The organism is Flavobacterium nitrogenifigens (assembly GCF_003254565.1).
Classification (GTDB): Bacteria; Bacteroidota; Bacteroidia; order Flavobacteriales; family Flavobacteriaceae; genus Flavobacterium; species Flavobacterium nitrogenifigens.
The window spans coordinates 57,672-104,500 of the sequence record NZ_QJRI01000164.1 but is presented as its reverse complement, the minus strand read 5'-3'; the positions used below and the strand labels follow the sequence as shown (position 1 = coordinate 104,500).

Genomic DNA, 46,829 nt, shown 5'->3' with positions numbered 1-46,829 from the left:
ATAATCGTCTTCTGTTGTAACCCCATTGTTTGGAGTAGAATCTGGATCAGGCTGGCTGCTTGCTGTTACTTCGGCGCTATTAGTATAATTGCCTGAAGCATTTACTGTGGCTGTTATTTGTAAAGTATAAGAATCTGAAACAGGCATGTTTCCTACTGTCCAAACTCCTGTTAATGAATCATAGCTTCCGGTTGTTGCATTGTACGATACATAAGTATATCCAGAAGGCAATAAATCAGTAATAGCTACAGCATTTGCTTCCTGTGGGCCAGAGTTTGTGACTTCAATATTGAAAGTTATCTGTGAACCTACAAGAGGAGCAATATTGTTAACTGTTTTAGTGATTGATAAATCTGCTGATGTTGGAACTGGTATAGTTGTAACTTCTCCGTAATCATCTTCTGTTGTTATCCCATTATTTGGTGTCGAATCTGGATCAGGAAGATTAGCTGCGGTCACTTCGGCTGTATTAGTATAGACACCGCTTGGGCTTACTTTTGCGACAATTTGAAGTGTTTCCGAATCTCCATTCACTAAATTACCTACAGTCCATACTCCTGTGACAGGATTGTAAGTTCCTGTAGAAATGGTAGATCCTGTAAATGTATAGCCAGACGGAAGTACGTCTGTTACCTGCACGCCAAAGTTATCTTGTGGACCATTATTGGTTACCACAACTTCAAAAGTAACCACTGAGCCTACTAGTGGGGTAGCGTTATTTACAGTTTTAACTAAAGATAAATCTGAAGACTGCGGAATTGGAGTAGTGGTTGCTGTTCCATAATCATCTTCTGTTGGCACTCCATTATTTGGTGTGGAGTCAGGATCTGGAGTGTCACTATTGGTAACTTCTGCAATATTCGTGTAATCTCCTGTTGGATTAACTATAGCATTTATCTGTAATGTTTCAGACTCACTGCTTTCTAATATATCAAGTGTCCAAAGACCAGTTGTACTGTCATATGTTCCGCTTGTTGCACTAAAAGTAGCAAAAGTATAACCAGAAGGCAGTAAATCAGTTACTTGAACTTGAGCAGCATCTTGAGGGCCACTGTTTGTAGTGATAATAGTAAACGTTACTAGAGAACCAACAAGAGGGGTAGCATTGCTTACTGTTTTTGTTAATGATAAATCTGCTGCTGGAGGTATAGGAGTTAAAACCACATTATCTTCATCATCTTCGCTCTGATCGCCATCGTCATTATTAGGCGTACTGTCTGGATCAGGAAGGTTGCTTGCCGAAACTTGCGCTATATTTTTGTAATCTCCTGCTGGCAATACTTTTGCATCGATAATAAGTGATTCTGTAACACCAACATCAACTGTACCAACATTCCAAATTCCAGTAGTATTGTCGTACGTTCCGGCAGAAGAACTGTAGTTTACGTATTGAAAACCAGAAGGCAACAAATCGGCTACTTGTACTCCAGTTGCATTATTTGGGCCGTCATTTGTTATTTTAAGTTCAAACGAAACTTGGCTTCCAACGACTGGACTTGTATTGCCTGTAACTACATCTTTGACTAAAGATAAGTCGGCAGAAGGGCCGATAAAAGTGATTTCTGCATCATCTTGATCATCTTCAGAAGCAATATTGTTATTAGGGACACTGTCAGGGTCTGGTAAATCGCTGGTTATAACTTGAGCGACATTCTGATAGCTTCCCAAAGGATTAACAAAAGCATTAAAAGTAAGATCAATATTTGAGTTTGCAGGCAATACTAGATTTCTCCATTCAAGTGTAGCAGTAGCAACTTGATAGGTGCCTCCAGCAGACACTGATCCCGGAATAAGTGTATAACCTACAGGGATAACATCTTTTACGCCGACTCCTGTTGCATTTCCTGGGCCATTGTTAAGCACATTAATCGTGAAAGTAACCTGTTCGCCTGCTGCTGCTGAAGTTGGTGTTACAGATTTTGTAAGTTCCAAATCAGCTTGTTTTAGAGAAACATAAGCTGTAGATATATCATCTTCGGGCAGTCCGTTTCCTGGTGTGCTATCTGGGTCGAACTGATGTGCTGTCTGAATTTCTGCCGTATTAAAATAATCATTCATTGATGTTACGACATTTACTTTAGCGGTAATCTGTAAGGAAAGTGTGTTTCCATTATTCAAATTTCCAACATCCCATATTCCTGTAAGGCTATTATATTTTCCAGCCCCATTATCACTCACATAAGTATATCCTGGAGGCAGTTTGTCTGAAACCGTTATTCCGCTCGCGTTATTTGGTCCGCTGTTCGTTACAGAAATTGTAAAAATAACATTGTCGTTTATGCTTACAGTATTAGGAGAAACCGTTTTACGAAGAGATAAATCGGCTACATCTAGAACTACTGTAGCGCTATCCTGATCATCTTCTGCAGGATTTTGATTGTTTGGCGTACTATCAGGATCAAATTGGTCAGATGCGATAACCTCTGCTGTATTGACATAAGATCCTCCTGTAGGCAATATGGTGGCTTTGAATGATAAATTTAAAATGCTTCCGCTTGGAATTGTTATACCGCTCCAAGTAATTGTATTGTCTCCAACATTATAAACTCCTGCTGAAGTAACAGATCCAGCAACAAGAGCAAAACCAAGTGGAATAAAGTCGCGTATGGCAACATTGGTAGCAGTAGAAGATCCTCCCAATGCATTATTATTAAATACATTTATGTTAAAAGTAACCACATCGCCAGCACTGCCAGTTGTTGGCGTTACAGTTTTAGTTAATTCAAGATCGGCTACGGCACGAATTGTAAGATTCATTGAATCTGATGAAACGGCGCAATTTCCATTTGTTACATTCCACTGAAGTGTATAAATGCCAGGAATTGTTCCAGTTACAGCAGTTGTAGGACTGGTAGGATCAGTAAAACCTATTGTACTAGGACCTGCGGTTTGAATCCAGCTTCCAGTTCCTATTGTTGGAACAACCGCATTCATATTAATAGCAGAAAATTGAGGTCTAATTTGATCAGGCCCTGCATTGGCAGTTGAAGGTTGGTCATATATGGTCACCAAGACAGTATCTTCAGATATGCAACTAGTTGAAGCGGCTGTAGTGACTGTCCATTTAAATTCATAAGTACCCGGTACTAGACCAAGCATTAGAGAATTTTCACTGTTTGGAGATCCTATTCCAGCTGTATTTGGACCAGAAACCATAGTCCATTCTCCCACTCCTGATGTCACTGGGGCAGCATTCATGGTAGCAGTATTTACATCACAGAGTTCTTGATCAGGGCCCGCATTGGCTATAGATGGAGGAACATCATTAAAAGTGATAGACACATCATCTGAAGTAGGCTGACATAAAGAAGGATTTGTAAATGGACCATTGCTAACTGTCCATGTTAAAACGTAAGTGCCTAAAACATTAATATTTGATAAAGTGGTAACAGGACTGTTCGGGTTGTCAATTACTGCATTTCCGCCAGGAGGCTGAGAAGAAAATGTCCAAGTTCCTATACCCACTGTAGGAGGAACCGCAGCAGTTTTATAAGTAGTCTGACAGGCCACATTATCATCAGGGCCTGCATTGGCAGAACTTGGAGGGGCATTCATTTCTATCCTTACTATATCAGAAAGAGAGCGGCAATCGTTGCTTTTGAATACCCATTCTAAAATATAAAGTCCGGGAATGGTTAAATTTGAAACCGTAGTTAATGGTGCAGAAGGCGTATCAATAACGGCTACACTACCTGCAGGCTGATAAACAAATCGCCACTCAAACGAAGTAACATCAGGAGGAGGGGTATTACCGCTCATTGTGGCAACTCCGCCAACATCACTAATACATAAGGTTTGGTCTGGCCCCGCGTCTGGGTCAATACTGGCGCCATTAAAAATAGTGACATTTACAGAATCTGAAGTTCCAGTACATGTACCGCCATTTGGAAATGTAGTGCTATTGGTAGTAAATGTAAAAACATAATCATTGCCAGGGACTACCGTTGCATTAGCAATATAACTATTTGAAGGTGATTGTGTTATTATAACATCATTAGGATTTCCTGTTGTACTGGTTAGTGACCATATTCCTGTTGAATTTTCATTGGCAACTAACTGAACACTGGTAACGTCACAATGAGTTTGGTCAATTCCTGCATTTGCAGCAGGATCAACTACAACGACTACATCATCAAAAGTGCCCTGACATAAAAAGATACTTTTTGCCGTTATAGTCCATCTGAAAGTATATGTCCCTGCTATAAGTCCATTAATTGCAGTATTCGGATTAGAAGGGTCTACAATTGTAGGCTGATTAGGAGAACCCGTAAGTACAGACCATTGTCCAAGCTCAAAAAAGCTGTCATAGGAGCTTCCTGCCATGGTTACAGTACTGTTGTTGCAAATGTTTTGATCTGGTCCTGCATTAGCCTGATGAGGCGGAAGACCGATAGTTAGATTAATATCATCAAATGCCTGGCCGCAGATCCCAGCATCAACTGTCCATCTGAATATGTAATATCCACTGTAAGAAAAGGTAAAAACAGCATTTGGATCATGTATGTCACTTATAGTATAATTTCCAACACCTGAAATTCTTGACCATGTACCTATTGATCCACCGCTTTGTGTAGCAGCCATAGTAATTGTATTACCGCAAATTTCTTGGTCAGGACCAGCTGAAGCAACTGGAGGAGTTTCTGCAACTGTTACAGATACACTGCTTTGGCTAGGAATACAGGCTCTTAGTCTCGAACTAATGGACCATGTAAAAACATAAGTTCCGTTTCCTGGAACGGTTACCATCGTATTGGGATCTTCTACGTCATTAAAGACAACTCCAGCTGAGGGCTGCACTGACCAAATTCCATATTCCCCAAATGCTGGACTATTTCCGCTAAGGTTAAAAGTGGTTGTGCCAGAAGTATAGCAGGCATTTGGCCCTGCATCTGATGTTGTAGGGGCTTGATTATTATTTGTACTAATAGTTACGGTGTCAGAAACTGCTGCACCACAGGATGGACCAGGGTGCGAATAAGAAACTGTCCATTGCAATTCGTAAGAAGCATTCGCTGTCGCAAAACCAGATGCAATGGCATTCGGATTATTCACATCTGAAAATGTAATTGTATCGGGGCCTGAAACCTGACTCCAGGTTCCCATTTCACCATTTGCAGGCGGAACAGCTTGTAGGGGTACTTGAGAACTTGCACAGACTACCTGATCTGTTCCTGCGTCGACATTGTTAATTGTGCTGTCTGAGACATAAACAGTAACTGTAGCTACAGAAAATCCGCACGTAGCACCGCCACCTTTTGTGATGTATTGAAAAACATAAGTACCTGAAATAAGATTGCTAACTGATGTATCGACAGCAAAATTATCAGCGATTGTTGCGGTATTAGGACCGCTAAGCTGACTCCAAAAATGTAGGCCGTCATCTGTGGTAACACCTGAAAGAACAGTAGTGGTATCTCCGCATGGAAGACTGACATCGGTTCCCGCATTAGATGGAGTAGGGTCTCCAGAAACCAAAATACCCAGAGTGTCAAAGCCATAATCGCATTCAACAGTTAATGCGCCAGTCTGTTTTCGAACAAATTCGACTGTATATTCTCCTGGAGCAGTAAGTGTTAAGGTCAGCGAATTTCCAACATCTGTCAAGGCAGTAGGAAAAGGAGCCAAAGGAGAAAGCGGAGGCCCACTAACAATGCGATATTGGTTAGAACCTGTTCCTGTTACAGTAAGCGGAATTGTAAAAACAGTTGCATTACAGCTTCCAACTATGTCATTTCCATTGTTTGCCAGAATTGTTCGAGTTGGGCCATTATATTGTACGATGTAATCTTTGGTAAAAATACAACCCGTATTATTATTTGTAAGGGTGTAACGGAAACGGTATGGATCTCCTCCCTGAAAAATATTGGTTACTAATGTAGTGGGGTTTGTTGGCGAAACAATTACAGCGCCACTATCACCAGAGACTTGTGACCAAGCTACAGTTTCGCCGGCATATAGAGGAGTCTGTGCAATCAGAGTAACCTGATTTATAGTGTTGTCGCAGAAGAATATGTTTTCGTCTCCTCCAGGCAGCTGTGTTACATCCTGAGTTGCTGGTGGTACAGTAATTACGACGGTATCATTTCCAGAAGCACAAGCGCCAGAAACAGTCCATCTAAATGTGTAGGTTCCCTCAACCAAATTTGAAACCCCTGTATTATTAGCGTTTGGGTTGCTTATAACAGGTGTATTAGGACCACTTACAAATGTCCATTGTCCGTTTTGTCCGTTAAGTCCGCATCCGCCATAAGTGGCATTTAAATTGGTTGCTTGCGTGGTGGTATAGCAATTGCTTAAAGTCTGATCTGGACCTGCCGAAACAGGTTTTACTCCGCCATAATTAGTTACCGTTATCTGAGAAGTGGTTCTACAGCGCTGTCCAGGGGCATACTCAGGTCCTTCAATAACCCATTGAAGTGTCGTAACACCACAGCTTGTTGCAGGGAGGCTAATTGTTGAGGTAGCTAAATTTGGAAAATTAATTACAACCCCAGCATTATTTGCGCCTACAATTTCCCAATATCCCGTTTCTCCAGTATTTTGCGGAGTGTTTGCAATAATAGCTAATGTTCCATTGTTATTAGGGCAGCTTGTAATATTGGCACCAGCGTTGGCCATGGTTATAGGCTTAACATTAACCACTTTATCCTGATAAGATACGATACCGTCACTGCAGGTTGCACTATATCTGAAAATATAAGTATTGCCTCCAGTATAGCCTGAAACGGTTGTGCTTGTGCTTGTTGGCGAATTAATAGTCACTGCTGGACCCGAAATTTGTGTCCATTTGACTGTGCCAGTAATTGGAGAAGGATTGTTTCCAGTTAAAACCAACGCGTCGGTTTCGCAAATAGTAACATTAAGTACTCCCGCATTTACAGAACAGTTTTGTGCATTGGTTTGAAAAATTGAAAGAAAAATCAACAAGGCAACAAAAGCCAATTTTTTTGATAAAGTGCAAATTCTCCAAGAAAAATAAAATTGTGCCATAAGCAATCAGGAATGAAAAGGCAGCACAGTAAATTTATAACTACCTTAAATTAATAAATTGATTTTTAGCATTAATCGTAGTTAAGATTTTGAATATATTTGGGGTTACTCAAATTTAAAGAAAGATAGCCATGAAATTTTTTTTTGTATGTTGCAGATTATAAAATGAAACACAAAAAATAGATTTTGGAACAATAAAGTGCACTACAGTAACGTGAGGAAGCGTTTGCTTGAAAAATGAATTGGCTTCATTTTTTTGAAAAGATAGGAGTAAAATAAAATATTTAAGAAAGAAATTCAGTTTTTGAAGTCTTAAAAAAAGCTCTTAAACGGATGCTACGGAAATTAAAAAAAGAAAGACCATCTTTTTAGAGACAGTCCTTTTCATATGTTTTTTGAAATTAAAAAGCTTCGCCAATTCTAAAATAAACTCCCCAATCTCCTTTACCAACTGCACCGTCTAGACCAACATTGAATTTTGACTTTTTAAACGGATTGTATCGATAGCCAACGCCGCCTCCAGGGTACATTTTCCAGTCAAAGCTTGGAGTATCAGAACCATAAATGGTTGCGATACCAAAAAAGCCAACCAATCCCATTTTCTTTCCAAAGTTGTATCGGTATTCGCCTTGAATATCCATTAATCCAGCACCTCTATATTTTCCTTCAGAATAACCGCGAATATCTGTTCCACCAATAGTACTCTGTTGTTCAAATGCCACATTTCCAAGACCAAATTTCCCAAAAACACGAGCTGCAATAACATCTTTATTATCTCTAGTGGGAATATATCTATTGGCCTGAAAGGATATTCGATTAGAGGCTAATTCGTTATCTAAAAAATCAGGATAGGTAGACCAGTCCAGTTTAATTTTGTATCCTTTTGTCGGATAATAGACCGCATCTCTTGTGTCATAGAGTAAATTTACAACTAGAGCATTACTATGCGATACAGAGGAAGGAGAAATGTTATCTTCATAAACCGTATTATAATGCGCATAGGTATATGACAAACCACCATAAAATTTTCCAACAATTTTGCGTTGGCCTCCAAAACTTAATACAGTTGTTTTGGTTCCGTAATCGTAGAAATCAGGCTGATCAATATCGTCAACATAAAACTGCGAATTCTGATTTCCGGTAAGAAAGAAGAACTTCACTCGCCATTTATCTTCATTCAAATACCATCTGTTAAAGAGAGCCAAGATATAAGATTTGTTGGTTGTGTAAATTGCTGTCATGCCAGACAATGATTTAGGAGAAATAGTATCGGCATGATTTACTTTATACATTGCCATCGGAATTGCGCCAAACATAAAATCAAGGTTTCGATTATAACTCAAATACGGCATTACTCGCAGTTCAATTTTCTTTTCTTTTTTCGGAACAGAATCTGTTATTTTTTGTCCAAAAGCAGAGTATGTAAAACTTGCAAAAAAGAATAAGAATAGGAAATGCCTCATGGTATAAATTTATTTGGTGAAACTTATATTGGCGCAGAAAAATGCTTTTTGGGTATTTGTAAATTTAGATAAAAAATATAAGTAATTGGAATAAAATAAATTAAGATTAAGATGTTTGCCCAAATATTGTGAGTAATTTTTCTAAAGCGTTTTCAGAATGCAGCTGTTCTCCGTTTTTCAAAGTGTTTTCTAAGGCAATTGCCGCTCTTTGCAGCATTCGTTTTTCAAAATAAGAAATAGCCGTTTTTATATCAGAAAATTGATTGTTGGTTAAACAGTCTGCCAATTCAACAGCATCTAGTAAAGCCAGATTAGCGCCTTTTCCAGCAAAAGGTGGCATTCTATGCGCTGCGTCGCCAATCATAGTCAAATTTTCCAGTGTTTCCCAAGATTGGTTAAACGGAAAATAATATTGTGGACGCAGAATAAAATACAATTCGGTGCTTTTAAAGAACTCATCCCATTCAGAACACCAATCTTGATAAACTTCTTTAAACCATTTAAAAATTTGCTCATTATTTCTAAAATCAAGATTGTTTTCTGCAATCCAACTTTCGGGAATTTTACTGCTGAGTAAAAACATCAGCGAACCATCTCCTTTTGTGCCATACATAATCGTCTGCTCTTTCCCGAAAGCAAGAACTTTTCCACCTTTAGAAAACTCAAAAAGAGTGGGAGCGTTTTCTTTGGCATTATAAATTGTACCTTCAATCATAGTAATTCCAGAGTAAATGGGTTTTTCTGAGCTTATATAAGAGCGCACTTTTGAATTTGCGCCGTATGCAGCAATTACCAAATCTGCATAAACAGTAGTTCCGTTCTTAAAATGCACGCGCCAGCCATCATTTTCTTTTTCCATAGAAATAAACTGGCTGTCCCAAACAATGGAATCAGGAGAAAGAGAGTTTAATAAAATATTTCGAAGAACAGAACGATCTATTTCTGGACGAGGTTTTGAAATGTCTTGAAGTGAATCCAGGTTGTTTTCTGAATTTGTTTGTGAAGACTCTTTTATAATGGAATGTTCATCAAATTTCAATTCAAAATTCTGATTCACAATTCGGGCTTTGCTGGCTTTTGGTCTGACATTTTTATAAAATTCATTTAATAAGTCAGCTTGTTTCATGGCTATCAAACCAGAATCTTCATGCAAATCTAATGGGGATCCCTGCACGCGAACATCTGAGTTGAGGTCTCTTTCATAAACCTTTACAATACTATTTTGTAATTGTAAAAGACGGGCTAACATTAAACCGCCCATTCCGCCGCCAATAATGGCAACTTGCTTATTTTCTAGCAACATAGTTTTGTATTTAAAATCTATGTCACAAAATTATTGAGAGGAGAGAGCCGATAATAGTATAAATCGGTCGTTTTTGTTTTGAAAAAGTTCTTTCGGAAGTGAACCCGAAATTTTCTTAACCTCTTTAATAAAATGGGTCTGATCTGAAAAATTCTCTTCTGGAAAAAGTTTGCCTTTTGCTATATGTTCCAAAGAAGCTCGAAATCGAAGTATGGAGCAATATTCCTTTAATGAAATTCCGAAATACTGATTAAAATACCTGTTGATTTGGCGGCTGCTCCAATTTGCTTTTTCCGATAATTCTTTTACTGTCAGGTTTCCTTTCGTTTCATAGATAAGTTTGAACAGCTTTTGTTTTCTGCTGTCTACTTCCTTTAATAATAAGGAATGAATTTTGGCAGAAGCTTTTTCGCAGAACAATTCAAAATTTTCTAAGTCATTTTCATTGAAATTCCAAAAATCTAAGTTCAGTATTTTTCCTGAATTTAAAAGATCTGCAATGCTTTCATGAAAAATATATTCCGCAGCAAGAAGTTTAAAACTGATTACGAATGTCAAGCTGTTGGCCGGAATTTTTCCTTTTTCATATTGCTGAGTGCCTAAACCTAAAAGCCTAATTTGAAAAGAAGTTTCAGGAGTTTTTATGAGCGATAAATCGATTCGTCCATCTGGAAGACCGATTGTTTCTAAAGTTTGATCAGATTTGTTCTCCATACACCAAAAACTATCTACAAAATCTGTGAGATTTTTGTTGGGTTTAATGGATTGATATTTTAAATCGTGGATCATTTTATCAAATTTTAAAGTGAAATTAAACAAAATGCACTCTTATAGAAAGCTTATAAGAGACTTTGTAATTCTATAAAAAGTATGATAAAAAACTTAACATTGGGTAAGTTGTTGTTTTTTAGTATATTATATGTGGTTTTTTCTTGCAATGAAAAACTTAACATTGGCGAATAGGTTTTTCAATCTATCTTTGTTTATTATTTTTTGATGTTAATTTAATGATTTAATAACATTAAAAATTAGTTTAATTAAAAATAAATTTAATCAATTTCTTAAAATTAACAGAATAATGACAAAAGAAGTACTTGCCAATGAAATCGATCAGGAAGTAGAAGTTGTTCCAGTTATCTCAAACGAAGAAAACGAACAGCAAGAGACTACGGTTTCAGAAACAGAATCGACTGTTGAAATATCAAAACCAAAACCTAAAAGGGCTCCAAAAAAAACAGCTGAAAAAGAAACGGCAACTGAAGAAATAACAATAGAAACTGAAGTTGAAGGAACGGTGTCTGAGGCAGAATCAGAAGAAAACGGAGACCAGCCAAAATCTAAAAAAAATAAAAAGATGAAAGACAAAGAAAAAGAGAAAAAAGAGAAAAAGAAAAAAGTAGCTGCTAAGAAAAAAGAAAAGGCAAAAGACAAGAAGAAAGAGAAGGCTAAAAAAGCAAAATTAAAAGCGAAAGCTAAAAAGAAAGCGAAAGCGAAAAAAGCTAAAGAAAAAGCCAAAGCTAAAAAGATCGCTAAAAACAAAGCAAAAAGATCTAAAGCAAAGAAGAACAAGAAAAAATAATACTAATTGTGAATTGTGAATTGTTAATTGTGAATTTTCCAAAGCAATCACAAAATAGAATTATAAAGCCACAGATTACAAGATTAACACAGATTTTAAAAAATCATTTTAATCCTATAATCTGTGGCATTTTATTAAAATCTTGTATTTCACAACTCACAATTCACAATTCACAATTCATCATTCTTTAGCCTTTTTCTTTATCGCTAGTTTATCAATTTTTTGAAGAAATTCTGGGTCAAATTCAGAATAGGCTCTTAATCTATATTTTTCGTCTCGGATTTTCATGACCAAGCGAATTTTCTGAACCATAAGCCAGATGGGTTCGTATCTTTTATGTCCTAATAAATATTGAATTTTCAGAATAGATAATTTTCTATGCGAAAGCGTCATCAATTCAATGCAGATCATCCAGTATCGAATAGGAAGATTGGAGTTTTCCATTACTGTTCCTGAGCGAAGACTTATGCGGTTGCCACATTTGCGACACTGAAATTTTAAATCATTCTGACGGAAAGAATGCACATTATGTCCGCATTTCCTGCACAAAATTCCGTTTTCTAAACGCTTGTTTTTGAGCTCTTCAATGCAAGTTGCTTCATCAGAATATTTTTCAAAATAGGCGCGTAACTCCATTAATACAAATTCATATTTACGTTTCGAAATATAGAATATTTTAAAAGAAACGAATAACAATTTGTATAAAAAATAAAAAAGGTTTTTCGTGATTTTTTAAATAGGAATTGTTTGTGTCAATATATTTCGCCCCCGCTGGGGCTCCTTATATGTCTGTGGTCGTTTTTCTACAAATATTTCGCCTCTCTGAGGCTCTTCCGAAATTATCGATTTTTTTTGACAACATGAAGCTCCGTTGGAGCTCTTATGCAACGATAATATTTTTTTCAAAAAAACATTTCATTTCTCCAAGATTTTTAGCCATGAGCAGAGCTCCAGCGGAGCTCAATATTTATAGAAAGAAATAACATAAAGGATGTAAAGCTCCAGTGGAGCGACATAGTTAAAGGTATGGCTGAAAAAATAAAAAGGAATATTCGTTCATGAATATTCCTTTTTACGAAGGGTAAAAATTGTGTTATAATTTAGCTACGATTTCTTTTTTGTACTTATTAAGGATAGATTTTGTCATGCCTAAATTAGCTTTTGTAGAATCTACAGCCAGGTAAATAAAATACTCCTGATTGTCAGATACATCGATGATGTGCATTTGAGAACTTAACGTAATCATAATGTTATCAATTACCTGTTCTTTTAAACCTAAAGCTTTAATAGCATTCATTTTTGCTTTTACCACTTCCAGATTATAAGCCGACGCTAATTCAGGGTCAAAATCTGCCACTACAGATTGAGAATAGTATGACATGCCGCTTGCAATTTCAGCTACAGAAACTGCGATGAAACCTGGGACGTTCTTTTTTAGGTCTTCCCCAAATTGAGTTAAAAAATCAGACATAATGTTAGAATTTTAGTTGTTGTAAATAAGATTGAATTGTTTTGGATAAAAGCAAAATTAGGGATACAATATTATTTAATTATCCGTAATGCGTACCTTTTTTATACAATAATTAAAAAATAACATAGGTCTGATAAAATCAATTTTTTGTTCTTTCAGCTGAATTTTGTTTTGGTTTGAAAATGAAATGATTAAACTGAAAAATGCTTCTGAAAAGCGTTTGCGCGCCTCTCAAAAGCATTTTTTATTTAAGCAAAAATTAATTTTTTACTTGATTTCTGTTATAAATTCTTCTTGAGCAGTTCTCACTTTTTTCAAGTTTACCAACCAGTCGTTAGCATCATCTCTATAACCAAGAGGTAGAACTAAAACACTATTTAGGCCAAGTTCGTTTAAACCTAAAAGTTTATCTACTTCAGCAGGAATAAAACCTTCCATTGGAGTTGCGTCTACTTGCTGTTCAGCCGCAGCCGCGATTGCGATACCAAACGAAATATAAGCTTGTTTTGCAGCATGATGAGCGTGCCATTCTTGACCAAGAGGCTCGTACATTCCCCAAAGTCTTTGTTTGTACTCGTCCATTGCATCAGCAGGAATTCCTCTTTCTGCAATAGTTTTGTCAAATACAGCAGAAATTTTCTCTAAGCTGTAACCGTCCCAAGCAGCCCAAACCAAAACGTGAGAAGCATCTGTAACCTGACTTTGATCAAAACTTACTGCTCTTAGTTTTTCTTTAAGTTCTTGGTTTGTAATAACAAAGATTTTATAAGGTTGCAAACCAGAAGAAGAAGGAGCTAGTTTTGCAGCTTCAAGAATATAATCTACTTTTTCTTGCGGAACAGCTTGTCCGTTCATTTTTTTTGTAGCGTAACGCCACTTTAATGCATCTATTAAGGCCATCTTTTTTAATTGATTAAAATTGTATTCAAATGTAAAAACTTTAAGTGTATTTTTGTCATCTGATTACCAAAAGTAACTGTAACATTGAGGTAACTTACTAACAACGCATGATAAAAGAACCCATACACGATAAAAAATCGTGCAATCAGCATATTATGGCAGTGCATGACGCCATGTATATTTTAAACGGAAGATGGAAAATTTCTATTATAGCATCATTATGCTTCAATACATTGAGATTTACTGACTTATTGCGAGAAGTTGAAGGCATTTCTGGAAAAATGCTGAGCAGGGAATTAAAAAACCTTGAAGAAAATCAATTGGTAACGAGAACTGTTCTTAATACACAACCTGTTACGGTTGAGTATCAATTAACAGAATACGGACATACCTTAAAGGAAGTCATCGATTCTCTTGCAAAATGGGGGCACAACCACAGAAAAAAAATTGCAGGCAAAGATTAGCCTTTGCTTTTTATTTCAATAGCTCTTTGTAAAAAACCTTGACGAGTTAGATTCTGTTCTGCTTCTTCAATTGCTCTTAGAAGATTGTTTTGCGTATTAGTAATTTCGTTCAGTGTTATTGTCATAATGCTCCAAACAGGTTGCATTTTAGAAACCAGTTCTTTCCCTTTTGCTGTTAAGATGATGAGTCTCTTACGTTCATCTTGTTTGTCTTTTTTAGAACTGATAATTTTTTCTTTCTCCAATTCTTTCAATAAACTGATGGTCGACGGATGACTATAGCCAATTTCATTTGCAATTTCAACGACACTCAACATTTCTTTTACATGAAGAGTGTAAATCACAGGAAACCATTTTGGTTCAAAATCAATATTAAAATAACTGTAAATCTGTGCTCCGTCCTTGCGTAATTGCTCACTCAGACGCTGCAAACGGGTTGATATGGCTAAGATGCCAATTTCGTCAATTATATTCATTTCTATGGATTTAAGTTTAAGTGACAAAAAACATTGTCAGGTTTCATTAACGGAAAATCAACAGGAAGCGCTTCTTTTGGTATAGTTATAAAACTATTCTTTTCATAAAAACGCAAGGCAGCCTGTAATAAAGTAACCGTTCCTAAATATAAGTCTTTAATTCCGTTTTCTTTGCTGTATTCAATTAATTGCTCCAATAATTGCTGGGCAATTTGAAATTCTTTCCCTCTGAATTCTTTCTTGACGAACATTTTTCTGATAGCGGCAGCTTCTGAATTAAATTTTACCAAAGCTATTGTACCAATCAATTTTCCATCAATAAAAGCACCCAGAAAAATCCCGCCTGGCTTAAAGTAAAAGTTTGCAATATCCTGTAAATCGGGCTGATCTTCTAAAGTAATAGGAACATTAAATTCTTTTTGCTGAATGTTTAATATGAGATCAACGATTTCATTTTCGTACTCATTTTGTATAGGTTTAATCTGCATGGCATTTCAAAATTAAAGATGAGTACAAAACTACGTAGTTAACTACATGTATACAAACAAAAAACTGCCGAAGTCAGCAGTTTTAAGTGTTTTTTATGATTTCTATATAAAAAACTATAGTCTTTTAAACACATAGAAACATAAGTTTGTTTTACTTTTTAAAAGAGATTTAAAATAAATGACAAATCATTTACACATAGACTATGCTTATTAATGAAAGTGAAACGCCTTTTTTTAGCGAAACAATAATCTATGTTTCTATGTGTTAAGATTAAGGCTTTATTCTTTAACCAATACAATAACGGCTTTATAGCCCGTACCAACATTCCATTCGCTTGACGAAATAACCTGGCCTTTATCGTCATAAACCTTAAATTCGGCTGTGTTTGGAGAAGCAAAACCTTCGTTTAAAGCTTCAATATCAATTTTATTGATTCCTTTTTCCAAGTTTATTTTGACGCTTTTAAAATCGCCGTTCAAAAAAACTTCAGGCTCAATAACTTTATCATTCAAATATACTTTTACTTTATCGCCGTCTACAAAAGCTGCATCGCGGTACATTATAGTAGAAGTAACAGCAGTAGTGTTGAAATTGCCCAAAAATTGATTTCTTCTATAAAATATTCCCTCAACATTAGCTTGTGGCTTATAAAGATTAGTGTTTTTAAATAATTCGTCTGGATTAACCTGCAATGGCGCTGGTTTCTCAATAGGTGCTGGCGGGTTTTCTTTAGGAGCAGCTTCTGCTGGTGGAATAACTTCTTTTACAGGAGATTTTTTTGCGGGAATCGATTTGAATTTATTGTCCAATTCCTGAGCAAAACTGTGTAGTGAAAAAGAAGCAAAGGCAATTATCAAAAATATTTTTTTCATGTTTTTATACTATTAATCTGTGTGGTATTGATTTAAAAAATTAGATGCATCATAATCTTTTATATATAAACATTTTATAAAACCAAATATTGCATCGTCAAGTTTTTTTTGTCGAAAAATTAACTTCTTTATAAGTGAAATTCGCGTGTTTTTCTGCTGAAACTGACTTATCTTTATGTTCTGTTGAAATTTTGAAGATCTTATGTTTTAAAATGGTTTTTCTTCAAATAAAAATGAAATAGTATGGAATGGAAAAATGTTCTTACCGATTTATTTAAAACGGATTATCCGATTATACAAGCGCCAATGCTAGGTGTTACAACTCCAGAAATGGTCGCTGCTGCAAGCAATGCTGGAGCCTTAGGATCGTTGGCATTAGGAGATCTTCCTGCTGAAAAATGTATCGAATTAATTAGGGCAACAAGAAGATTGACTGATAAACCTTTCGCAGTAAATATTTTTGTACATAAAATAGATCCGATTACGCCAAATTTGGAAGCTGATTACGTTAAAACGAAAAAGCATTTGCAGAAACTTACCGAGAAACTGGGCATTGAAACCGATTTTCCTGATATAAAGGAAATCAAACTTACAGATTATCACGATCAGATTGAAGCTGTTTTATTGGAAAACTGCAAAATTGTGAGTTTCACTTTTGGAAATTTAGATCAAGAAAGTATTGCAACATTCAAAGAAAACAAAGTGATTCTGATTGGAACCTGCACTTCTGTGCAAGAAGCTATCGTATTGGAAAATAGCGGTATAGATATTATTTGCGTCCAAGGTATTGAAGCTGGAGGACATAGAGGAAGTTTTTTGGAAGAAACAATTCCGCAGATTGGTGGACTATCACTGCTTTCTCAAGTGACGGAAGCTGTAAATATTCCTGTAATTTATGGAGGTGGAATTTATAATGCTAAAACCTTACTAGCCTCAAAAACTTTGGGCGCAGATGGTTTTCAGATTGGAAGTTTGTTTTTAGGAAGTGCTGAAAGTGCTTTACAGGATTTTGAAAAGCACCGTCTTAGAAATATAAAAGAAAATGAAATTGTTTTAACTAGAAGTTTTACAGGAAGATATGCGCGTGGAATTAGAAATACTTTTATAAAAGAAATTGAAAATTCTGAATTTGTACTGCCGTATCCGTATCAAAATAAACTGACTGCTGAGTTGAGAAAAACAGCAAAACTAGAGCAAAACGCAGATTTTGTAAGCATTTGGATGGGACAATCTATTACTAGTTTTAGTGACGTTTCGACTGAAATTATCATCAGGAATTTAGTAGAAGAAACTGAAAACTTTGGCTGATACTGAAGAGATAGTTTTATAAAAAGATTGTTTGTTAATTTCGACAAAGAAAGTCGAGTGGTGGCTATAGTTAACGTAAATCCTAGCAGGTTGTTCTGATAAATTGTAAATCATGATTAACTTTTTGGTTTTTGTGTTAGAATGTTTATTTCTCCTATTTGTTATTAAGTACTGCTAATTTTGTATAATTTTGGACTCATATTTATGATTTTTATACGTGATGGGTCGAATACTTTGCATATTTTTTATTTTTACAACTTTTTATATTTATCCGCACTCTTCAACAAAAGAATGGATCGATAGCCTAAATACTATAGATAATCATGAAAAAAAGGTCGATTTAGCACTCAAGATAGCTTCTAAACTTCAGGATTCTGATTGGGAAAGAGCTGTAAAATATATCGAACTTGCAGAAGCCGAGGCCAAAAAAACAGAGAAAACCGATTTAGCATTGGCTAAAGTTTATGCGGAAGCGGCTCAAATCTATGATGCAAAAGATGTTATAGACATTACTTTGCAATATTACCTGAAAGCCTATGAAATTTACAAAAGCAATAATAGTATAGATGAAATTGCTCGAGTAGAAAATAATCTTGCCATTGTTTACGCCAAGAGCAATAACGAAGAAAAAGCGCTTAAGTATTTTCTGAAGGTATATCGTTATCAAAAATCTAAGAATGAGTCTGATAAATTGGTAAAGATATTAAATAACATAGGTACGACTTACCTCAGTAAAAGTTTAGATTCTTCGCTCTATTATTACCATAAAGCAGATGCGATAGCAAAAACATTAAAAGACAACAGGCTGAAGGTTTATGTCTATACCAATTTAGCACGTGCCTACGGATTAAAGAAAGACAAGAAAAATGCTAGTTTTTATTTTGAAAAAGCATTTTCGTTAACAGATTCTTCCATCGATAACTCATTAAAAGCTTTTACTTATGAGTCGCTTTCTTCTTATAATCTGGAGGAAAAAAAGCTAGATGAAGCAATTTTATATGCAAAGAAAGCTCTAGAATTGGACAAAGACAAAGCCTTTGGTTTTGCAAGTATGCGACTCAATAAAATGCTTTATGAAGCTTATTTAAGGAAACAGGATTATAAAAATGCGGTGTACTATTTTCAGCAATATAATAAAATAAGTGACAGCATTAATATTGAACAAAAGGCTGTAAATCTGGAAAGAATCAGGCTGGAACAAGATTATAAAGTGCGCAGTCAGATTCAAACTTTGGTTGAGGAAAAAACCAGGTTTAAATACTATGTTGTTGGACTAATATTGGTTATCGGTATTTTGACTTTGATTCTTTTGCTGATTCGTTATCGAAACCGAAATATTAAAAACCAGCTGGAGAAAGAAAAGCTAAAAGCAAAAGAACAGGAATTGAAACAAAGCCTTGAGGCGAAGAATATGGTTTTGGTGGGCAAAGCCATGTCAGAAATACATAGAACAGACAATATCAATGAAATCCTGACAGATCTTAAAAAAATCAAACTAAAAACACCAAATAAAGAATTGCAGCAGGCGATAGACATTGTGCTAAAGCGTCTGGAAAAAGATTTGAATACCGATATCTGGAAAGAATTTGAAATTAGTTTTGAACAGGTGCATAAATCATTCTTCGATAAACTGACCGTCGATTACCCTTCACTTACTCCAAAAGAACGCCGACTTTGTGCGCTGCTGTATTTAGATTTAACTACAAAAGAAATCTCTCAAATTACGGGACAATCATTCAAATCGATAGAAAATGCCAGAACCAGATTGCGTAAAAAGTTCGATTTAACCAACGAAAAAGTGAATCTTTCTACTTATCTGAACTCTTTTAAATCAGAAAACATATAAATTAAATTTTAGTATAATGTTTTGATTTTGTTGAGTTTAGAATAAAAAGAGTGTTTTTTGGGTAACCCTTTTTTACCTAAGAGTGTTTTTGCATTAGTCCTTTTTTTTCTAGCCCCTAGGCGTGCATCTATTTTTGTCAAACGATTATAATAAATACGTTTGATGAATACCACCAAAAAAGAAGAACCAAATAAAAGTTTAGAAGAGCTTTTAGAAGAAACAAAAACAAAGAAGAGTGCGCTCTTAAAAATTTTACAAAAAATAACGAAAGCAAGTTCTAAGAATCAACCGCCGAATTGATTCTTAGAACTTGCTTTTGTGGTTTTCTGCGAACCATTATACGCTATTAACTCGCAGCCTTAATATTAATTTTAAATTTAAAAAAATGAACCAGATTTACTCTAAACCCAGGTATTTGTTTCTTTTGTTAGGTTTCTTGGTCTGTTCCGTCGGAATGGCTCAGTCTCCTTTGCCAAAAAACAAAACATCTAATGCGCAGACGGCTGTACAATCGCCAGCTGCTAATCAGAAAATGAATCAAGTTTATCAGAAAAACAACGATTCAAATGTTAATCAAGAGGATGATGCCAATATTCTTTTGACGCAAAAAAGCATAAATGGAAAACCGCTTTCGCAGGAAGAAAGTGATGATGTAAATAAGAGATTAAAAGCAAGTCAGAAGCTTTTTAATAAAAGCGAAAGCGCTTCAACAGCTAAAAATGTTAAAAGTACAGACAGTACAAAAGTGAGATCTTTTGCAAAATCTTCTAATTTAACTATCCGTAATGTATTTGAAGTTAAAAAAGCAGATTTCGAACTTTCTAATGCAGACAAAATGCAACTGAGATCGGTTTCAGACAAACACGGCAGAAGTTTGGCAACCTATCAGCAAATGCATAATGCTGTTCCTGTTGAAGGCGCAATTTATAAAGTGAGAGATAACAAGAGCAAAATTGAAGCATTTGGGCATATCAGTAAAAAATTGCCTGCAAACAGTAATTATAAAGTAAATGCGTCGGCCGCTTTACAAAACGCATTAAATACTGTAAATGCTAAAGAATATGTTTGGCAGAGCAAAAAACTATCGTCTTTAGTCCATAAAAAAATCAGTACAAAACCACAAGGAGAATTGGTTTATGTGGGACCTAATTTTTCTTCAGAATTGACAGAATATCATTTGGCATGGAAATTCGACGTTTTTGCTACAAATCCGCAATCAAGCCAGACGATTTACGTTGATGCTAATACCGGAAAAGTCATTTTAAAAATTGATTTAAGCAGAGATCTTCGTTCGTCTTCTTTGCCTATTGCTGACGGAAGAAGTGCAATTGGTAAAGGAAAAGCAAGATTTGCTGGAGATGTAACTTTTGGAACGACTCAATATGCAGATGGTTACAGATTGGAGGATTTAGTAGGAAAGTATAAAGTACAGATGTATACTTTAAACATGAATCATGCGGAACACGCATCTGATGAAGTCTTAACCGAATTTATCGATGAAGATAACAATTGGAATGATTTGTACAATAAGGATCATGACGAAGCTGCAATTGATATTCATTGGGGAATTCAAAAGACTTTGAACTATTACGAAGAAAAATTTGACCGTAATAGTGTTGACGATAAAGGAATGACCATTTTTGCATTGGCTCATTTAGGAACCAATGTTCAAAATGCCTCTTGGACAGGAGGATGGGCACAGTTTGGAGACGGAGACAAACAGCCTTTTGTGAGTTTAGGAATTACTGGACATGAAATGACTCATGCAGTAACACAATTCTCTGCAGGATTGATTTATCAGGGAGAATCTGGAGCAATGAACGAATCTTTTAGTGATATTTTCGGGATTTCTATAGAGCTTTATGCTGCAAAAGACAGTACAAAAGACATTTGGTTGCTGGGTGATGAGTTATACTCTCACGGAAGTTTGAGAAGCATGGCAAACCCAAAAGCGGCTGGTCAACCAGATACTTACGGAGGTGAATTTTGGACAAACCCAGCAAATACAAGTTATGATAATGGCGGTGTGCACCAGAACAGCGGAATTACCAATTACTGGTATTATCTGTTAGTAGAAGGAGGAGAAGGCGTAAATGACCTTAATAATAGTTATAGCGTTAAACCTATCGGATTGGCTAAGGCTGAGAAAATTGCTTATTTAGCGCTTACCGAGTATTTGTCTCCTTCTTCAAATTTCAGCGACATGCGTCAGGCAACTTTGATGGCTGTAGAAGATTTATATGGTTTAGGTTCTGAAGAGTTTAAACAAGTTACTAATGCTTGGTATGCCATCGGTGTAGGTACAGCTTATGCAGATAGACAAATAACTATTGTTTCGGTAGAAAATCCTTCAACGTCTTGCGGACCATTAAAAGGAGATGAGCCTTTTTATATTACACTAAGAAATACAGGAACTACGATCATTAAAGCTGATGAAGGGCTAAACTTCAAATTAAGAGCCATGGCAAGTGCACTTGGCAGACTTATTACTTTTTATACCAATGATGGAGAAGTTCCTTTTACAAAAGATTTAGGAATTGGAGAAGAAACAACTGTTGCAATTAAAAGTAAAATACCATATCAAGTAAATGCGACGAGCTATGTAGAAGTTAAAGTAGATCTTGACCCTATCGTAGATTTTGGCGTTAAAGAAGGATATTCTTTTGTTACAGGTATATTCGTTGGCACTGCACAAAAAGATTTTGATATTAAAGCTACGGCTTTAGATCTTCCTATGTATACAGGAGATTTGCTTACAACAAGTTATACTCCGGCTATTACGATCTTTAATTTAGGCTGTCAGGATATTCCAGCAGGAACTGTTTTAAAAGTTGGATATGCCGATACAAAAGCTGGAAGCACAACGGTTTGGAAAGATGTGACATTGCAGACTGCTTTCAAAGCAAATTCAGAAATGAAAATAACTTTTGATACTGCTGTCGATTTATCAGCTGCAGGTTTACATACTTATGAAGCTTATGTAACCTATGACAAAGATCCAATTACAACAAATAATAGTATTATAAATGCGGCTTACAGTGATGTAATAACACAATTTCCTTATACTGAAGGATTCGAGAGAACGCCTGGTGGATGGAACACAAAAGCGTTAAGCGGAGATCAGAAGTTTGTATTTCAAAATTATCTAGCATCGTTTAGAACCGTTAAATCACAATATATGTGGGGAATGGTTGACTTTAAAGGAACTGACAGAATGGGACTTAATTCTGATTTCGTTTTAGAATCGCCAATCTTTGATTTTACCAATGTGGTTTCTCCTTATGTGGAGTTCGATTTGTATTATTTACTGCATAGAACATACGATGGTTTAATTGTTGAATATTCGGAAGATAAAGGTAAAAGCTGGAAAAAAATAAATACAGTTAATTATCCAGAAATAGAACATAATAATGATTTATTTGATGGTGCCTGGTTTACGGGAGTAAATAATAGTCTGAAAAAAGATCCGTATCAAATTCGTTTAAATGAATTGGCAGGAAAGAAAGCGGCTATTCGTTTCCATGTAAAATCAGATGATTATTATGACGGTTTCTTAGGCGGATTTATAGATAACATTTTGGTTAGTGAAGCGCCTTACGATTTAGAAGTGGTATCGGCAAAATTAGACGCTGGTAAATGTGACATCAATAATAATAACGCTGCCATAATTGCTAAAGTAACAAACAATTTTGTGACAGCAAGTCAGGAAGTAAATATCACAACTAAAGTTCTTGATGCGGCAAAAGTGGAGATTTTTTCAAAAACAGAAAAAACAACTTTAAACTTCGCTAGATTCAAAGACACTATAAATTACTCAATTCCTAATATTAATTTAAAGAATGTTGGAGAGCATACCATTTCGGTTTCTGTTTTTCCAGTAGATATGGCAAAAGATCTTAAACAAGGAAACAATGCCATAACGTTAACATACGATAATTGGAATAATGAAGACATGAAAGTTTCTGTGCTTCCGTACAAAATGGACTTTGAAGACGCTTCTAAATACAAAGGATGGAGAACTTCTGAGAATAAAGGTTCTGCAGGATGGAAACATGGAGTACGTGCAGATCTAGGTTCTCCAGCTTGGTTTATTGCAGATCATACCAAATTTATGGCGAGTAATGATGACAAATGCAATTGCGATGCTTCTAACGATATGCTGGTTTCTCCCGTATTTGATTTAACCAATTACAAAGAAGCACATTTATCATTTGATGGTTTTGGAGATCCTCAGCAATGGTCAGACGGTTATGTAAAAGTAAGTACCGACGGAGGAACAACTTGGAAAGAGGTATTTAAAATGCCTTATTATGGCGCTTGGTTTGGATATAATGTTGACTTAAGTGCGTATGCTGGAAATTCTTGCGTGCAGGTTGCTTTTCAACATAATGACAATGGCTTTTTCGCGAATGGTTTTGCAGTAGATAATATTGAAATCACACCAACTAAAAGCAATTTACAGTTATCGAATTTAGTTGTGGGAGAAACCGTTTACGAAGATGTGCCTACGCATGAGTTTTACATTAATGCAAGAAATGTAGCTTATAAAACATTGGAGAAAGTTACTCTTAAATATCAAATTCTTCAGAACGGAAACGCTATTGGCGAACCAGTTTCATTAGAAAGAACCAAAACAATACGACAAGGCGAAACTCTTGTTTATAAAATAGACGGTCTGCCTAAATTAGCAGCTGGAAACTATGAAATTAAAGTGCAGGCAACTGCTGATGGAGAGGCAAATACAAATGTAAAAAGCCTTACCGCATCTTTTCAAGTTGCTGAGAAAGCATTGGAGTTAAACGAAGAGAATTTCTCTAGCCTGACACAAGGTTCAATATTTGGATCAAAAGGGTTTATTTCTAATCAAAGCGATGAAAATTATCCATGGAGAGCGGTTACTACTCCAGATAATACTAATCTAACGGTTCCGTTGAAGAATAGAACAGGAGACGCTGACGGAAAACTATTATACAGCCAGTTAGAAGGCTATTATTACTATAGCGAATTAATTTCTCCACTTTATAAACTATCTGAAAGTACTACAGCTTTAGAGTTTTACTATGCTATGCAAAGCAATGTTAATGATGCTTTAATTGTAGATATTAAGCCAGTTGGCGGAGAATGGACTGAAGCTTGGAGAGCAACAAGTAAAGGAACTTACGTAGATACAGAATGGCAGAAAGCGGCATTAAATATTACGAAATATGCTGGAAAATCAGTCTTATTCCGTTTTAGACATGCAAAATCAGATGGATATTCTTATTTGGTTTTAGACGATCTTAAAGTAATGAGTGAGCCTGTTTTAGATGTTTCTGTTCAAATTTTATCTCCAAAAGATATTTGCGGCAATAGCGAAGTAAAAGTTAGACTTACAAACGAAGGACAAGTTGCTATTAAAGAAAATTCTATCCAGTTAGATTTAGAGTATATTAATACATCAGAAAAAATTTCAGAAGCCATTGCATCAGGAATTCCGGTTGGCGAAAGTATCGAGTATACTTTTATCAAACAGCCTAAATTGGATGATTCTGGAGATTCTCATGTATTTGCTGTAAATGCAAAAATGGAGAACGATGCTATTGAACAAAACAATAACATCAAGAATTATGTATACCAAGGTGTATCTTCAGATTTTAAAATATTTGATGCTTCAGTTATCCATGCTTATGCAGGTAAAAGTGTGTATCTGGATGCAGAAAGAAATCTTGTGGCTAGAGAGTTAGAAGCGACTTCATACAAATGGAGTTCAGGTGAAAGCACAAATTCTATCAATGTTGATAAAGCAGGAGATTATAGCGTAACAGCAACATTGGAAAACGGATGTACTCTTACCGAAAAAGTAACAGTAGTATTTGATACTTTCGAATCTAATCTTCCAAGCGGTGACGTTTGTGGTCCAGAAGTAGTTTTAAATCCAGGGAATTATGCTGCTTACGAATGGTTTGATGGTTCTACAGATCCAACTTTCACGACTACAGAAAGTGGTGAGTATTACGTAACAGTTTACAACGAACACGGATTAGGTAAAATTTTTACAACAACTATTAATGTTCTTGAAAATATAGTTCCGGAGATTCAGGCATTAGAAGGAAATAAAATTACAGCTTCTGCTGAAGCAGCAGGTTATCAATGGTATTTAAACGGAAGACTTTTACCAAATGCAAACGAAAAAACAGTTGCTACAATTTGGGAAGGAAGTTATAGTCTTCAGGTAACCAACGCGCATGGCTGTACAAGCATGTCTGCTCCAATTGAATCTAAAGGATTGCTTATCGGAAAATTGACAAATTCTTTCAGAGTGTTCCCAAATCCAGCGGCTGATAATGTAAACATTTTCTTGGCTGAAAAAGCAGAAGGCGAAGCTGAAATGAAAATTTATTCTATGGAAGGTAATGCGGTTTGGAGTAAAACTTACAGTGCAGTTCCATCAAGTGTAAATGTAAGTCAATTGACTACTGGAGTTTACATTTTAGATTGTACCGTACAAGGTAAAAAGTACACAGCTAAGATTATTAAAAAGTAACAAATTTACAGATAGAAACGGCAGTTCTCACGTAGAACTGCCTTTCTTAAAAACAAAAAAATACGATGAAAAAATCAAAGCTAATAATCTGCGCACTGTTAATGTGTGCAGGTGCAATGGCTCAAACCGAAAAGGTAAAAATGGGCGTAAAAGCAGGTTTAAATATTTCGAGCCTAACATTTGATGAAAACGAATTAGATTCATCTTCTAAAACAGGATTTACAGCAGGTTTAATGGCAGAAATTCCGTTGGACAAAAATTTTTCGGTACAGCCCGAGTTATTGTACAGCCAGCAGGGAATGAAATTGTCTTATTCAGATCCAGAAGTACAGAATTCACATTACAAAAGCACTATTGCCTTAAACTATTTAAACATTCCTGTAATGTTGAAATATTATGTAACGAAAGGTTTAAGCATTCAGGCGGGACCACAAGTCGGAATTTTGCTTAAAGCAAACAACAAATACCAAGACAACTTTTTAGGTTACGATAACCATGAAGAAATGGATTTAAAAGATTACTCAAATGGAGTAGATGCTTCTGTAAATTTTGGATTGGGTTATCAGTTTAAAGACAAGTTTTATGCAGATGCAAGATATAATTTGTCTTATACCAATGTGTTTAAAGACGTAACAGCAAACACCAATTATATTATTAACAGCGATATGAAGAATAAAGTTTTTCAAATAACGATCGGTTATTTTTTTAAATAGAGTTAGTAACAACTTCATAACTGTTTTAAGACCACTCTTTTTTAGGAGTGGTTTTTTGTTGTTTTCAATTCTAACTTGTAGACACCATTTTGCGGGTGAGAAGGCCGTTTAAAGATAGAATAAGTCAGTAGTCCTGACATGATCACATAGTTTAAGACTTTCGGGGTATGAAGTTGAAGACAAGATAATAACTTGCTAAAAGCGACAACCTTTTTTAACGCCCATAGGAGCAACATGTTGGTAGCAATCATTATATTTACAATACAAAATTTCTAAAATCATGAAAGCATTAGTAATTGGAGCTACAGGCGCAACAGGAAAAGAGTTGGTTAATTTGCTACTAGAAAATAATGATTATAAAGCAGTGTCAATTTTTGTGAGACGTGCAACAGGAAAAACGCACCCAAAACTCAAAGAACATGTTGTTGATTTTTCTAATATCAATTCCTTTCAAGAGATAATTACCGGAGATGTGCTTTTCTCTTGTTTAGGAACTACGCTGAAAGATGCGGGTTCAAAAGAAAAACAGTGGAAAATCGACTACGATATTCCCGCGGATTTTGCAGCTGTTGCAAAACAAAACAATGTAAAAACTGTGGTTTTGGTTTCTTCTTACGGAGCGTCGTCCAAAAGCAACGTATATTATTCTATGATGAAAGGAAAACTAGAAGACTATCTTCAAGAGCTTCATTTTCTGCAATACATCATTTTCAGACCTGGACTTTTAATTCGAGAAAATACGGATCGTTTGGGCGAAAAGATTTCGGTGAAGGTTATAAAATTCTTTAATGCAATTGGACTTTTTAAAAATCTGAAACCGATCACAACTGCATTTTTAGCCGAAAAATTAGTAAAAGCACCCAAAACGTTACCCGAAGGAACAACAATATTGGAATTAAATAGCATTCTTAAACTGTAGCGTAAATTTGCTGAAAATAACATGTAGAGAAATTGAAACAGAATAAAATAAGTAGTCCAAACAGTAATACTTAAGTCTTTTAGGCCATAATTTTATGATAAACTCTTTGTTGAATAAGGGTTTTCTACTATTTTGCTTTATCTTTATACTTTTACCACGCCGAAGAAATGAACAAGAATTACCCCATTCCAGAAAACGAACTACAGCGTTTAGCGGCCCTAAAACGTTATAATATACTTGATACACTTCCTGACGATGCTTTTGATGATGCCACAAGGCTTGTTTCTTACATCTGTGGTGTGCCAATTGCTCATATTTCTTTTATTGATGAAGATAGACAATGGTTTAAATCGGAGATAGGAATAGGAGTTTCTGAAGTGCCGAGAGAAATCACTTTCTGTAATTACACCATTTTGGATACTGAAATTGTGGAAATCAACGATACTCATATCAACGAAAGATTTAAAGACGATCCCAATGTTACGGGAGGTTTCAATGTAAGATTCTACGCAGGAGTACCGCTTACAACACCAGATGGTTACAATATTGGAACCATTTGTGCTATTGATCATGTTGTGAAAGAATTGAATGATAATCAACGTAATGCACTTTCGATAATTGCAAAACACGTTATAGCGCAGTTAGAATTAGGTACAAAAAACAATCAGTTATATACCCAGAGAAAAATTGCAGAGCGTGCTGTTTTTGCAAGAGACAGTTTCTTGGCCAATATGAGCCACGAAATCAGAACGCCTTTAAACGCTATTATTGGTTTTACAGATCTGCTTGCGCAAACAGATCTCAATGATACACAGCGCGATTATATTGGAAGCGTTCAGATTGCCGGCGAAAATTTGCTTTTGATTGTAAATGATATTCTGGACCTTTCAAAAATTGAATCTGGAAATTTGACAATCGAAACCGAATCTTTTAATTTGAAGAAAACCTTAAGACATGTCTATAGTTTGCTGAAAGTTAAAGTGCAGAAAGAGGTTGAATTTAATCTTTTTCTTGATGCCGAATTGCCAGATATGGTCATTGGAGACCAAGGAAGACTTAATCAGATATTGGTGAACCTTATTGGGAACGCGCTTAAGTTTACAAATGAAGGAGAAGTAACGGTTTCAGTCAAGAAAATTGAGGAAACAGAAGATAGTTATTCGTTTAAATTTTCTATAAAAGACACAGGAATCGGTATTCCTAAGGATAAACTTGAAACTATTTTTGAACGTTTTACGCAAGGCGAAGAAAGCACAACGCGAACCTTTGGAGGTACTGGACTTGGGCTTAATATTGTTAAGCAATTAGTAGAGCTTCAGAAAGGAGAAGTTCATGTAAAAAGTACTCTAAATCGCGGTTCAGAGTTTTTCTTTACTCTTTCATACAAAAAATCAAATACTGAAGAGATAATTGTAAAAACGGTTTCTAAAAATGATTTAGGAAGCCTTAAAATATTGCTTTGCGAAGACAATGTTTTAAACCAAAAGCTAGCCAAAAGTGTCATTAATAATTTTGGTTTTGATTTGGATATTGCGCAAAATGGCGAGGAAGGCATCGAACTTTTATCTCAAAAAGAATACGATTTAATCTTAATGGACTTGCAGATGCCTGTTAAAGACGGATACCAAACCACAGAATATATTCGAAATGAGATGAATTCCAACATTCCGATTATTGCCATGACGGCACATTCTCTAGTAGGAGAGCAAGAGCGATGCTATAAAGTGGGAATGAATGCTTATGTGCCAAAACCATTTAAACAGACTGTGCTCTTAAAGGCGATAAAAACGGTCATGTCACCAGACGCTGATACGTATCATAAGAGAATTATTGATATGTCTTTTTTGGATGAAATGTCGGGCGGCGACCCAGAATTTAAGAAAGAGATGATAAATCTTTTTGTCGAAAAAATTCCGAATCAAGCAAAGCAATTAGAAGAAGCATTTAAGAAGACAGATTATGACAGCGCAAAAAAATTGGCACATAATATGAAATCGAGCATGGACATTTTTATGCTGCAAGATTTAAGCAATTGTCTGTCGATTATCGAAGAAGAAGCGTCATCTGGCGAATTTACTGCTGAAACATTAGATAAAGTAAATATTTTCGGTTGCGGAATCGAAGAAGTCGTTAAAATTTTAAAAGAGCTATGATATAATAAAAATATGCAGTAGCTTTATAATTATGATGATATAATTTTGGTTTGTCCCAAAGAGAAAAAATTAAAAAATGAGAATTATTGTAGCCGAAGATAATGATATCCTACGCAAATCGTTATCTTTTTTTCTAGAATCTAAAGGATTTAATGTTGATCAGTTTTCTGATGGTAAAGAGGCGCTTGAAGCGATCGAAAAAGAAAACTATGATTTAATCTTGACCGATATAAACATGCCGGGCGTAAGCGGAATGGAAATTACGCAGCATGTTAGAGAAAATCTTAAATCTGATATTCCGGTCATTATATTGACTTCTTCGGGTGTTGAGCAAACCGAGCTTGACTCTTTTGATATTGGAGCAAACGAATTTATTGCCAAGCCAGTAAGTCCGGCTGTACTTTTAGTGAGGATTAATAAATTACTAAAAACCCGAATCTGATGAAGTTTGTATATTATTCTATTTTCCTGCTTTTTATTTCTACAATTGCAATTGGACAAGAAATCAATATAGATGAGGCTTTGGCCAATGCAAAGCGTGAAGCAGAAAAAGAAAATTACGATAAAGCATTATCGATAATTGAGCCTATTCGCGCCAAATATCCTGAAAATGAAGACGTGCAGACTTTTGCAGGACGCATTTATAGCTGGAAAAAAGACTATAAAACTGCTATAAAGATTTTATCTCCAATGGCAGATAGAAACAATCCGAATCCTGAGGCTTTGCAAGCGCTTGTAAATGTGTATTTCTGGACAGAAGATTACGAAAAATGTATTTCGTATTGCGATAAATACCTTGCCATTGATCCAAAATCGGTTGAGGTTTTGAAGATTAAAGCTACTTGCCTAGAGAAATTAAACCGAGATCAGGAAGCACTAGATTTAATAGAAAAAGCCTCTTATATTGATAATAGCACTCAAGCTTTTAGTGGTATACGTACGCTTATTGGACGTAAAGCAAAAAATACAGTTTCGGCTTCTTACTTAAATATTTCGACTTCCGATCCAGGACAGCAACCATTTCATTATGGATATGTCGAATACTCACATAAATTCAGTAAATCGGCAATTGTAGGAAGGGCAAATATTGGAAATATCGGTAGCGAAACCCAAATGTTATTTGAAACCGATTTTTACCAAACCTTTTCAAACAAAAGCTATTTGTATGCAAATGCTGGCGTTTCGACAGGAGAAACCATTTTTCCTGTAGCCAAAGCAGGTTTAGAATATTATTTTAAGCCACAGAAACATTTTGATTTTTCGCTTGGAGGACGATTCATGCATTTTGAGACAGACGATATTACCTTGCTTACAGGACAAGTAGCCTATAATGCTGGAATTTATAATTTTGCGTACAGACCTTATTATGATATTTCGAACGAACTTTTTTCTCATGTTTTAAGCATTCAGCGTGTCAATGAAGAAAAAGAACGCCTTATAAGACTGGAATTGCAATATGGAAACGTTCCGTATCTGTATCTCTACAATAATTTTACAGAGCCATTAAAAGCATATCGTATCGGACTTCAATATCAGCACCGTTTTGGCGATTCATTTTTTGTGCGTCCAATCTTTCTTTATGAATACGAGGAATATATTCCTAGTGAATATCGAAACAAGTTTAATGTACAGCTAATTGTAACAAAACGTTTTTAAAATGAGAGAATTCTGGGAACTATATAAAAACGGCCAGTGGGAAGTACCTTTTCTTACTTTCTCCATTTATCTGTTTGTAGCGGCCTCACTTATTCTATATCTTATTATTGTTGCTAGCAGAAACGGTAAAATCAAAAAAGAACGTCTTAGTAGAGAATACAGTGCTTTGATAGACAAAATTATGTCGGCTGTCATTTTTCAAGATGTTTCTTTTGCCGAAGTAAAAAAAGACAAAAACTTTTTAGTCCTTTTTGACACTTCTTTTTTTAGGGAAGTTTTGACCGAATCTCTTATCAATCTGCACAAAAATTATGAAGGTATATATGCTCAAAAACTAGAACAGTTTTATAAAGAGTCTGGATTGATTAAAGATTCATTTAGAAAACTTAAAAGCCTAAAATGGGAAGTAAAATGTAAAGGAATTACCGAACTGGCAGAGTTTAATATAAAAGAAGCGTTCGATCGCATTATTGTTTATTCTAAAGCTAGAAAAAAAACATTAAAGATTGTGGCATTAAATGCGGCAATTAAACTTGAAGGAACGAAGAGTGTAAACTATTTAGTGGAACATTCAGATCCTATTGATGATTGGATGCAGCTGAATATTATTGGCGCTTTCAAAAAACACGATGTTGGTGATACAGTTGGAATAGAACATTTATTAGAATCGCAAAATACGACAGTAGTGGCACTTGGTTTAAAATTGATCAAAGAGCTTAAACTAACACAGAAGCTTCCTCATGTTGTTCATTTGGCAGAGAATACTTCAAACACTGTAATTAAATACAAAGCACAGAGTCTTTTGCAGGCATTAACAGTATAATTGAACAAGAAATGACTTTTTTTAATACTGAAATAACGTGGTTTTTGGATGTATATATACTCCTTATTCTTGGTTACGCCATACTAATCATGTCTTCTTATTTAGCATTGGCTTATATTTCTACAAAAGAGCTTAGAAGATACCTTAAACGAAACAGTTTTGTCGATTACGATGTGCTGTTGACTAGCGAGTTTGCTCCAAAACTTTCGCTTATTGCGCCCGCATATAATGAGGGTCTTACGATTGAAGAAAATGTAAAATCATTGCTTTCGCTGAATTATAACAATTATCAGGTTATTGTAGTCAATGATGGAAGCAAGGACAATTCGATGGAAATCTTGACTAAAACCTACGATTTGGTTTTAACTGATTTGGAATTTCATCCGAAAATTGAAACCAAAAAAATCAGAGGTATTTATACTTCGAGAAATGCCGCTTTCAAAAAACTGATTGTAGTTGATAAAGAAAATGGTGGTAAAGCCGACGCCTTAAATGTAGGACTTAATATTGCCCAGAATCCGTATGTGGTTTGCATTGATGTCGATTGTATCTTAGATAAAGATTCGCTTTTAAAACTCGCAAAACCATTTTTAGAATCGTATGGAAAACGTATTATTGCCACTGGTGGAGTAGTGCGAATTGCGAACCAATGTATAATAAAAAACGGACGTTTGGTCGAAGTAAATGTTCCAGATGTAATGCTATCGAGAATTCAGGTTTTAGAATATTTAAGAGCATTTCTTTTAGGTAGAATGGCGTGGGGAAAACTGGACGGATTATTGCTTATTAGCGGTGCTTTTGGAGCTTTTGATAAAGAAATTGCCATACTTTCTGGCGGTTACAGCACCAAAACGGTTGGAGAAGACATGGAACTTATTGTCAGAATGCGCCGTTATATGCTGGATAATAAACTGCCATATTCGGTGAGCTATATTCCAGATCCGCTTTGTTGGACCGAAGCGCCAGAAGATTTTAAAATATTCAAAAAACAGCGCTCTCGCTGGATGAGAGGAACAATAGAAACCTTAAGCATTCACCGCAAAATGTTTCTTAATCCTAAATACAAATTGTTAGGAATGCTGAGTGTGCCGTATTGGACTTTGTTTGAATTTCTAGCGCCTGCAATAGAATTTATTGGTTTGGTCATCACTGCAGTATTTATAGTATTCGGTCTTTTAAACTGGCATTTTTTCTTCTTGCTATTGCTTTTTGTGTATACATTTGCAGTGCTCTTTTCTGTTATTGCTTTGTACAGCGAAGAAAAAACCTATCATAAATACCCAAAACAAGCCGATTTTTTCAAATTGCTGATGGCGGCTTTTATTGAACCGTTTTACTTTCATCCGCTTACGGTTTATGCTGCTTTGGTTGGGTATAAAGAAAAAATGATGGGAGCCAAGGGATGGGGCGAAATGACCAGAAAAGGATTTACCAAGAAATAATGAAGATGACAAAGAAGATTTTAATAGTAGATGATCATTTGGTGGTGCGAAATGGAGTTGCCATGATTTTGGAAAGACAATTTGATGATGTTGCCATTTCGAATGCCGAAAATTTCTTTGAAGCCATTACACTTTTAAAAAATCTTCCTTTTGACTTAGTGGTTTTAGATATTAATATTCCAGGCGGAAAAAATACCGATATGATAACCGACATCAGAGCGATTCAGCCCGATGTAAAAATATTGGTTTTCTCTGCCCACGAAGAAGAACAATATGCTTTAAAATACCTTTCTTCTGGCGCCAACGGTTATGTAGATAAACTCTGCAGCGAAGAAAAAATCATGTTTGCCATTACATCAATTTTCGAATCGGGAACGTATATTTCTTCTGAATTGGTTAGTAAATTGGTAAATACTCAGACTAGCAAAAAAACTTTAAATCCGTTGGAAGGTTTATCCAAAAGAGAACTTCAAATTACAGATTTATTGGTTCAGGGAAATGGCAATTTAGAAATTTCAAACCAGCTTAATATTCATATGTCTACCGTGAGCACGTATAAAGCGAGAGTTTTTGAGAAACTAAAAGTCAATAACTTGGTAGAGCTGATCAATTTGTACAAAACGTTTAAAAGTTAATTGTATTCAACCATAATTTCAATTGTAGTTCCCTTATCAATGTCGCTAATAATATTGATGTTTCCTTCAATTAGGATAAGAAGCTCAATAATCATGTGAAGTCCGAGATGATAATTTTTTGAAATCGGATTTTTATAAAAATTGTGATAATAATCAATAAGCTCTTTGCTCATTCCTTTACCGTTATCAATAATTTTTAAGTTAAGAATGTTATTCTGTGTAGTGCATAAAAGTGCAATTCTTCCATTTTTGGTATTTTTTATGGCATTATCAATCAGATTATGAATAATGATGGAAAGCGCTTTTTTGTTTGTTTTTACAAATAAGGCCGTAGGGACATTATTGATAATGGTATTGTTTTCGGCTTCTGCAATTTTTTCAAAAATCTGAATGCTTTCTTCGATGAGTTCATATAAAGAATAACATTCATCTTCCAGTTTTTTTCCTTCAATAAAAATAGAAGAGTATTTGATAAGATTTTCGACATACTCATACAGTTGAGATGTTGATGTCTGTAAGGTTCCTAATTGCTGTTTGAGTTTTGGGTCTTCTTGTATGGTGCTGTTTTCAAAAAGATGTTTTATAGAAGAAGACAAGAATTTCAGCGGACTTTTGATGTCGTGGCTCATGCTTTTAACCAACATTTCGTGCTGTTTAATTTCTTGCTTTAAATTGTTTTCTGCCCTTTCAAGTTTTTTAACGGTAGAGGCCAATTTTTTTGTCTTTTTTGCAATGACTTCTTCTAGTTGCATTCTTTTCATTCTTTGATAATACAAGCGAATGTACCAAAGTGAAATTACAAAACCAGCCGCTAGAAAACAGCAAAGAATGGCAAACCAGATGGTCTGGTAAAATTTTGCAGGCACAACAAGAATTACTGTTTTATAGGCATAATTGGCATCAAAACCAGTAAGACTCCTAAAGGTAAGGTTGTAAGTTCCCGGTGGCAACGTAGTAAAAGATATCGATTTATCAGCTCTCAGCCTTTCCCAGCGGTCACTGCCAATTTTGTCCATTTTTGCTTCGATGGTTAGGTTTTTTGGATTACCATAATAAGGATAAGAAACCAAAAAACTGACTCTTTGAAAGTTGTTTTCTAAGACAATAGTATCTTTTGGGGCAATTGTTTTTTGGTCTAAAATTACTCTGTCAATAAAAAGATCTTTGCTGGGTAATAAAGGAGAGACTTTATTTGGATTAAAGAATACAATGCCATTCATGGACGGAAAAGCAATATTGTTATTTTTAAGAAGATTACCGCATGGTTGGCATCCGCCATTAAATTCGTTGATCAGGAAACCATTTGATTTATTGTATTGGTGGTAGTATATTATGGTATTTTTATTTTTAGAATAGTTGAGCAGCACTCTTCTTGAAACCTGAAAAAGTCCTTTGTTGGTTGATATCCAAAAAAAGCCATTTTTGTCTTCAATGATGCAGTGCGAAGAATTAAGCGAATTTTCTTCGTCTGTTGGGAAAGAATATAAGGTATGATCGGAGTAGAGATAAAAGCTTTTTTCGTATGTGGTAAGCCAAATTTTCTGCTGGCTGTCAATAAAAATACTTCTGATTTTTAATTTTTCAGTATTTTTTTCAAAATGTAGTTTTTGGGTTTTTAAATCATATTCAAATAAACCCTGATCTCCACCCAAATAAAGAGTATTTTCAAGCTGAGCAATATAATTAATGTTCTTTTTGAAAACAGCTTTTAGCGTTAGCGTTCCATTTTTTATAGCATACAATTTGGGTTTATGAAATTCGTCTATACCCATAGAAACCCAGATGGTATTGCTATTGTCTTTGAAAATTGTTTTCGGATTTTGATCAAAACGATAAGTGAGATGTTTTTTGTAGCCCGAGTTTTTTAGATAGCAAAGCACATTTAGGTTTCGGCTGATCCATATATTTTTTTCATCATCAAGGGCAATGTTCAAACGTTCCTCCAAAAAGATACTTTTAGGAAAAGGAATACTGTCAATAACCTTTTTGTCGTTAATAATCAACCCTTCAGAAGTGATAATCGTGCTGTCGCTGAAAGCTTGTGCGGCATAATAAACTTCGGCTCTTTTTATGTTTTTGGTTATAGATTTAAAAGCAGGAAAGGAAATAATGCATAATCCATTTGTGCTGCTTCCTAAATATAGTTTTTTATTTTTCTGATCGAAATAAACCGAAATAATATTGCTCGTTTCAAAATCTTTGTATTCAACAATTAATTGAGTCGTTAACAGGCCATTCTGGTTTTTTAGCTGATAAATTTTATTTTTCACAGAAAGAAAAACCTGTCCAGTAGTAATATTCCAAAAGAGCTTTCGGTTGTTTTCTGACGCTAGTACATTCAGCTTTCCAAACGATTTGCCTTTTTGTGAGAAACAATGATATTCACCATTATCAGCGAGGTAAAAAAGAGAATTATTCAGCGCAAAGAAATTAAAAACATTATCGTTTTTAAAAGCTGTTTTAGAAATGCTTTTCATTCTCGAATCGCATAATTCAACCTTCTCATTGTCTACAAAAAATATATTTCCAGTAGATAGTTTGATATAATAAGGCTCATGCTGATTAATGGTGTAGTTTGAAGGAAGACCATCATGAAAAAAGAAGCGTCTGCCGTTTCGGACTAAACTAGATTTCGGAGCGTTTTTTTTAAGTATCTGAACTTTGGCGTTTCTAATAAATACAAGTTCTTTTTTGCTTTCATTATAACTTGTAAGGCTGTCTTTTTCTATACTTCCGAAAATATCAGTAAAACGATTGTGCTCTAGCGAAGTGTTGGATGAATTGAAAACAAGAAAATTGTTTCCGTCATAACGCACAATACCATTTTCAGTCGTCATCCATATAAAATTATGTTTGCCCTGAACGATTGCCTTTATGCTATTCTGCTGCAGTTCGTTATTGTCCGCAGTGTACCATCTGGCCTTGTAGTTTTGTTGGCAGACCATTTTAGTTGTTAAGAGCAGCAGCAAAAAACAACCATAACGAAAAGAAACAAAAGCCGTCATTTTAGACATCTGACTAATTTTATAGGATACAAACTTATAAAACATAAATTAGAAATTGCCGTTTGTAGTTTTAAATCTACAACGTTGTAGGTGTATTGGTACATTCAGAATAGGCTCTATAAGGGTTTGTAACGCTATATTTGTTTAAAAGGTTAACAACAAAGTTCAAAACAGATGAGGATAGGAGTAATTGGTTTATGCAGTTTTACAATGAATTTTGTGAATAGGGCAGTAGAGGCTGGACATCAGGTATTATTAAGTTCCACACGCGAAAATCGTCAGTTTCAGGATCTGGCTAGAAAAATGGGAGAAAATGTAAAATTGGTAAGCAGAAACGAAGCTGCAAAAGCCAGTATTTTGATATTATTTATTCCGCGTGAAGATGTTGGACTATTCCTAACAGACTTGCCAGACATGAATGAAAAAATAATAATTCACGAGAGCAATCCAATTTTTAGCTTAGAATGCTTGAGGCCAAATGCAAAATCTTCATCAGAAATAATTGCATCGCTATTGCCAGAATCTCATGTTATAAGGGTTCTTAATATAGTTAATCCAGAAGTGCTTTCTATGATAAACCAAAAGCAGAATGGCAACGAAATATTTTATACAGGATTGGATAAACAGGCAAAAGATAAAATAAAAGTATTTTTTAAAAGCCTAAATCTTGCTGGCGTAGATTTTGAAGAATTGTACCAACTTCCAATGCATTCTTGTTTCATGAATTAGAAAATATATTACGAAACCAGCTTTGAATAATTAGAATTGTTCAATCCTAAATGTTCCCAGAAAAGCTAACTTTCTGGGGCATTTTTTTTGGTTTAAATTGTGCAATAGGTCGTTTTGCGTTAATTTAGTAATATGAAAATCGAACTGAAACAATCTTCTTTTCTTCAAAAGGAAATCAACGAACCGTATTACAACATTTTGATGTTTGATGGAGAAGCTTCATTTTCTGTTGATTTGACTGATTACGAGTGTAAAGGAAAATGTCTTTTGTTTTTAACGCCGTACCAGTTATTGCAATGGAAAAGTTCAACAGCGGCTTTTATTAGCGCATTAAGTTTTCATGGGGATTTTTATTGTATTGAATACCATAAAAAAGAAGTGGCTTGCAACGGAATTTTATTCAATGATATTTACAGCGAACCTTTTGTAACAGTTTCCGATTTTATTTACGAAGAAATCACGAGTATTATCGAACGAATGAAAAGGGTAGAAGACTCAGAACTTGATTATGATAACTCAATTCTAAAATCGTATTTGCAGGTTATTTTAGCTTTAAGCAGCAAAGAAAAACAGCTGAAAATGCCACCGAAGATTCAGGAATCTATTGGAAATGCTGATATCTTGAAGTTTCAGCATTTATTAGACACGCATTTTCTAGAAGCAAAAGAAGTCGCTTTTTATGCTTCTAAATACAATTTGAGTGTGAATACATTCAGTAAAAGAATCAAAAAGCATTTCGGAAAATCGCCTTCTCAGCTTATTCAAGATCGCATTGTTTTGGAAGCTAAGAAACTGCTGCATTTGACTACGAAGACTATAAAAGAAATCGCAGACGATCTTAATTTTGAAGACGAATTTTATTTCAGCCGATATTTCAAGAAAAGCGTAGGCATTTCGCCGAAAGAATTCAGAAAAGAAGTTGGCATTTCTATCGTGGCAAAATAGTCCATGAAAACTCCTTTACGTCCATTTTTATCCAGATAAGCATAAAGTAATTTTGATCTGTATTAAAAACATAATCAAAATGGAAAAATTTATAAGATTTATTGCTAGTGGACAAAATAACTTTATTCACTTTTTAAGAATTGCCATATTTGTTGTAATGGCTTGGATTGGCGGATTAAAAGCCTTTAAATATGAAGCTGACGGAATTGTGTCGCTTGTTGCGAATAGTCCGTTTATGAGTTTCTTTTATAAAGATGCTAATAAACAAGTTGTGAATGATGAAGGTAAAACCGTAAAAGCCTACACACTTTACAAAAACGTTGAAGGTAAAACTGTTGAGAAAAACATTAAATGGCATGAAGCCAATGGAACTTATATTTTCTCTTACGGATTAGGAACTGTTATTGTTACGATTGGTTTGTTGGTTCTTTTAGGAATTTGGTATCCTAAAATGGGCTTTTTGGGCGGACTTCTGACATTCGGAATGGCGTTTGTAACCTTATCATTTTTAATCACAACGCCAGAAGTTTACGTTCCAAATTTGGGCGGAGATTTTCCAACACCAGAGTTTGGTTTTCCGTATCTTTCTGTGGGAGGGCGCTTGGTTCTCAAAGACATTATCATGATGAGCGGCGGATTGATTGTAGCTTCAGACAATGCAAAGAAAATTTTAAACCGTTTTTACGCTTAATTTGTCTTGAAAAAGAAAGACTCAATTAGTAACATAAAATTAAATAGGAACTGAATTAATTCGGTTCCTATTTGATTTTTTGATGCTATTCATTCCGTAGGAATGTATGATTGGTAGATTTTTTTAATTGGATTTACAGAATACGTTCCGTAGGAACGTTTGATTATCTTCACAACATTTATTCCGCAAAACAGGTGTCCCTACTGGACACTATGCAAAAACGCAACTATTTTTTTCTACCGACGAGATATTCCTGCCGGAATATAATTTTATAAAAAAAAAGCTGCGCAAGGGCTCAGACTTGCACAGCTTTTTACAAAAACTCAAAACTAATTATTCATATTTTAAATATTTCAGGACATCGACTTTTGTTGCCTGATACGCTTTTGCTAAAACAATGCATAGCGTTAAAAACAATAAAAGCAAAAAGGAAAGTAGAAACGGCAGCATCGGAATTTCGATTCTAAAGGTAAAATTATTCAGCCATTTCTGCAATAAAACATAGGCAGGAAACACGGCAATAAGAAAACCTATTGCACAATACACTACATATTGTTTAGACAGTTCTTTCAATAAGATATTGGTCTCTGCGCCCAAAGTTTTTCGAATCGCAATTTCTTTCATTCTTCTTTGAATGGAATAAGATGCGAGAGCAAAAAGTCCAAAAAGGGCAATAAGAATCACAATTACATTGAGCAGAGAAAATAAATTTTTCTGCTTCACATAAGACTCATAAGTTCTAGCGTATTCTTTATCTACGAAATCATATTGAAACGGATATTCGGTATCGACTTTTGATTTCCAGAATTTTTCAATTTCAGCAATACTACTTTGAATCTGATCTGCTTTTAATTTTACGTAAATGCGATTCATTTCATTGGCCATATCTAGAGATTTTATATGATAAAAAGTAATCGGCGGAACATCGACTTCTGGACTTAAAAGATTAAAATCTTTTACCACGCCAATAATCCTCATTTTCTGATTCCCAATTTTGATCTCTTTACCAATAGGATCTTTTATCTGCATTAAACTCAATGATTTTTCATTAACTAAAACAGAATTTATAGTGTCTGAAGCTATGTTTGGACTAAGATTTCTGCCTTTTATTACTTTTATATTAAGCAGATTTAGCATGTCATAGTCAAGTCCGATGGCTTTTTGTTTGAAAAGCACATCTCGATACCATATTGGCCATTGCGAATCGTCGGCTCCATCAAAAGAAAGAAGACCAGTTGAAACTTGTTCAACGCCTTTAATTTTTGAAAGTTCTTGCTTTATGGAATTATATCTTTCAAAAATGTTCTTTCCAACATTCTCTCCTTGATAATACGAAGATGGCAGATTTAACGAAATTGCCATAACTTGATCGCCTTTAAAACCAAGATCTTTGTTGCTTAGATATTTAATTTGCTGATAGACAATTACAGAACCAATGATAAAAAAGGAAGCAATGGCAAACTGAAAAATCAGCATTCCATTTCTAATCCAAACGCCGCTTTTACTTCGAGCATAATTGCCTCTTAAAACTTTTAAAGTCTCAAAATTAGCAACATATAATGCTGGAAATATTCCTGCAAACACAATGGTTATTAAAAAGACTAAAATCAACTGAAGATAAAATTGACTTTCGACTATTCTTAGATTTTTTTCTAAAAAAGAATTGTAATAAGGAAGCGCAATTTCTACAATCATTAACGCTAATAAAACCGAAAAAGCAGTCATCAAAACGGTTTCAAAAATGAATTGCCAAACAATCTGGTTTTTGGAAGCACCCAATACTTTACGAACTCCAACTTCCTTAGCTCTTTTAATCGAATTTGCCGTTGCCAAATTGATATAGTTGACAATGGACAGAATAAGAATTAAAACTGACAAGCATGCCATAATTACCAAAAACTGATAATTTCCTCTTCCTTCGGGATAACCGTCGGTTACAGAATGCAATCTGGCAGATGAAAGCGGTTCCATCAAAACCTTGAAACTTCCCATTTTCTTGACCATTTCTGCAGGTGTAAAACCCGCTTGTTTGGCGGTTCTTACAATAACCTCGTCATAAAACACTTGATCCAGCATTTTTCGAGTAGATTCTACTTTTGATGGATCTTTTAGTTTTACTAATACTTTTAGAACAAAAAGACCCGGATTTTTAGCAGGATCTGCCAAGTCTTTCATGCGGTTTATCACTATGTTTGGTGCGATCGATGAGTTTCCAGGAATGCGATAAACACCTGAGATTGTAAACGTAGAATCCAAACATTTGATTTGTTTGCCTATTGGGTTTTTATTTCCAAAAAAACGTTCTGCAAGTTTCTCTGAAATAGCAATACTATTTTCGTCTTTTATAGCCGATTTGGCATTTTCATATATAAATTCAAAAGGAAAAAGAGAGAAGAAATCTTTTTCGGCATTTATGATTTTGTCTACAAATTCCTTTTGTCCATTGTAAACCACTTTATCTTTTTGATACCATTCATCTGCATAAACAACAGTTTCTACGTTGTGATCATTTTCTAAATGAGGTTTTAAACGCACAGGATTATTTGCAGTAACTGGCATATCGCTTAATTGCGCTAATATCTGATAAACATGATCTTTCTCTGGATTCCAAGCATTGTAGCTGTGTTCGTCATTCCAATATAGAAGTGCGAAAATTAGGCCTGAAATTCCTATTGATAATCCAAGAACATTGAGAGCAGTAAAAAGTTTACTGTGTTTTAATTGATAGATAAATATATTGATCCAGTTTCTTAACATTTTATTGGTGTTTTTTGGTTTGTGGAGTTAGTTTACTCGTATTTTAAATATTTTAAAACGTCTACTTTGGTCACTTGATAGGCTTTTGCCAAAACAATCGTCAGCGTTAAAAATAGCAGCGAAACAAAAGCAACTAAGAATGGCAAAAACGGAATATCGATTCGAGAAGCAAAGTTTTCTAGCCATTTCTGCATTAATAAATAAGCAGGAACAATTCCGATTAAGAAACCAATTACGCAGAAAAGGACATACTGTTTAGATAATTCTTTTAGCAAAATATTGGTTTCCGCACCGAGTGTTTTTCTAATGGCGATTTCGCGTAATCTTCTTTCCATAGAAAAAGAAGCCAAAGCAAATAATCCGAAAACGGCAATTAAGATTACCACAATATTCAGTAAAGCAAACAAGTTTCTCTGATCTTGATATTTTTTATAAGTTCTCGCAAAGTTTTTATCTACAAACCCATACTCAAAAGGATATTCTTGATCGACTTTAGATTTCCAGAATTTGTCTATAGCAGCGATTGTTTCAGGCATTTGATCGGTAGATATTTTAACAGAAATAAAGCGCATCTCGTTATCTATCCAGTCAAAAGCTTTGATATGGAAAAAAATCATTGGAGCAATATTATATTCCATTCCGATGTAATGGAAGTTTTTGACGATACCTACAACTTTAAATTTTTTTCCTCCAAAAGTGACATCTTGATTTACAGGATCCTTTACCTGAAGCGTTTTTGCGGCGGTTTCATTCAATAAAGCACTCGAAATGCTGTCTGTTGCCAATTCAAGATTCAAGTCTTTTCCTTTGATTACTTGGATTCCTAAAAGATTTAATTGTCCAAAATCCATAGGCATTTGCTGTGTTATGACTTCTTTATTGGATTTATAATGAAGGCCTTGCCAAGAGTTTTCGTTGCTGCCAATAGAGAACATTCCAGCAGAAACTGCTTCAACGCCTTTAATTTTCAGCAATTCTTGTTTAATGAGTTTATACCTTTCGTATTGACTTTTTCCTTTTTGAGGTTTAAAAGAAATGTCCATAACCTGAGTGCCATTAAAACCTAAATCTTTATCCATCATAAAGTTTACCTGTTTATAAACAATAAACGACCCGATAATGAAAAGTGTAGCAATAGAAAATTGTAAAACAAGCATTCCGTTACGAATCCAAACACCGTTTTTGCTTCTAGAAAAATTGCCTTTTAAGACTTTTAGCGTTTCAAAATTTGAAATATAAACTGCCGGAAAAACTCCTGAAACGATAATAACAAAAAAGAAAATTAAAATAAGCTGAAAGTAAAATTGAGTTCCGATTAACGTTAAGTTTTTATTTAAAAAAGCATTATAAAACGGAAGCGAAAGCTCAACGATTACCATTGCCAGTAAAACCGAAAATAAAGTAATCAGTGTGGTTTCAAAAACAAATTGAGCAATAATTTGCGGTTTTGAAGCGCCAACTATCTTGCGAACTCCAACTTCTTTAGCACGTCTTACCGCATTTGCAGTAGCCATATTGATGTAGTTTACAATTGAAAGTATTAAAATTAAGATAGATAAACCCACTACAATTTTTAAGAACTGCAAATTGGCGTTTTGTTCAGGAAAAGCATAATTTCCCTGATAAAGTCTTGCTCTTGAAAGTGGAAGAAGCCTTGATTTTATAGGATCTCCATATTGTTTTATAAACTGTTCAATAGATAATCCTTCAGCTTTTGCCTGTTTTTTGTAGTTGTTTTCGAGAAATATTTTATCTAAGTTTTGAATAACAGCCGTAGTATCGCTTGGTCTTTTTAGCTTAAGCATTAATCCGTAGCTAAAGCCCCAATTATCCTTATTTTGTTCTAATTCATCTTCTACAACTGGAGTAATTACAGCAGGCATTATCGATGATTTTTCGGGTGTTTTATAAATACCGCGAACTACAAAAATGCGATCAGCATACTTAACTTGTTTGCCCATAGGATTTTCATTCTTAAAAATGCGCGAAGCCGTTTCCTGAGAAAGAACCATGCTGTTGCGGTCGCTAAAAGCTGTTTTAGCATTTCCTCGTACAAATTCAAAAGGGAAAAAAGAAAAGAAACTTCTTTGAGCCGAAAAAATTTTGTCAACCAATTCTATTTTTCCGTTATATTGAATTGTTTCTTTTGTGTAATACAATCTATAATAACAGTATTGGTCTAAATAGGAAGTAGTTTCGCTTAACATTCTTCCTGGAATCGGGGAGTTTGATGTCCAAACATTTCCTCCTCCAAAATCGTTCATTACGGTATAAATTTTATCTTTCTCAGGATTCCATTGATCGTAAGAATGTTCGTCGTTCCAGTATAGAATGGCAAAGATTAAACCTGCAATTCCTATACTTAAGCCCAATATATTAAGGGCTGTAAAGAATTTGTTGTTCTTTATATGATAAACAAATATGTTTGTCCAATTCTTCAACATGACTTTAGTAGTTAGAATTAACTAAAACATCTACATTTCTATGATTCACTTTTTCAGAAAGGATTTCGCCATCTTTCATTAAAATTGTTCTTTGCGAGAAAGAAGCATCGTAATCGGAGTGTGTTACCATTAAGATTGTCGATCCGCTGGCATGAAGATCAGTTAGTAATTCCATAACCTCATTTCCGTTTCTGCTGTCTAGATTTCCCGTTGGCTCATCGGCCAAAATTATTTTCGGGTTATTGATTAAAGCTCTTGCAACGGCCACACGCTGCTGTTGTCCGCCCGAAAGCTGTTGTGGGAAATGTTTCAATCTATGAGCAATTCCTAATATTTTAGCCATTTCGTTTACTCGCGATTTTCTTTCGGCAGAAGGAACATTGTTATAAATTAAAGGCAATTCGATGTTGTCAAAAACCGATAATTCATCAATTAAGTTGAAATTCTGGAAGATGAATCCGATGTTTTCTTTTCTAGCTTGCGATTTTTGTTTTTCCTTCAAACCCACCATTTCCTGATCAAGAAGTTGGTAGCTTCCGCTAGAAGCGCTGTCTAGAAGTCCAATGATGTTTAATAAAGTCGATTTTCCGCTTCCAGACGGTCCCATAATAGAAACAAAATCGCCTTGATTGATGGTTAACGAAATTTCACTTAATGCTTTGGTTTCTAATTCCTCAGTTCTAAATACTTTTGAAAGTTTTGTAATGGTAATCATAATTTGACTGTTTTAATTTTTGATTGATTTTCTTTTAAAATTTTTATGCCTTCGGAAATGACAGAAACAAGTCTGAAAATTAAGATAAATTATTTTTAATTTATCGCTATTTATTTTGTTATTTGTACTTCCGAAAGGGTTTAATTATTAATGATTTACAAGTTCTAATGTGATTTTCGTGCCAGTAAATTAAACCTTGTAAATACCTTGTTTTTAAGGGATTATTTTTCTGAATGAATTTTAACTGTCCATAAGTGGACACCTTTCGTCCAAAACTGAACAATAATGAAAAAGACCAACGCATCTATTTTAATCATCGACGATCAGGAAGACATTCTTTTTGCATCAAAAGTCTATCTGAAAAAGTATTTTGAGAACATTTATACGCTCAATAATCCGAAAAACATTGTCGAATTATTGGCAAAAAATGCCATTGATGTTGTACTCTTAGACATGAATTACAGATTAGGTTTTGAAGATGGGAGAGAAGGTTTGTATTTATTGAAAGAAATAAAAACGCTTTCGCCGAAAACTGTTGTAATCTTAATGACCGCTTTCGGAAAAGTAGAAACAGCTGTCGAAGGTTTAAAATCGGGTGCTTTTGATTATATTCTGAAACCTTGGGAAAATAAAAAGCTTTTAGAATCGGTAAAACAAGCAGTCGATAAAGCCCGAAAAGAACAGAAGAAAAACAAAGATGTCGAGATGAAACAAGACTTTTTTGTTGGCAGTTCTGAGATTATAAAAAAGGCTTATTCGTTGGCAGATAAAGTCGCAAAAACCGACGCTAATGTTTTGATTTTGGGCGAAAACGGAACAGGAAAATTTGTTTTGGCACATCATATTCATACCCAATCCGAAAGGAAAAATCAGCCGTTTATTGCAGTTGATTTGGGTTCTTTGAATTCGAATATTTTCGAAAGCGAATTGTTTGGTTATGCCAAAGGCGCTTTTACCGATGCTAAAACGGATACAGCGGGACGTTTTGAAATGGCACAAAATGGAACTATTTTCTTAGACGAAATAGGAAATGTACCGCTTCATTTACAATCAAAACTTTTGCAAGTTATTCAGACCAAAACCATAACAAGATTGGGAGAAACTAAAGCAAGACCTTTAAACGTTAGAATTATTGCAGCAACCAATTTGAACTTAAAATTAGAAGTTGCCGATAAAAACTTCCGTGAAGACTTGTATTATCGCATCAATACGATGGAAATTGTTTTGCCTCCGCTAAGAGAACGCCACGAAGATAAGATTCCGCTTGCCGAATATCTTTTGGATAAAATGATTGAAAAATATAGCCGTGACGAAATCACTTTTGACAAAAAAGTCTTAGAACAGATTGAAAAACACGCTTGGAACGGAAATATCCGCGAAATGGAGAATAAGATTGAACGTGCCGTTATTCTTTGCGAAAATAACACTATAACGGTTTCTGATCTGGATTTGGAAACGATAACGCCTTACGAGGAAAACTCAGATGATATTCAACTTTCTTCGGTTGAAAAAGCAACG

The 46,829-nt window shown here is 34.9% G+C and carries 30 protein-coding genes and 1 pseudogene (1 of these 31 only partly in view); 17 read left to right on the top strand and 14 right to left on the bottom strand.

The features are described 5' to 3' along the window. From DM397_RS04915 to DM397_RS04900, 4 genes are all read right to left on the bottom strand, one after another. Positions 1-6,942, bottom strand: a 6,942-nt coding sequence (locus tag DM397_RS04915) for a DUF11 domain-containing protein (RefSeq protein WP_239457799.1), incomplete at its 3' end; no start/stop codon positions are given. 449 nt (positions 6,943-7,391) lie between these two features. Next, the gene (locus DM397_RS04910; protein WP_111376468.1) at positions 7,392-8,453 is read right to left on the bottom strand and encodes a BamA/TamA family outer membrane protein; all 1,062 of its coding nucleotides are present in this window, start codon (positions 8,451-8,453) and stop codon (positions 7,392-7,394) included. 106 nt (positions 8,454-8,559) lie between these two features. Further along, positions 8,560-9,756: an FAD-dependent oxidoreductase gene (locus DM397_RS04905; protein WP_111376467.1), complete on the bottom strand. Its 1,197-nt coding sequence runs from the start codon at positions 9,754-9,756 to the stop codon at positions 8,560-8,562. A gap of 30 nt (positions 9,757-9,786) precedes the next feature. Beyond that, positions 9,787-10,545 (bottom strand): helix-turn-helix transcriptional regulator, encoded by a 759-nt coding sequence (locus DM397_RS04900; protein WP_111376466.1) that lies wholly within the window; start codon positions 10,543-10,545, stop codon positions 9,787-9,789. 289 nt (positions 10,546-10,834) lie between these two features. On the opposite strand from DM397_RS04900, the gene DM397_RS23890 reads away from it, so the two are divergent. Further along, positions 10,835-11,335: a hypothetical protein gene (locus tag DM397_RS23890; RefSeq protein WP_185957076.1), complete on the top strand. Its 501-nt coding sequence runs from the start codon at positions 10,835-10,837 to the stop codon at positions 11,333-11,335. Between the two features lie 183 nt (positions 11,336-11,518). On the opposite strand, the pseudogene DM397_RS04885 reads toward DM397_RS23890, so the two are convergent. The 3 genes and pseudogenes from DM397_RS04885 to DM397_RS04875 all read right to left on the bottom strand — a co-directional run. Beyond that, a pseudogene (locus DM397_RS04885) lies at positions 11,519-11,971 on the bottom strand (transposase); the annotation flags it as partial. A gap of 457 nt (positions 11,972-12,428) precedes the next feature. Continuing rightward, a complete protein-coding gene (locus tag DM397_RS04880) occupies positions 12,429-12,806 on the bottom strand; it encodes a hypothetical protein (protein ID WP_111376464.1) in 378 nt (125 codons plus the stop codon). A gap of 267 nt (positions 12,807-13,073) precedes the next feature. Continuing rightward, on the bottom strand, positions 13,074-13,706 hold the full coding sequence (locus tag DM397_RS04875) for a nitroreductase family protein (RefSeq protein ID WP_111376463.1): 633 nt from the start codon (positions 13,704-13,706) through the stop codon (positions 13,074-13,076). 107 nt (positions 13,707-13,813) lie between these two features. On the opposite strand from DM397_RS04875, the gene DM397_RS04870 reads away from it, so the two are divergent. Beyond that, positions 13,814-14,170: a winged helix-turn-helix transcriptional regulator gene (locus DM397_RS04870; protein WP_239457798.1), complete on the top strand. Its 357-nt coding sequence runs from the start codon at positions 13,814-13,816 to the stop codon at positions 14,168-14,170. Here DM397_RS04870 and DM397_RS04865 read toward each other — a convergent pair. The 3 genes from DM397_RS04865 to DM397_RS04855 all read right to left on the bottom strand — a co-directional run bounded on the left by DM397_RS04865 (position 14,167) and on the right by DM397_RS04855 (position 16,007). Continuing rightward, positions 14,167-14,646, bottom strand: a complete 480-nt coding sequence (locus DM397_RS04865; protein ID WP_111376462.1) for a MarR family winged helix-turn-helix transcriptional regulator — start codon at positions 14,644-14,646, stop codon at positions 14,167-14,169. The genes DM397_RS04870 and DM397_RS04865 overlap by 4 nt on opposite strands. Positions 14,647-14,648: 2 nt before the next feature. Then, positions 14,649-15,134, bottom strand: a complete 486-nt coding sequence (locus DM397_RS04860) for a GNAT family N-acetyltransferase (protein WP_111376461.1) — start codon at positions 15,132-15,134, stop codon at positions 14,649-14,651. Positions 15,135-15,413: 279 nt separating this feature from the next. Further along, a complete protein-coding gene (locus tag DM397_RS04855; protein ID WP_111376460.1) occupies positions 15,414-16,007 on the bottom strand; it encodes a hypothetical protein in 594 nt (197 codons plus the stop codon). 243 nt (positions 16,008-16,250) lie between these two features. Here DM397_RS04855 and DM397_RS04850 point away from each other — a divergent pair, with 243 nt between their 5' ends. The 11 genes from DM397_RS04850 to DM397_RS04800 all read left to right on the top strand — a co-directional run bounded on the left by DM397_RS04850 (position 16,251) and on the right by DM397_RS04800 (position 34,025). Beyond that, positions 16,251-17,315, top strand: coding sequence for an NAD(P)H-dependent flavin oxidoreductase (locus tag DM397_RS04850; protein ID WP_111376459.1), 1,065 nt, complete (start codon positions 16,251-16,253; stop codon positions 17,313-17,315). Positions 17,316-17,535: 220 nt separating this feature from the next. Continuing rightward, positions 17,536-19,161 (top strand): tetratricopeptide repeat protein, encoded by a 1,626-nt coding sequence (locus tag DM397_RS04845; RefSeq protein ID WP_111376458.1) that lies wholly within the window; start codon positions 17,536-17,538, stop codon positions 19,159-19,161. 385 nt (positions 19,162-19,546) lie between these two features. Then, positions 19,547-25,684, top strand: coding sequence for a M4 family metallopeptidase (locus DM397_RS04840; RefSeq protein ID WP_111376457.1), 6,138 nt, complete (start codon positions 19,547-19,549; stop codon positions 25,682-25,684). Between the two features lie 65 nt (positions 25,685-25,749). Further along, entirely contained in the window at positions 25,750-26,397 is a 648-nt protein-coding gene (locus DM397_RS04835) for a porin family protein (protein ID WP_111376456.1), read from the top strand. A 280-nt stretch (positions 26,398-26,677) separates the two neighbouring features. After that, positions 26,678-27,316, top strand: coding sequence for an NAD(P)H-binding protein (locus tag DM397_RS04830; RefSeq protein ID WP_111376455.1), 639 nt, complete (start codon positions 26,678-26,680; stop codon positions 27,314-27,316). 167 nt (positions 27,317-27,483) lie between these two features. Further along, positions 27,484-29,469: a GAF domain-containing hybrid sensor histidine kinase/response regulator gene (locus DM397_RS04825; protein ID WP_111376454.1), complete on the top strand. Its 1,986-nt coding sequence runs from the start codon at positions 27,484-27,486 to the stop codon at positions 29,467-29,469. A 76-nt stretch (positions 29,470-29,545) separates the two neighbouring features. After that, positions 29,546-29,911 (top strand): response regulator transcription factor, encoded by a 366-nt coding sequence (locus DM397_RS04820; protein ID WP_111369569.1) that lies wholly within the window; start codon positions 29,546-29,548, stop codon positions 29,909-29,911. Continuing rightward, positions 29,911-31,125 carry a YaiO family outer membrane beta-barrel protein gene (locus DM397_RS04815; protein WP_111376453.1) on the top strand — a complete coding sequence of 405 codons (1,215 nt, stop codon included), beginning with the start codon at positions 29,911-29,913 and terminating at the stop codon, positions 31,123-31,125. The genes DM397_RS04820 and DM397_RS04815 overlap by 1 nt, the downstream gene beginning before the upstream one ends. Before the next feature lies 1 nt (position 31,126). Then, positions 31,127-31,948, top strand: a complete 822-nt coding sequence (locus tag DM397_RS04810) for a hypothetical protein (RefSeq protein ID WP_111376452.1) — start codon at positions 31,127-31,129, stop codon at positions 31,946-31,948. Between the two features lie 11 nt (positions 31,949-31,959). Beyond that, the gene (locus tag DM397_RS04805; protein WP_111376451.1) at positions 31,960-33,390 is read left to right on the top strand and encodes a glycosyltransferase family 2 protein; all 1,431 of its coding nucleotides are present in this window, start codon (positions 31,960-31,962) and stop codon (positions 33,388-33,390) included. A 5-nt stretch (positions 33,391-33,395) separates the two neighbouring features. Next, positions 33,396-34,025: a response regulator gene (locus DM397_RS04800; RefSeq protein WP_111376473.1), complete on the top strand. Its 630-nt coding sequence runs from the start codon at positions 33,396-33,398 to the stop codon at positions 34,023-34,025. Here the strand turns inward: DM397_RS04800 and DM397_RS04795 are convergent. Then, positions 34,022-37,039, bottom strand: coding sequence for a sensor histidine kinase (locus tag DM397_RS04795; protein ID WP_162615460.1), 3,018 nt, complete (start codon positions 37,037-37,039; stop codon positions 34,022-34,024). The two genes, DM397_RS04800 and DM397_RS04795, sit on opposite strands and share 4 nt — an antisense overlap. A 165-nt stretch (positions 37,040-37,204) precedes the next feature. Here DM397_RS04795 and DM397_RS04790 point away from each other — a divergent pair, with 165 nt between their 5' ends. The 3 genes from DM397_RS04790 (at position 37,205) to DM397_RS04780 (ending at position 39,395) form a co-directional block, all read left to right on the top strand. Then, complete coding sequence (locus tag DM397_RS04790) at positions 37,205-37,759, top strand: NAD(P)-binding domain-containing protein (RefSeq protein WP_111376449.1); 555 nt, start codon at positions 37,205-37,207, stop codon at positions 37,757-37,759. 132 nt (positions 37,760-37,891) lie between these two features. Beyond that, positions 37,892-38,704 (top strand): helix-turn-helix domain-containing protein, encoded by an 813-nt coding sequence (locus tag DM397_RS04785; protein WP_111376448.1) that lies wholly within the window; start codon positions 37,892-37,894, stop codon positions 38,702-38,704. Positions 38,705-38,783: 79 nt separating this feature from the next. Continuing rightward, the gene (locus DM397_RS04780) at positions 38,784-39,395 is read left to right on the top strand and encodes a DUF417 family protein (protein ID WP_111376447.1); all 612 of its coding nucleotides are present in this window, start codon (positions 38,784-38,786) and stop codon (positions 39,393-39,395) included. Between the two features lie 333 nt (positions 39,396-39,728). On the opposite strand, the gene DM397_RS04775 is transcribed toward DM397_RS04780, so the two are convergent. Genes DM397_RS04775 through DM397_RS04765 form a run of 3 tightly spaced genes read right to left on the bottom strand, consistent with a single transcriptional unit; the run spans position 39,729 to position 45,311 of the window. Next, positions 39,729-42,152 (bottom strand): ABC transporter permease, encoded by a 2,424-nt coding sequence (locus DM397_RS04775; RefSeq protein WP_111376446.1) that lies wholly within the window; start codon positions 42,150-42,152, stop codon positions 39,729-39,731. A gap of 32 nt (positions 42,153-42,184) precedes the next feature. Further along, the gene (locus tag DM397_RS04770; protein ID WP_111376445.1) at positions 42,185-44,596 is read right to left on the bottom strand and encodes an ABC transporter permease; all 2,412 of its coding nucleotides are present in this window, start codon (positions 44,594-44,596) and stop codon (positions 42,185-42,187) included. A 4-nt stretch (positions 44,597-44,600) separates the two neighbouring features. Then, positions 44,601-45,311, bottom strand: a complete 711-nt coding sequence (locus DM397_RS04765) for an ABC transporter ATP-binding protein (RefSeq protein ID WP_111376444.1) — start codon at positions 45,309-45,311, stop codon at positions 44,601-44,603. 285 nt (positions 45,312-45,596) lie between these two features. Here DM397_RS04765 and DM397_RS04760 point away from each other — a divergent pair, with 285 nt between their 5' ends. Continuing rightward, positions 45,597-46,829 carry the 5' portion of a sigma-54-dependent transcriptional regulator gene (locus tag DM397_RS04760; RefSeq protein WP_111376443.1) on the top strand. It continues 117 nt past the right edge of the window, so 1,233 of the gene's 1,350 nt are visible here — the first part of the coding sequence; its start codon is at positions 45,597-45,599; the stop codon falls past the right edge of the window.

Bases quoted from the DNA above. Each gene is read 5' to 3' on its own strand.
- DM397_RS04830 (WP_111376455.1), top strand. From the start codon at position 26,678: ATGAAAGCATTAGTAATTGGAGCTACAGGCGCAACAGGAAAAGAGTTG.
- DM397_RS04860 (WP_111376461.1), bottom strand. From the start codon at position 15,134: ATGCAGATTAAACCTATACAAAATGAGTACGAAAATGAAATCGTTGAT.
- DM397_RS04800 (WP_111376473.1), top strand. From the start codon at position 33,396: ATGACAAAGAAGATTTTAATAGTAGATGATCATTTGGTGGTGCGAAAT.
- DM397_RS04775 (WP_111376446.1), bottom strand. From the start codon at position 42,152: ATGTTAAGAAACTGGATCAATATATTTATCTATCAATTAAAACACAGT.
- DM397_RS04870 (WP_239457798.1), top strand. From the start codon at position 13,814: ATGATAAAAGAACCCATACACGATAAAAAATCGTGCAATCAGCATATT.
- DM397_RS04835 (WP_111376456.1), top strand. From the start codon at position 25,750: ATGAAAAAATCAAAGCTAATAATCTGCGCACTGTTAATGTGTGCAGGT.
- DM397_RS04910 (WP_111376468.1), bottom strand. From the start codon at position 8,453: ATGAGGCATTTCCTATTCTTATTCTTTTTTGCAAGTTTTACATACTCT.
- DM397_RS04795 (WP_162615460.1), bottom strand. From the start codon at position 37,039: ATGTCTAAAATGACGGCTTTTGTTTCTTTTCGTTATGGTTGTTTTTTG.
- DM397_RS04825 (WP_111376454.1), top strand. From the start codon at position 27,484: ATGAACAAGAATTACCCCATTCCAGAAAACGAACTACAGCGTTTAGCG.
- DM397_RS04865 (WP_111376462.1), bottom strand. From the start codon at position 14,646: ATGAATATAATTGACGAAATTGGCATCTTAGCCATATCAACCCGTTTG.
- DM397_RS04805 (WP_111376451.1), top strand. From the start codon at position 31,960: ATGACTTTTTTTAATACTGAAATAACGTGGTTTTTGGATGTATATATA.
- DM397_RS04790 (WP_111376449.1), top strand. From the start codon at position 37,205: ATGAGGATAGGAGTAATTGGTTTATGCAGTTTTACAATGAATTTTGTG.
- DM397_RS04765 (WP_111376444.1), bottom strand. From the start codon at position 45,311: ATGATTACCATTACAAAACTTTCAAAAGTATTTAGAACTGAGGAATTA.
- DM397_RS04785 (WP_111376448.1), top strand. From the start codon at position 37,892: ATGAAAATCGAACTGAAACAATCTTCTTTTCTTCAAAAGGAAATCAAC.
- DM397_RS04880 (WP_111376464.1), bottom strand. From the start codon at position 12,806: ATGTCTGATTTTTTAACTCAATTTGGGGAAGACCTAAAAAAGAACGTC.
- DM397_RS04780 (WP_111376447.1), top strand. From the start codon at position 38,784: ATGGAAAAATTTATAAGATTTATTGCTAGTGGACAAAATAACTTTATT.
- DM397_RS04875 (WP_111376463.1), bottom strand. From the start codon at position 13,706: ATGGCCTTAATAGATGCATTAAAGTGGCGTTACGCTACAAAAAAAATG.
- DM397_RS04900 (WP_111376466.1), bottom strand. From the start codon at position 10,545: ATGATCCACGATTTAAAATATCAATCCATTAAACCCAACAAAAATCTC.
- DM397_RS04905 (WP_111376467.1), bottom strand. From the start codon at position 9,756: ATGTTGCTAGAAAATAAGCAAGTTGCCATTATTGGCGGCGGAATGGGC.
- DM397_RS04840 (WP_111376457.1), top strand. From the start codon at position 19,547: ATGAACCAGATTTACTCTAAACCCAGGTATTTGTTTCTTTTGTTAGGT.
- DM397_RS04855 (WP_111376460.1), bottom strand. From the start codon at position 16,007: ATGAAAAAAATATTTTTGATAATTGCCTTTGCTTCTTTTTCACTACAC.
- DM397_RS04820 (WP_111369569.1), top strand. From the start codon at position 29,546: ATGAGAATTATTGTAGCCGAAGATAATGATATCCTACGCAAATCGTTA.
- DM397_RS04845 (WP_111376458.1), top strand. From the start codon at position 17,536: ATGGGTCGAATACTTTGCATATTTTTTATTTTTACAACTTTTTATATT.
- DM397_RS04815 (WP_111376453.1), top strand. From the start codon at position 29,911: ATGAAGTTTGTATATTATTCTATTTTCCTGCTTTTTATTTCTACAATT.
- DM397_RS04810 (WP_111376452.1), top strand. From the start codon at position 31,127: ATGAGAGAATTCTGGGAACTATATAAAAACGGCCAGTGGGAAGTACCT.
- DM397_RS23890 (WP_185957076.1), top strand. From the start codon at position 10,835: ATGACAAAAGAAGTACTTGCCAATGAAATCGATCAGGAAGTAGAAGTT.
- DM397_RS04850 (WP_111376459.1), top strand. From the start codon at position 16,251: ATGGAATGGAAAAATGTTCTTACCGATTTATTTAAAACGGATTATCCG.
- DM397_RS04770 (WP_111376445.1), bottom strand. From the start codon at position 44,596: ATGTTGAAGAATTGGACAAACATATTTGTTTATCATATAAAGAACAAC.